Annotated in this window: 62 protein-coding genes (2 of these 62 running past the window's edge); 27 read left to right on the forward strand and 35 right to left on the reverse strand. The window is 71.7% G+C overall.

Annotation, left to right across the window (positions count from 1 at the left end; all coding sequences use genetic code 11):
* Positions 1–17 carry the start of a helix-turn-helix transcriptional regulator gene (locus JYK18_RS25705; RefSeq protein ID WP_206805953.1) on the reverse strand. It extends 745 nt beyond the left edge of the window, so the window shows 17 of its 762 coding nt (coding positions 1–17); the start codon lies at positions 15–17; its stop codon lies off the left edge, out of view.
* Between the two features lie 75 nt (positions 18–92).
* Between JYK18_RS25705 and JYK18_RS25710 the strand changes: the two genes are divergently transcribed.
* Positions 93–881, forward strand: coding sequence for a TSUP family transporter (locus JYK18_RS25710; protein ID WP_206805969.1), 789 nt, complete (start codon positions 93–95; stop codon positions 879–881).
* Between the two features lie 6 nt (positions 882–887).
* On the opposite strand, the gene JYK18_RS25715 is transcribed toward JYK18_RS25710, so the two are convergent.
* The 4 genes from JYK18_RS25715 to JYK18_RS25725 form a co-directional block, all read right to left on the reverse strand.
* Positions 888–1,304: an ester cyclase gene (locus tag JYK18_RS25715; RefSeq protein WP_307796056.1), complete on the reverse strand. Its 417-nt coding sequence runs from the start codon at positions 1,302–1,304 to the stop codon at positions 888–890.
* 73 nt (positions 1,305–1,377) lie between these two features.
* Positions 1,378–2,301 carry a bile acid:sodium symporter gene (locus JYK18_RS25720; RefSeq protein WP_374195063.1) on the reverse strand — a complete coding sequence of 308 codons (924 nt, stop codon included), beginning with the start codon at positions 2,299–2,301 and terminating at the stop codon, positions 1,378–1,380.
* Positions 2,295–3,179 (reverse strand): M56 family metallopeptidase, encoded by an 885-nt coding sequence (locus JYK18_RS46905; RefSeq protein WP_242582073.1) that lies wholly within the window; start codon positions 3,177–3,179, stop codon positions 2,295–2,297. Before JYK18_RS46905 ends, JYK18_RS25720 begins: the two co-directional genes overlap by 7 nt.
* Positions 3,176–3,538 (reverse strand): BlaI/MecI/CopY family transcriptional regulator, encoded by a 363-nt coding sequence (locus tag JYK18_RS25725; RefSeq protein WP_206805973.1) that lies wholly within the window; start codon positions 3,536–3,538, stop codon positions 3,176–3,178. Before JYK18_RS25725 ends, JYK18_RS46905 begins: the two co-directional genes overlap by 4 nt.
* 105 nt (positions 3,539–3,643) lie before the next feature.
* On the opposite strand from JYK18_RS25725, the gene JYK18_RS25730 reads away from it, so the two are divergent.
* From JYK18_RS25730 to JYK18_RS25745, 4 genes are read left to right on the forward strand one after another with little or no spacing between them, the layout of a single operon-like run.
* Positions 3,644–4,690 (forward strand): NlpC/P60 family protein, encoded by a 1,047-nt coding sequence (locus JYK18_RS25730; protein WP_307796057.1) that lies wholly within the window; start codon positions 3,644–3,646, stop codon positions 4,688–4,690.
* 48 nt (positions 4,691–4,738) lie between these two features.
* Entirely contained in the window at positions 4,739–5,083 is a 345-nt protein-coding gene (locus JYK18_RS25735) for a helix-turn-helix transcriptional regulator (RefSeq protein ID WP_206805982.1), read from the forward strand.
* Positions 5,080–6,942, forward strand: coding sequence for a cation-translocating P-type ATPase (locus JYK18_RS25740; RefSeq protein WP_206805985.1), 1,863 nt, complete (start codon positions 5,080–5,082; stop codon positions 6,940–6,942). Before JYK18_RS25735 ends, JYK18_RS25740 begins: the two co-directional genes overlap by 4 nt.
* Positions 6,942–7,541, forward strand: coding sequence for an isoprenylcysteine carboxylmethyltransferase family protein (locus JYK18_RS25745; RefSeq protein WP_206805987.1), 600 nt, complete (start codon positions 6,942–6,944; stop codon positions 7,539–7,541). The genes JYK18_RS25740 and JYK18_RS25745 overlap by 1 nt, the downstream gene beginning before the upstream one ends.
* Before the next feature lie 175 nt (positions 7,542–7,716).
* Here the strand turns inward: JYK18_RS25745 and JYK18_RS25750 are convergent, their stop codons facing one another.
* Positions 7,717–8,625: an amidohydrolase family protein gene (locus tag JYK18_RS25750; RefSeq protein ID WP_206805999.1), complete on the reverse strand. Its 909-nt coding sequence runs from the start codon at positions 8,623–8,625 to the stop codon at positions 7,717–7,719.
* Positions 8,626–8,634: 9 nt separating this feature from the next.
* Complete coding sequence (locus JYK18_RS25755) at positions 8,635–10,065, reverse strand: MFS transporter (protein WP_374195085.1); 1,431 nt, start codon at positions 10,063–10,065, stop codon at positions 8,635–8,637.
* A 191-nt stretch (positions 10,066–10,256) separates the two neighbouring features.
* On the opposite strand from JYK18_RS25755, the gene JYK18_RS25760 reads away from it, so the two are divergent.
* Positions 10,257–11,054 carry a thymidylate synthase gene (locus JYK18_RS25760; protein WP_206806003.1) on the forward strand — a complete coding sequence of 266 codons (798 nt, stop codon included), beginning with the start codon at positions 10,257–10,259 and terminating at the stop codon, positions 11,052–11,054.
* Entirely contained in the window at positions 11,051–11,509 is a 459-nt protein-coding gene (locus JYK18_RS25765) for a dihydrofolate reductase (RefSeq protein WP_206806005.1), read from the forward strand. Before JYK18_RS25760 ends, JYK18_RS25765 begins: the two co-directional genes overlap by 4 nt.
* On the opposite strand, the gene JYK18_RS25770 is transcribed toward JYK18_RS25765, so the two are convergent.
* Positions 11,485–11,928 (reverse strand): Lrp/AsnC family transcriptional regulator, encoded by a 444-nt coding sequence (locus tag JYK18_RS25770; protein WP_307796058.1) that lies wholly within the window; start codon positions 11,926–11,928, stop codon positions 11,485–11,487. The two genes, JYK18_RS25765 and JYK18_RS25770, sit on opposite strands and share 25 nt — an antisense overlap.
* A gap of 129 nt (positions 11,929–12,057) precedes the next feature.
* On the opposite strand from JYK18_RS25770, the gene JYK18_RS25775 reads away from it, so the two are divergent.
* Positions 12,058–12,867 (forward strand): DMT family transporter, encoded by an 810-nt coding sequence (locus JYK18_RS25775; protein WP_242582076.1) that lies wholly within the window; start codon positions 12,058–12,060, stop codon positions 12,865–12,867.
* Positions 12,867–13,847, forward strand: coding sequence for an aldo/keto reductase (locus JYK18_RS25780; protein WP_206806007.1), 981 nt, complete (start codon positions 12,867–12,869; stop codon positions 13,845–13,847). The genes JYK18_RS25775 and JYK18_RS25780 overlap by 1 nt, the downstream gene beginning before the upstream one ends.
* Here the strand turns inward: JYK18_RS25780 and JYK18_RS25785 are convergent, their stop codons facing one another.
* Positions 13,848–14,369: an HAD domain-containing protein gene (locus JYK18_RS25785; protein WP_206806009.1), complete on the reverse strand. Its 522-nt coding sequence runs from the start codon at positions 14,367–14,369 to the stop codon at positions 13,848–13,850.
* Positions 14,370–14,499: 130 nt separating this feature from the next.
* On the opposite strand from JYK18_RS25785, the gene JYK18_RS25790 reads away from it, so the two are divergent.
* A complete protein-coding gene (locus tag JYK18_RS25790) occupies positions 14,500–15,591 on the forward strand; it encodes an AI-2E family transporter (protein WP_206806012.1) in 1,092 nt (363 codons plus the stop codon).
* A gap of 6 nt (positions 15,592–15,597) precedes the next feature.
* On the opposite strand, the gene JYK18_RS25795 is transcribed toward JYK18_RS25790, so the two are convergent.
* Positions 15,598–15,966, reverse strand: coding sequence for a hypothetical protein (locus JYK18_RS25795; RefSeq protein ID WP_206806014.1), 369 nt, complete (start codon positions 15,964–15,966; stop codon positions 15,598–15,600).
* Between the two features lie 180 nt (positions 15,967–16,146).
* Here JYK18_RS25795 and JYK18_RS25800 point away from each other — a divergent pair, with 180 nt between their 5' ends.
* From JYK18_RS25800 to JYK18_RS25825, 6 genes are all read left to right on the forward strand, one after another.
* On the forward strand, positions 16,147–16,905 hold the full coding sequence (locus tag JYK18_RS25800) for an SPFH domain-containing protein (protein WP_206806016.1): 759 nt from the start codon (positions 16,147–16,149) through the stop codon (positions 16,903–16,905).
* A 41-nt stretch (positions 16,906–16,946) separates the two neighbouring features.
* A complete protein-coding gene (locus JYK18_RS25805; RefSeq protein ID WP_206806018.1) occupies positions 16,947–17,405 on the forward strand; it encodes a CBS domain-containing protein in 459 nt (152 codons plus the stop codon).
* A 93-nt stretch (positions 17,406–17,498) separates the two neighbouring features.
* Positions 17,499–17,954 (forward strand): RDD family protein, encoded by a 456-nt coding sequence (locus JYK18_RS25810; protein WP_206806021.1) that lies wholly within the window; start codon positions 17,499–17,501, stop codon positions 17,952–17,954.
* The gene (locus JYK18_RS25815) at positions 17,954–18,379 is read left to right on the forward strand and encodes a hypothetical protein (protein WP_242582081.1); all 426 of its coding nucleotides are present in this window, start codon (positions 17,954–17,956) and stop codon (positions 18,377–18,379) included. The genes JYK18_RS25810 and JYK18_RS25815 overlap by 1 nt, the downstream gene beginning before the upstream one ends.
* Positions 18,380–18,384: 5 nt before the next feature.
* Positions 18,385–18,777: a hypothetical protein gene (locus JYK18_RS25820; protein ID WP_242582084.1), complete on the forward strand. Its 393-nt coding sequence runs from the start codon at positions 18,385–18,387 to the stop codon at positions 18,775–18,777.
* A gap of 31 nt (positions 18,778–18,808) precedes the next feature.
* Complete coding sequence (locus JYK18_RS25825) at positions 18,809–19,039, forward strand: hypothetical protein (protein WP_206806024.1); 231 nt, start codon at positions 18,809–18,811, stop codon at positions 19,037–19,039.
* A gap of 100 nt (positions 19,040–19,139) precedes the next feature.
* On the opposite strand, the gene JYK18_RS25830 is transcribed toward JYK18_RS25825, so the two are convergent.
* A complete protein-coding gene (locus JYK18_RS25830) occupies positions 19,140–19,943 on the reverse strand; it encodes an immunity 49 family protein (RefSeq protein WP_206806026.1) in 804 nt (267 codons plus the stop codon).
* A gap of 55 nt (positions 19,944–19,998) precedes the next feature.
* Between JYK18_RS25830 and JYK18_RS25835 the strand changes: the two genes are divergently transcribed.
* Together JYK18_RS25835 and JYK18_RS25840 are read left to right on the forward strand one after the other, a co-directional pair.
* Positions 19,999–21,204, forward strand: coding sequence for a GNAT family N-acetyltransferase (locus JYK18_RS25835; protein WP_206806028.1), 1,206 nt, complete (start codon positions 19,999–20,001; stop codon positions 21,202–21,204).
* Between the two features lie 59 nt (positions 21,205–21,263).
* A complete protein-coding gene (locus tag JYK18_RS25840; protein ID WP_242582087.1) occupies positions 21,264–22,817 on the forward strand; it encodes a glycosyltransferase family 39 protein in 1,554 nt (517 codons plus the stop codon).
* On the opposite strand, the gene JYK18_RS25845 is transcribed toward JYK18_RS25840, so the two are convergent.
* The gene (locus JYK18_RS25845; protein ID WP_206806037.1) at positions 22,807–23,424 is read right to left on the reverse strand and encodes a TetR/AcrR family transcriptional regulator; all 618 of its coding nucleotides are present in this window, start codon (positions 23,422–23,424) and stop codon (positions 22,807–22,809) included. The two genes, JYK18_RS25840 and JYK18_RS25845, sit on opposite strands and share 11 nt — an antisense overlap.
* A 223-nt stretch (positions 23,425–23,647) precedes the next feature.
* On the opposite strand from JYK18_RS25845, the gene JYK18_RS25850 reads away from it, so the two are divergent.
* Positions 23,648–24,691 (forward strand): glycoside hydrolase family 43 protein, encoded by a 1,044-nt coding sequence (locus tag JYK18_RS25850; protein WP_206806039.1) that lies wholly within the window; start codon positions 23,648–23,650, stop codon positions 24,689–24,691.
* A 4-nt stretch (positions 24,692–24,695) separates the two neighbouring features.
* Here the strand turns inward: JYK18_RS25850 and JYK18_RS25855 are convergent, their stop codons facing one another.
* From JYK18_RS25855 to JYK18_RS25870, 4 genes are read right to left on the reverse strand one after another with little or no spacing between them, the layout of a single operon-like run.
* Positions 24,696–25,490, reverse strand: a complete 795-nt coding sequence (locus JYK18_RS25855) for an ABC transporter permease (protein WP_206806041.1) — start codon at positions 25,488–25,490, stop codon at positions 24,696–24,698.
* A 3-nt stretch (positions 25,491–25,493) separates the two neighbouring features.
* Positions 25,494–26,252, reverse strand: a complete 759-nt coding sequence (locus JYK18_RS25860) for an ABC transporter permease (RefSeq protein WP_206806043.1) — start codon at positions 26,250–26,252, stop codon at positions 25,494–25,496.
* Positions 26,249–27,205 (reverse strand): ABC transporter ATP-binding protein, encoded by a 957-nt coding sequence (locus JYK18_RS25865; RefSeq protein WP_206806045.1) that lies wholly within the window; start codon positions 27,203–27,205, stop codon positions 26,249–26,251. The genes JYK18_RS25860 and JYK18_RS25865 overlap by 4 nt, the downstream gene beginning before the upstream one ends.
* Positions 27,206–27,243: 38 nt before the next feature.
* A complete protein-coding gene (locus tag JYK18_RS25870) occupies positions 27,244–28,422 on the reverse strand; it encodes a serine hydrolase (protein WP_206806047.1) in 1,179 nt (392 codons plus the stop codon).
* A gap of 151 nt (positions 28,423–28,573) precedes the next feature.
* Between JYK18_RS25870 and JYK18_RS25875 the strand changes: the two genes are divergently transcribed.
* From JYK18_RS25875 to JYK18_RS25885, 3 genes are all read left to right on the forward strand, one after another.
* Positions 28,574–29,281 (forward strand): helix-turn-helix domain-containing protein, encoded by a 708-nt coding sequence (locus JYK18_RS25875; protein ID WP_206806050.1) that lies wholly within the window; start codon positions 28,574–28,576, stop codon positions 29,279–29,281.
* A gap of 286 nt (positions 29,282–29,567) precedes the next feature.
* Positions 29,568–30,425, forward strand: coding sequence for a phosphatase PAP2 family protein (locus tag JYK18_RS25880; RefSeq protein ID WP_206806052.1), 858 nt, complete (start codon positions 29,568–29,570; stop codon positions 30,423–30,425).
* Positions 30,422–31,429, forward strand: coding sequence for a YdcF family protein (locus JYK18_RS25885; protein WP_206806054.1), 1,008 nt, complete (start codon positions 30,422–30,424; stop codon positions 31,427–31,429). The genes JYK18_RS25880 and JYK18_RS25885 overlap by 4 nt, the downstream gene beginning before the upstream one ends.
* Here the strand turns inward: JYK18_RS25885 and JYK18_RS25890 are convergent.
* The 10 genes from JYK18_RS25890 to JYK18_RS47615 form a co-directional block, all read right to left on the reverse strand.
* Complete coding sequence (locus JYK18_RS25890; RefSeq protein WP_206806057.1) at positions 31,419–32,186, reverse strand: MBL fold metallo-hydrolase; 768 nt, start codon at positions 32,184–32,186, stop codon at positions 31,419–31,421. The two genes, JYK18_RS25885 and JYK18_RS25890, sit on opposite strands and share 11 nt — an antisense overlap.
* A 56-nt stretch (positions 32,187–32,242) precedes the next feature.
* Entirely contained in the window at positions 32,243–33,355 is a 1,113-nt protein-coding gene (locus JYK18_RS25895) for a serine hydrolase domain-containing protein (protein ID WP_307796059.1), read from the reverse strand.
* The gene (locus tag JYK18_RS25900; protein ID WP_206806059.1) at positions 33,352–34,344 is read right to left on the reverse strand and encodes a hypothetical protein; all 993 of its coding nucleotides are present in this window, start codon (positions 34,342–34,344) and stop codon (positions 33,352–33,354) included. Before JYK18_RS25900 ends, JYK18_RS25895 begins: the two co-directional genes overlap by 4 nt.
* On the reverse strand, positions 34,341–34,661 hold the full coding sequence (locus JYK18_RS25905) for a type VII secretion target (protein ID WP_206806068.1): 321 nt from the start codon (positions 34,659–34,661) through the stop codon (positions 34,341–34,343). Before JYK18_RS25905 ends, JYK18_RS25900 begins: the two co-directional genes overlap by 4 nt.
* Positions 34,658–35,005: a YbaB/EbfC family nucleoid-associated protein gene (locus JYK18_RS25910; protein ID WP_206806076.1), complete on the reverse strand. Its 348-nt coding sequence runs from the start codon at positions 35,003–35,005 to the stop codon at positions 34,658–34,660. The genes JYK18_RS25905 and JYK18_RS25910 overlap by 4 nt, the downstream gene beginning before the upstream one ends.
* A gap of 32 nt (positions 35,006–35,037) precedes the next feature.
* Complete coding sequence (locus JYK18_RS25915; protein WP_206806078.1) at positions 35,038–35,841, reverse strand: ESX secretion-associated protein EspG; 804 nt, start codon at positions 35,839–35,841, stop codon at positions 35,038–35,040.
* Positions 35,838–36,467: a hypothetical protein gene (locus JYK18_RS48315; RefSeq protein ID WP_374195064.1), complete on the reverse strand. Its 630-nt coding sequence runs from the start codon at positions 36,465–36,467 to the stop codon at positions 35,838–35,840. The genes JYK18_RS25915 and JYK18_RS48315 overlap by 4 nt, the downstream gene beginning before the upstream one ends.
* Positions 36,464–37,519, reverse strand: a complete 1,056-nt coding sequence (locus tag JYK18_RS25925) for a hypothetical protein (RefSeq protein ID WP_307796060.1) — start codon at positions 37,517–37,519, stop codon at positions 36,464–36,466. Before JYK18_RS25925 ends, JYK18_RS48315 begins: the two co-directional genes overlap by 4 nt.
* A 204-nt stretch (positions 37,520–37,723) precedes the next feature.
* Entirely contained in the window at positions 37,724–40,063 is a 2,340-nt protein-coding gene (locus tag JYK18_RS25930; RefSeq protein WP_206806090.1) for a helix-turn-helix transcriptional regulator, read from the reverse strand.
* A 101-nt stretch (positions 40,064–40,164) separates the two neighbouring features.
* Positions 40,165–40,293: a hypothetical protein gene (locus tag JYK18_RS47615; protein WP_277992300.1), complete on the reverse strand. Its 129-nt coding sequence runs from the start codon at positions 40,291–40,293 to the stop codon at positions 40,165–40,167.
* 396 nt (positions 40,294–40,689) lie between these two features.
* Between JYK18_RS47615 and JYK18_RS25935 the strand changes: the two genes are divergently transcribed.
* Complete coding sequence (locus tag JYK18_RS25935) at positions 40,690–42,111, forward strand: APC family permease (protein ID WP_206806093.1); 1,422 nt, start codon at positions 40,690–40,692, stop codon at positions 42,109–42,111.
* Here the strand turns inward: JYK18_RS25935 and JYK18_RS25940 are convergent.
* Genes JYK18_RS25940 through JYK18_RS25950 form a run of 3 tightly spaced genes read right to left on the reverse strand, consistent with a single transcriptional unit; the run spans position 42,100 to position 45,352 of the window.
* Positions 42,100–42,930 (reverse strand): SDR family oxidoreductase, encoded by an 831-nt coding sequence (locus JYK18_RS25940; RefSeq protein ID WP_206806095.1) that lies wholly within the window; start codon positions 42,928–42,930, stop codon positions 42,100–42,102. The genes JYK18_RS25935 and JYK18_RS25940 overlap by 12 nt on opposite strands.
* A complete protein-coding gene (locus JYK18_RS25945) occupies positions 42,927–43,865 on the reverse strand; it encodes a patatin-like phospholipase family protein (RefSeq protein ID WP_206806098.1) in 939 nt (312 codons plus the stop codon). The genes JYK18_RS25940 and JYK18_RS25945 overlap by 4 nt, the downstream gene beginning before the upstream one ends.
* Entirely contained in the window at positions 43,862–45,352 is a 1,491-nt protein-coding gene (locus JYK18_RS25950; protein ID WP_206806099.1) for an NAD(P)/FAD-dependent oxidoreductase, read from the reverse strand. Before JYK18_RS25950 ends, JYK18_RS25945 begins: the two co-directional genes overlap by 4 nt.
* A 73-nt stretch (positions 45,353–45,425) precedes the next feature.
* Between JYK18_RS25950 and JYK18_RS25955 the strand changes: the two genes are divergently transcribed.
* Positions 45,426–46,058 (forward strand): TetR/AcrR family transcriptional regulator, encoded by a 633-nt coding sequence (locus tag JYK18_RS25955; protein ID WP_206806100.1) that lies wholly within the window; start codon positions 45,426–45,428, stop codon positions 46,056–46,058.
* Here JYK18_RS25955 and JYK18_RS25960 read toward each other — a convergent pair.
* Genes JYK18_RS25960 through JYK18_RS25970 form a run of 3 tightly spaced genes read right to left on the reverse strand, consistent with a single transcriptional unit; the run spans position 46,055 to position 49,642 of the window.
* Positions 46,055–46,879, reverse strand: a complete 825-nt coding sequence (locus tag JYK18_RS25960; RefSeq protein ID WP_206806101.1) for a bifunctional allantoicase/(S)-ureidoglycine aminohydrolase — start codon at positions 46,877–46,879, stop codon at positions 46,055–46,057. The genes JYK18_RS25955 and JYK18_RS25960 overlap by 4 nt on opposite strands.
* A gap of 58 nt (positions 46,880–46,937) precedes the next feature.
* A complete protein-coding gene (locus JYK18_RS25965; protein ID WP_206806102.1) occupies positions 46,938–48,794 on the reverse strand; it encodes a serine/threonine-protein kinase in 1,857 nt (618 codons plus the stop codon).
* A 41-nt stretch (positions 48,795–48,835) separates the two neighbouring features.
* The gene (locus JYK18_RS25970; RefSeq protein ID WP_206806103.1) at positions 48,836–49,642 is read right to left on the reverse strand and encodes an SDR family NAD(P)-dependent oxidoreductase; all 807 of its coding nucleotides are present in this window, start codon (positions 49,640–49,642) and stop codon (positions 48,836–48,838) included.
* A 61-nt stretch (positions 49,643–49,703) separates the two neighbouring features.
* On the opposite strand from JYK18_RS25970, the gene JYK18_RS25975 reads away from it, so the two are divergent.
* Together JYK18_RS25975 and JYK18_RS25980 are read left to right on the forward strand one after the other, a co-directional pair.
* Positions 49,704–50,162 carry a hypothetical protein gene (locus JYK18_RS25975; RefSeq protein WP_206806104.1) on the forward strand — a complete coding sequence of 153 codons (459 nt, stop codon included), beginning with the start codon at positions 49,704–49,706 and terminating at the stop codon, positions 50,160–50,162.
* Positions 50,159–50,545, forward strand: coding sequence for a hypothetical protein (locus JYK18_RS25980; RefSeq protein WP_206806105.1), 387 nt, complete (start codon positions 50,159–50,161; stop codon positions 50,543–50,545). Before JYK18_RS25975 ends, JYK18_RS25980 begins: the two co-directional genes overlap by 4 nt.
* 127 nt (positions 50,546–50,672) lie before the next feature.
* Here the strand turns inward: JYK18_RS25980 and JYK18_RS25985 are convergent, their stop codons facing one another.
* The 3 genes from JYK18_RS25985 to JYK18_RS25995 are packed head-to-tail and all read right to left on the reverse strand — an operon-like array spanning position 50,673 to position 53,350.
* The gene (locus tag JYK18_RS25985) at positions 50,673–52,091 is read right to left on the reverse strand and encodes a HAMP domain-containing sensor histidine kinase (protein WP_307796061.1); all 1,419 of its coding nucleotides are present in this window, start codon (positions 52,089–52,091) and stop codon (positions 50,673–50,675) included.
* Entirely contained in the window at positions 52,088–52,783 is a 696-nt protein-coding gene (locus JYK18_RS25990; protein WP_206806106.1) for a response regulator transcription factor, read from the reverse strand. The genes JYK18_RS25985 and JYK18_RS25990 overlap by 4 nt, the downstream gene beginning before the upstream one ends.
* A gap of 15 nt (positions 52,784–52,798) precedes the next feature.
* The gene (locus JYK18_RS25995; protein ID WP_206806107.1) at positions 52,799–53,350 is read right to left on the reverse strand and encodes a D-alanyl-D-alanine carboxypeptidase family protein; all 552 of its coding nucleotides are present in this window, start codon (positions 53,348–53,350) and stop codon (positions 52,799–52,801) included.
* 146 nt (positions 53,351–53,496) lie between these two features.
* On the opposite strand from JYK18_RS25995, the gene alr reads away from it, so the two are divergent.
* Positions 53,497–53,894, forward strand: partial view of an alanine racemase gene (gene alr / locus JYK18_RS26000; protein ID WP_206806108.1) — the 5' portion only. Its footprint extends 715 nt past the window's final position; the window shows 398 of its 1,113 coding nt (coding positions 1–398); its start codon is at positions 53,497–53,499; the stop codon falls past the right edge of the window.

Genomic DNA, 53,894 nt, shown 5'->3' on the forward strand with positions numbered 1-53,894 from the left:
ACCGGGATGTTCTTCATCGGCTGGCTGGTTCTCGATGGTCGAAGGCCGGGCATCGATTGTAGGCCAGGCGGCCCCCGGGTGGACTGGGCGCCATGGAACTGCTCTTCCTCGTCCTGGTGGGCGTGGTCACCGGGGCGACCACCGTGTTGTTCGGCTTCGGCGGCGGGTTCGTCACGGTGCCGGTGATCATGTGGGTGGACGCCCCGCTCGGGGACTCCGCCGCCGTGGTCGCGGTCGCCACCTCCTCGGTGGTGATGGTGGTGAACGCCGCCGTCGCCACGCTCGCCACGCCCCGGGACGTGCTGCGCCGCCTGCGGGGTTCGGCCTGGCTGTGCGCCCTGCTCGCCCTCGGCGGCGGGGCCGGGGCGCTGCTCGCCCGCCTGGCCCCGGCCGCCTTCATCCACTGGGGATTCGTCGCCTACCTGGTGGTGACCATCGCCGATGTGCTGCTGCGCCCGGGTTTCTTCCGGACCGCCGGGGAAACCACCCCGCGGGCGCTGCCGATCCCGTCGGTGGCCGGGGTGCCGATCGGCGCGGTCGCGGCGTTCCTCGGCGTGGGCGGCAGCGTGATGACCGTGCCGATGTTGCGCCGCGGCGGGCTGGCGATGGCCGTGGCCGCGCGCCTGGCCAACCCGCTGACCCTGGCGATCAGCCTGCCCGCACTGGTCGTGTTCCTGCTCGGCACGCCCGAGGCGGCGGGCACCGGCCTGGCCGGCTCGATCGACCTGCGGGCGGCCGGCGCCCTCCTGGTGTCCGCGATCCCGGTGATCGTCCTGCTCCGGCGGCGCCCGCCGCGGGTCCGCGACGACGTGCACGCGTGGGCCTACCTCGGCCTGCTGGCCGCGGTCACGGTGGCCGCCGTCGGCGCCGGTGTCCACTGAGGACGGTCATACCAGGCCGAGCTGCCGCAACTGCCCGAAGACGTCGACCACGCCCCAGAGCTCGGCCACCCGGTCACCGTCGAAGCGGACGACGAACATCTCGCTGTAGGTCACCTTCCGGCCGGTGGCCGGGGTGCCCCGGTACTCGCCGAGGTGGGTGCCGGTGACGGTGTTCCGGGAGACGACCTTGTCCCCTTCGGCGATCAGGTCCTCCACTTCGACGTGGATGTCCGGGAAGGCGCGGAGCAGCACGTCCCAGACGTTCTTGATCGCCTCGCGCCCGGACAGGCCGCTCGGCACCGGCGCGTGGAACACCACGTCCGGCGCGACCACCTCGTCGATCGTCTTCGCGACCATGTCCAGGTCACGGGTGTTCATCGCGTCGTGGAACTGGCGGAACAGGGCTTTGTTGCTGGCGGACACGGCGGGTCCCCTTCTCCGGTGGTGTGCTGTCACCGGATCGACCGGACAGCGCCGGGAAATGTGACACGGCCGGTCACCCCAGCCGGGGCACCAGCCGGACGTAGAGCACCATGCCGACCACCTCGACCAGGGTCTGGGTGACCACGGCGACCGGGGCGACGGCCAGGCCGCCGGGCAGGGCGAGCGCCAGCGGCAGCACCACCAGCGAGTTGCGGGTGGCCCCGGTGAACACGATGGCCCGGCTCGCCGGGGTGTCCAAAGTGAACAACCGTGCCACGCCGAGCCCGGCGAACGCCATGATCACCAGGAAAAGCACGTAGAACGGGACCACGGCGAGCACGGGGCCGAGGTCGCCGCCGAGCCTCGGCATCTGCGAGGCGACCACGACCAGCAGCACCAGTGCCATCAGCGGAACCATCGTGGTGCCCGCCGCTTCGGCGAACCGGCGTCCCGACGGGTGGCGCTGGGTGAGCCAGGCCAGCACCAGCGGCAGCGCGATCAGCAGGGCGAACGCCTCGGCGAACGGGCCGATCTCGACCACCCCGGCCAGCTCGGAACCCAGGAACAGGAACAGGAAACCCGGCAACAGCAGCAACTGCGCGAGCAGCAGCAGGGGAGTGGCCGCGAGCAGGCGCCTGCTGCTGCCGCCGGCCAGTCCGCTGAACACGATCACGTAGTCCACGCACGGGGTCAGCAGCACCAGCAGCACGCCGAGCCGCAGCGCGCGGTCCTCCGGCAGGAAGGCGAACATCGCCGCCACCACCAGCGGCACCACCACGAAGTTGACCACCAGCGCCGCGCCGAGGAACCGCCCGTCCCGCAGCGAGCGCCCCAGTTCGGCGGCGGGTACCTGCAGGAAGGTCACGTACAGCAGGGCGGCCAGCGCCGGGGTGATGACCACCTCGAACCCCGGCCCGGCGGCGGGCGCGGCCCAGCCCACCACCGCGCCGACGGCCAGCGCGCCCAGGTAGAGGGCGACCTGGTGCCGCTCTAGCACCAGACGAAACCGCTGAGCAGCAACAGGATCCCGGTCGACAGCGCGGGCGCCAGCACCGCCGTGACCCCGGCGAACAGCGAGCGGAAAGCCGGGAACGGCGCGGCGGGCCGGTTCAGCTCGCGCAACCGGACCTGGGTGTCCCCGGTCATCGCGAGCAGGGCCGAGCGCAGCGGCGCGACCCCGCATTCGGCCGCGGCGGCGCGATCGGCGGCCAGCTCGACGAGCAGGTGCAGCGCGGCGGGGGCGTCACGCATCAGCGGGACGAAGTGGAGTCCGCTGCCCGCGATCTCGGCGATCCGGACGAGCCGGTGGTGGTGTCCCTTCAGGTGGGCGTGCTCGTGGGCCAGCACGGCCTGGAGTTCCCGGTCGGAGAGCCGTTCCTGCAGGCCGCTGGTCGCCACGACGAGCGCGGGCGGGCCGTCGAAGCTGTACGCCATCGGCTCGTCGCGGTCGAGCCACAGCGTGGGGTACGCGCCCGCATCCGCCGGGCGGAGGATCCGAAGTGCGGCCTCGTGCTGGCCGCGGACCTGCTCGCGGTGGCGCCGCCGCCGTCGTGCGATCCGGCCGATGTGCACCGCTCCCCAGGCGACGAGCGCGAGCGCCGCGAGGGCGGCGATGGGGTCGAGCTGGGGGAATCCGGCGTGGCTGAGCGTCGACCAGCATTCGTGCAGCACCGCGGTGATCGCGTCGGCGGGCCCGTGCCCGGGCAGCACCACGAGCAGCACCCCGGCGACGGCGCTGAGCAGGACCCCGGCGATGCTGGCCAGCCAGGCCGCGATCGCCACGCGCGGCGCGGCGAAGGTCAGCTTCCGGAGCAGGCGCGGGCCCAGCCAGCCGACCAGGCCGGTGCTGAGCAGCAGCACCGCGGCGAGGATCATCGTGCCTTCGGGCGGCGGCGGAGCGCCTTGCGCAGGGCGTCGGACTCGCTGTCGCTCACCGACTTGGCGAAGTGCAGCAGCACCGATTCCGAGTCACCCGCCGCGTCGAGCACGTCACGCAGCGCCTGCGCGGCGGCCTCCTCGCGGCTGACCGCGGCCCGGTACCGGTAGGCGCGCCCCTCGCGCTCGCGGGTCACCCAGTCCTTGCGGAAGAGGTTGTCGAGCACGGTCATCACCGTGGTGTAGGCCAGGTTCCGGTCGCGGTTCAGCTCGTCGAGCACCGCCCGCACCAGCATCGGCTCCGGCGTGCGCCACAGCACGTCCATCACCGAGGTCTCCAGTTCGCCCAGCCTGCGCATGACACCTCCGCCCGGCAGCCTACCGATCCCGTCCCATGGTGTAGTACTGAGATCCATAGTACTAAGTTGCTTAGTAGAGAACCGACCTCGGGAGAACCAGCACTCGTGTCCCCACACCGATCCCGGCTCGCCACCTGCGGGGCGTTCCTCACCACCACGGCCGTAATCCTCGGTTTCGGCGTGACGCCCGCGGCCGCGCAACCGGAGGAGACGTCCGACGCCATGCGCCGCTACCAGGAACTCGGCGCCGAAGCCGCGAAGACCGACGAAGACCTCAAGCAGGCCGAGGAGGACCTCAAGGCCAGACGCGCCGAGCGAGATCAGGCGAACACCGATCTGGCCGCCGCCACCGACGCACTGGGCCGGACCCAGGGGCTGGAGGAGGAGTTCCGCGGGGAGGTCGACGACCTCGCGTCGGCGAGCTTCCGCGGTGCCGGCGTCACGCGGATGTCCGCGCTGCTCACCAGCGATTCCTCGCAGCAGTTCCTCGACCAGATGTCGGCGCTGGAGGTGCTGGCGGCGGACAAGGCGGAGGCGCTTGGGCGGTTCCGCGGTGCCACGGCCGAAGCGGGTCGGGCGCGGTCCGCGTCGGCCGAAGCGCAGCAGCGCGCCCAGGAGGCCACCGGCACCGCCGAGCGCACGGCGGAGCAGGTGCGTGACCGCAAGCGCACGCTCGACGGCCAGATCAAGGAGGTCCGCCGGGCGCTGGACCGGTTGCCGTCGGCCGAGAAGGCCGCGCTGGGCAAGGTCCAGGACAACGGTTCCTACCTCGGCCCGCCGGGTGCGGCCAACGACGCGTTGCAGGCGGCGCTGTCCAAACGCGGCTCCGAGTACCAGTGGGGCGCCACCGGACCGGCCGAGTTCGACTGCTCGGGCCTGACCTCGTGGGCCTACCGGCAGGCGGGGATCTCGATCCCGCGGACCAGCCGTCAGCAGTACACGGCGGGCAAGCCGGTGTCGCTCAACGCCTTGCAACCCGGTGACCTGCTGTTCTACGACGACGGCACCGGGAATCCGGGCGCCATCCACCACGTCGGCATGTTCGTCGGCAACGGGAAGATGGTCGACGCCCCGACCGAGGGGCAGTTGGTCGACGTGCGGTCGATGAAGGGCGACGGCCACCTCATGGGCGCCCGGCGCATCGTCGGCTGATCATCGCCGTCTTGCGATCACATCGCCAGTTGTTGTTATCATCGCTGTATGACGATGGATAGCCTGGATCCGGCGGTGGCGTTGTTCCACAGCCTGTCCGACGGCACCCGGCTGGCGATCGTGCAGCGGCTGGCCCGGGGCGAGGCCCGGGTTTCGGACCTGGTCGGGGAGCTGGGGCTGGCACAGTCGACGGTGTCGGCGCACGTGGCGTGCCTGCGGGACTGCGCGCTGGTCGAGGGCCGTCCGCAGGGGCGCCAGGTGTTCTACCGCCTCGCGCGGCCGGAACTGATGGACCTGCTGGCGTCGGCGGAGACGTTGCTGTCCGCGACCGGCAACGCGGTGGCGTTGTGCCCGAACTACGGCACCGACTCGTGCGACGGCGACCGGCGATGAGCGACGCGTGCTGCGGCGACGAGCAGCCGGTCGCCGCCGTGCACGAGCCGCTGTGGCGGGAACTCCGATTCGCCCTGGTGTCCGGGGTGTTCCTGCTGGCCGGGCTGGCCACGGGCTGGTTCGGCGGGCCACGGCCGGTCGAACTCGGGCTGGAAGTGCTGGCGTTGCTCGCCGGTGGCTACACCTTCGTGCCGTCGACGCTGCGGCGGCTGGTCAAGGGCAAGATCGGCGTCGGCACGCTGATGACCATCGCCGCGGTCGGGGCGGTGGTGCTCGGCGAGGTCGGCGAAGCCGCGATGCTGGCTTTCCTGTTCTCGATCAGCGAGGGGCTGGAGGAGTACTCGCTGGCCAGGACTCGCCGTGGTCTGCGAGCGCTGCTGTCGCTGGTCCCCGAGCGGGCGACCGTGATGCGCGGCGGCACGGAAGCCGTGGTGTCTCCGGCGGAGTTGCGGCTCGGGGACCGGATGCTGGTCCGGCCGGGGGAGCGGATCGCCACCGACGGCGTGGTCGGGGACGGTCGCACCGCGCTGGACGTCTCCGCGATCACCGGTGAGTCCGTGCCGGTCGAGGCCGGGCCGGGGGACGAGGTGTTCGCCGGTTCGATCAACGGCACCGGCGTGCTGGAGGTCGAGGTCACCGCCACCGCCGAGGACAACTCGCTGGCGCGGATCGTGCGGATCGTGGAGGCCGAGCAGGCCAGGAAGGGCGCGGCCCAGCGGCTGGCCGATCGGATGGCCCGGCCGCTGGTGCCCGGCATCATGGCCGCCGCCGTGCTGATCGCCGTGCTCGGTGCGGTGTTCGGTGATCCGGCCATCTGGGTCGAGCGCGCGCTGGTCGTGCTGGTCGCCGCTTCCCCCTGTGCGCTGGCGATTTCGGTGCCGGTGGCGGTGGTCGCGGCGGTCGGTGCGGCCAGCCGGTCCGGCGTGCTGGTCAAGGGCGGGGCCGCGCTCGAAGCACTCGGCCGGGTGCGCGGGGTGGCGCTGGACAAGACCGGCACGCTCACCGCGAACCGGCCCGCGGTGGTCGAGGTCGTCGGTGATCCCGGCGTGCTGCGGTGGGCGGCCGCGCTGGAGGCCCGCAGTGAACACCCGCTCGCCCGCGCGATCCTCGACGCGGCTTCGGACGTCGAGCCGGCTTCGGACGTCGAGGCGGTTCCCGGCGCCGGGCTGACCGGCCACTTCGATGGGCGGAAGGTCCGGCTGGGCCGTCCCGGTTGGCTGGAACCGGGCGAGTTCGCCGCGGACGTGCGGCGCCTGCAGGAGGCGGGCGCGACCGCGGTCCTGGTGGAGTACGACGGCCGGGTCGCCGGGACCATCGCCGTGCGCGACGAGCTGCGTCCCGAAGCCGCCGAGGTCGTCGCGCGGCTTCGTCGAGACGGCTACCAGGTCGCGATGCTCACCGGCGACAACCACGCCACCGCCGGGGCGCTGGCCGCGGAAGCCGGGATCGACGAGGTCCACGCCGAACTGCGCCCGGAGGACAAGGCGCGCCTGGTGGCCGACCGGCGCTCGACGGCGATGGTGGGCGACGGCGTCAACGACGCACCCGCCCTCGCCACGGCCGAGGTCGGCATCGCGATGGGCGCGATGGGCACGGACGTGGCGATCGAGACCGCCGACGTCGCGCTCATGGGGGAGGACCTGCGGCACCTGCCGCGCGCGTTCGCCCACGCCCGGCACGCGCGGCGGATCATGCGGCAGAACGTCGGCGTGTCCCTGGGATTGATCATCGTGCTGATGCCGCTCGCGTTGTTCGGGGTCCTGGGCCTGGCCGCGGTGGTGCTCGTGCACGAACTGGCGGAGGTCGTCGTCATCGCCAACGGCGTGCGCGCCGGGCGATCGGGGAAGGGAGCGTTCTGATGGCTGTGGCCGCTTTGGTGGCGTACGTGGTCTATCTGGTGCTGGCGTTCGGGATGCGCAGTGTCCAGCAGTACCGGCGCACGGGCGACATCGGTTTCCGCGGGGTGAGCGGGCGCCCCGGTTCGCTCGAATGGTGGGGTGGTGTGCTGTTCGTGCTCGCCGTCCTGTTCGGACTCGCGGCGCCGATCCTGCAGCTGGCCGGTGTGCTGTCCCCGTTGCTGGACAACGCGGTCGTGCACGTCGTGGGGGCGGTGCTGGCGGTGGCCGGGATCGCGGGCACGCTGGCGGCGCAGCAGAGCATGGGGGCGTCGTGGCGGATCGGGGTCGACCGGGCCGAGACGACGGCACTGGTCACCACGGGCGCATTCGGCTTCGCGCGCAACCCGATCTTCACCGCGATGATCGCCGCCGGTGCCGGGATCGGCGCGCTGGCACCGAACCCGCTCGCCGTGGGGGCGGTGGTGGCGCTGGTGGCCGCGATCGAGATCCAGGTCCGGGCGGTGGAGGAGCCGTACCTGCTGGCGTCCCACGGCAGCGCCTACCGGGACTACGCCACGCACGTCGGCCGCTTCCTGCCCGGGCTGGGGCGCCTCGCGTGAGCTGCTCCGGCCACCAGAGTCGTGGGGTTTTCTGCCCGGGCTGGGTCGCCTCGCGTGAGCTGCTCCGGCCACCAGAGTCGTGGGGTTTTCTGCCCGGGCTGGGCTGCCTCGCGTGAGCTGCTCCGGCCACCAGAGTCGTGGGGCTTTCTGCCCCGGCTGGGCCGTCTGGCCTGAGTTACTCCTGCCACCAGAGTCGTAGCGCGTTTTCGCCGGCGACGGCTTGGCGTGCGGCGGAAGGCAGGTCGTCGAGCAGCTGGGCGAGCCGCGCCACTTCGGCCTTCCAGTCCGAGTGCGGGCCGACGATGTCGCTGCCGCAGACGAACCGGTCCGGGTGCGCCACGACCAGCTCCCGCCACCGCGGGACCAGCCGCCCGTCGTCGAGGATGTGGTCGAGCAGCGCCCACGACAGGTCCACGTGCAGCCGGGGGTGCTGTTCGAGCAGGTCGGCGACCACCTTGCCCTGGTCCTGCGGCTCCACCCGGCGGGAAACGCCGGCGTGGCACCAGACGACCGCGGTGCGCGGGTGCCGCCGCAGCATCCCGGCCAGCTGGTCGACGTACTCGTGTTCCCCCGGCCGTCCCGGCGAACTGCTGTCGTGGTGGATCGCGATTGGCACCTCGCGCTCGGCGGCGAAGTCGAAGACCGGGTCGAGCGCGAGGTGGTCCGCGCACGGGTTCTCGCCCCTGGTCAGGTTGGTCAGGTCGTCGTGGCGGAGCATGACCTCGCCGATGCCCCGCCACGTGTCGTGCCGCGACCACACCAGCTCCACGTGCTCGATCGCGAGGCGGTCGGTGGGGTCGAACCCGCACATCGTCGGCGCCACCCGGCTGCCCAGGTCGTCCGGCAGTTCGGCGTGCAGGCTCGCCACCAGCTCGTCGGTCAGCGAGTAGTACTGGCACGGCGCGTTGCCGTCGAGGTAGTAGCCGGGTTTGCGCGGCTCGTTGAGCGGCCACTTCTTCTTCACCGGCAACCCGCACACCACCGCGCGGTCCACTCCGGCGTCCGCCAGCTTCCGCGCGAAGGCCGCCGGGGTGAGCCGGTCCTGCAGGAAGTCCACCACGTGGACATGCGCGTCGACGAGCATCGCGCCAGCCTAAGGAAGATCGGCGGTAGCGGCATCCGCACCGCGCCGGGACAGCAGCGACTGCAGGACGACGAGCCCGCCGAGGACGAGCACGGCCACGCCGAGCACCCGCAACCCGGTGCTGGCGCCGGTGACGAACGCGCTGACGATTTCGTGGGCGCGTCCGGGGTGCGCGGCGAGCGCCTGGGCCACGGTCCTGGCGTGCACATCGGGCGGGAGTTCGGCGGTGAAGCGGGCGGTGAGCACCGTGCCGATCACGGCGACCCCGAGCGCGCTGCCGAATTCGCGGGTGGTGGCCTGCAAACCCGTGCCGACGCCGGTCTGCGACGGCGGCAGCGAGCCGGTGATGACGCCGGAGAGCGTCGGCAGGGCCAGCGTCACGCCGATGCCGGTCACCACCAGCCAGGCCGCGTAGGCGGGATACGGGGTTTGGGTGTCGCTTGTGGACAGTCCAAGCAGGCCGCCGCCGACGCAGGCGAACGCCAGCACCAGGGTGGCGTCGAGGCCGATGCGCCGGGCCACGCGGCCGGCGTGCGGCCCGCCGAGGATCAGCGGCACGGTCAGCGGGATGATCCCGAGCCCGGTGCCCAGCACGCCGAACCCCTTGCCGTACTGGAGGAACGAGGCGTTGACGTAGAACAGCGCGAACATGCCGAAGAACACCGTGGTCATGCCGAGGCAGGCGCTGCGCAGGCCCGCGATCCGGAACAGGCGGGGGTCGAGCAGCGGGTGCTCGGTCCGCAGTTCGACGAACACCCAGGCGGCGAAGAGCACCGCGGAACCGGCGAACCCGCTGAGCACGATCGTGCTGCCCCAGCCTGCCTCCGGGCCCTGCACGATGCCGACCAGCAGGGCGACCGAGGCACCGACGAACAACGCCGCGCCGAGCGGGTCGAGGCGGCGGTCGTGCCGGGACGACACCGGCGCGATCCGGGCGGTGAGCGCGGCGAGCACCAGCGCGAGCGGGACGGCGGCCGCGAACAGCCAGCGCCACGACCCGCCGGTCAGGATCGCGCCACCGCCGACGTTCCCGGCGACCCCGCCGATCCCGGTCATCGACGCCCAGGTGGCGATCGTCGCACCCTTGCGTTCGGCGGGTACGGCGTGCAGCAGCACGGCGAGTGTGTTGGGCAGCACAGCGGCGGCGCCGATGCCGGTGACGGCCCGTCCGGCGAGGAGGATCGGCACGTCGGGGGCGATCGCGGAGAGCAGCGCGCCCGCGGCGAACAGCCCGAGCCCGGTCAGCAGCACGCCCTTGCGCCCGAAGCGGTCACCGGCCGCGCCGCCGGGGATCACCAGGCAGGCGAAGAAGATCACGTAGGTGTCGACGAGCCAGACCAGTGCCGGGGCCGACGGGTGCAGCTCGCTCGCGGCGAGCATCGGCACGGCGAGGTTGATCGCCGCGACCATGCCGACGACCAGCACGACGCAGGCGCACAGGGTGGTGAGCAGGCCGCGGTGCCCGACGGGGCGTTCTTGGAGGACGGTGTGGGACATGGCGTCGACGCTAGGAAGATCCGGGACCGTTGTGCCACGCAAGATTGACAAGGTTGCTTTGCGTCCAACGCAATCCACCGGTGTACCGGCCTGCCGGAGGCGATACCGGAGAGACCTCGTCTAGGCTCGCGGGCATGCCCGACACGCAGTACGAAGACCTCCTCCGCCACGTCCTCGACACCGGCGCGCGCAAGGGGGACCGCACCGGCACGGGCACGCGGTCGATCTTCGGGCACCAGCTCCGCTACCGGCTCTCCGACGGCTTCCCGCTGGTCACCACCAAGAAAGTGCACTTCCGCTCGATCGCGTACGAGCTGCTGTGGTTCCTGCGCGGCGACTCGAACGTGAACTGGCTGCGTGAGCACGGCGTCTCGATCTGGGACGAGTGGGCGGCCCCCGACGGCGACCTCGGACCGATCTACGGCGTGCAGTGGCGGTCGTGGCCGACCCCGGACGGCGGCCAGATCGACCAGCTCGCCGAGGTGCTGCGCGCGCTGCGGGAGAACCCCGATTCGCGGCGGATCATCGTCTCCGCGTGGAACGTCGCCGACATCCCGAGGATGGCGCTGCCGCCGTGCCACGCGTTCTTCCAGTTCTACGTCGCGGACGGCAGGCTGTCGTGCCAGCTGTACCAGCGCAGCGCCGACCTGTTCCTCGGCGTGCCGTTCAACATCGCCAGCTACGCGCTGCTCACGCACATGCTCGCCGAGCAGTCGGGCCTGGAGGTCGGCGACTTCGTCTGGACCGGTGGCGACTGCCACATCTACGACAACCACGAGGAGCAGGTCCGCACGCAGCTCGCCCGTGACGCGCGGCCGTTCCCCTCGCTGAGCCTGAAGCCGGCGGACAGCCTGTTCGACTACAGCTACGAGCACATCGCGCTGGACGGCTACGACCCGCATCCCGGCATCAAGGCGCCGGTGGCGGTGTGATCGGGCTGATCTGGGCGCAGTCCTCGACCGGGGTCATCGGCCGCGACGGCACGCTGCCGTGGCACCTGCCCGAGGACCTGAAGCACTTCCGCGCGGTGACCTCGGGCGCGACCGTGCTGATGGGCCGCCGCACCTGGGAGTCGCTGCCGCCGCGGTTCCGGCCGCTGCCCGGCCGGCGCAACCTCGTGCTGTCGAGCACCCCGCAGGCGGGCGCGGAAACTTTTCCCGACCTGGCGGAAGCCCTGGCGGCGGTGTCCGGGGACGTGTGGGTGATCGGCGGCGCGGCGGTGTACCGCGCGGCCCTGCCGATCGCGGACCGCGTCGAGGTCACCGAGATCCAGGAGCCCTTCGACGGCGACACCTACGCGCCGGACGTCGGGCGCGCGCCGGACTCGATCGGGGCGTGGCAGGAGTCCACGACCGGCCTGCACTACCGGTTCCTGAGCTGGGCCTGAACCGGTAGCGGGCGGCGCGGGACCGGCTCGGACACGACGATCGAGGTGGTCGTCTGCCCGAACATGAGGAACTGGTCGAGCACCGCTTCGAGCTGCGCGATCGACGGCCCGTGCACCTTGAGCAGGAAGCAGTCCTCCCCGGTGATCCGGAAGCACTCGACCACCTGCGGGGTCTCCTGCGCCGCCGCGACGATCTTGGGGAGCTGACCGGGGCCGGGGCGGATGCGCACGAAGGCGGTCACCGGCAGGCCGAGCGCGGCCGGGTCGACCTCCATCCGGAAGCCGGTGATCACCCCGGCGCGCTCCAGGCGCTGGACGCGTTCGGTGACCGCCGGCGCCGACATGCCGACGCGGCGGCCGAGCGCGGACATGGACAGCCGCGGGTCGTCGTGCAGCTCGTCGAGCAGGCGCAGGTTCACCCGGTCCAGCAGCGGTGATCGATCGGTGAAGGTTTCTAGGTCGTTTTGCCTGGAATTCGCAGCCAACTGAGGTCGTCTTCCTGGACAGTGCCATTCCGGCAGCGGGCTTTACCTCGGAAGATACTCCGCATGGCCAGGGCGTACTTCGTCGTCAGCGCGGTTTTCCACTATCTGGGGCCCGCTTTCGCCGTGCTGCTGTTCGCCCGCGTCGACGTGCTCGGCGTGGCCTGGCTGCGGATCGCCGGCGCGGCGGTGGTGCTCGCGCTGTGGCGGCGGCCGTGGCGGCTGTTCCGGCGGCTCACCCCGGAGCTGCTCGGGCTCGGGGTGGTGCTCGCGGCCATGAACACGGCGTTCTACCTGGCCATCGAGCGGCTGCCGCTGGCCACCGTCGGGGCGATCGAGTTCCTCGGCCCGGTCCTGCTCGCCGCGATCGGGGTGCGGACCGGGCGGAACGCGCTCGCCCTCGTGCTCGCCGTGGCCGGGGTGCTCGCGCTGACCGACCTCCAGCTGACCGGTGCGCCGCTCGGGTTCGCCTTCCTCAACTGCGGGCTGTTCGTGCTCTACCTCGTGCTGGGACACCGGATCGCGAACAGCGGGGTCTCCGGGGTCGACCGGCTCGCCGTCGCGATGTCGATCGCCGCGGTGGTCGCGACCCCGTTCTGCCTCGGCGCGGCGGTCCCGGCTTTCGGCAGTCCGGTGGCGCTGCTGGCCGGGTTCGGGGTGGCCGTGTGCTCGTCGGTCATCCCGTACGTGGCCGACCAGCTGGCCATGGCGCGGTTACCGCGGAGCACGTTCGCGCTGATGCTGAGCCTGCTCCCGGCGGTCGCGACGCTGATCGGGGTGGTGGTGCTCGCCCAGCTGCCCACCGCCGGGGAGGCCGCGGGCATCGCGCTGATCGCCGGTGCCGTGCTCATTCACCAGGAAACCAAGGAGAACTGATGGAGTACACCCGCTTGGGCAGGTCCGGGCTGACCGTGTCGCGGATCTGCCTCGGCATGATGAGCTACGCCGATCGGGGTTCGTGGGCGTGGATGCTCGACGAGGAGGCGGCGGAACCGATCGTGCGGCAGGCGGTCGAGTCGGGGGTGACCTTCTTCGACACCGCGGACATGTACTCGGACGGGGCGAGCGAGGTGCTGACCGGGCGGTTGCTCGCGAAGCTGTTCCCGCGCCGGGAGGACTACGTGCTGGCGACGAAGGTCTACTTCCCGACGGGTGCCGGGCCGAACGACAAGGGCTTGTCGCGCAAGCACATCATGGCCGCCATCGATTCCTCTTTGGACAGGCTGGGGGTGGACCACGTCGACCTGTACCAGATCCACCGGTGGGATTACGACACACCGATCGAGGAGACGATGGAGGCGCTCGACGACGTGGTGTCCGCCGGGAAGGCGAGGTACCTCGGGGCGTCGAGCATGTTCGCGTGGCAGTTCGCCAAGGCGCAGCACGTCGCGGAGGCGCACGGCTGGACGCGGTTCGTGTCGATGCAGAACCACTACAACCTCGTGTACCGGGAGGAGGAACGGGAAATGCTGCCGCTGTGCCGGGATCAGGGGGTCGGTGCCATTCCGTGGAGCCCGCTGGCGCGCGGCCTGCTCACCGGCTCCCGCGACCGCGGTGGCGCGGGAGTCACCGCGCGGTCGGGTTCGGACCCCATCGCCGACGCCATGTACACCGACGACGACTTCGACGTGGTCGACGCAGTCCGCGCCCTCGCCGCGGCGCGGGACCTGCCGCCCGCGCGGATCGCACTGGCCTGGCTGCTGGGGCGTTCCGGGGTCACCGCCCCGATCATCGGCGCCACGAAGCCCCGGCACTTGGAGGACGCCGTCGCCGCGCTGGAGGTGGCACTGGACCCGGACGAGGTGGCGGCGCTGGAGGCGCCTTACCGGCCACACGCCGTGCTCGGGCACCAGTGATCAGAAAGCCTTGCCCAGCCAACCTTCGAGGGCGGTGTAGTCGGCGTCGGTCAGCCCGTACCGGGGATCGACGCGGTGCAACAGCGCGGATCCCCGGTGGTGCGCGGAAACCCAGGCCCGATCGACGTCGGTGATCTCGTCGTCGACCCAGGCGAAGGGTCGCCCTCCGGCCCGGTCGACGAGCGCGCGGGTCTTCCAGTGCAACCCCGCGCGTTCGTCCAGATCGTCCACAGCGGACGGTTCCGGCCAGGCGACCACGGCCAGCTCCGGCAGACCGAGCCGGGGAGCGATGATCTCGTTGGCGTCGTGCATCCAGGTGGTGGCCCAGAGCAGGTCGCACGCCAGTGCCGCCAGTCGCGGGCCGTGGCCGGGATCGAGCCGGGACAGCAGCGGGTTCGAGTCGTCCGGGGGGCCCAGGGCCGGGTACGCCGTGAGGCCGAACGGGATCAGCGGCCCGTCGACGTCGAGGAAGAGCAGCGGGCTTCGGTCCGCGCCCGCGGGGGTCCTGCTGAACTCGCTCATGCCGGTGCTGACGTTCCGCGTGGTCCGCGGGTTGCCCGAGGACCGTCGTCGTGGCGCGCCGCCGGTCGCGGAACGGGTGCCCGCGGGCTGACGGACGGCGGGGGCGGGCCCGGTTGTCTAGGGTGAGGCCATGTCGCTGGATGCCGTGAAGACCCGCGCCGTGCTGCGCACCTCGGCGCGGGTTTCCCTGCAGATGCTGGTGGTGCTGGTGCTGACCGGGGTGGTGCTGTGGCTGCTCGGCCGGATGTGGTCGGTGGTCTGGCCGGTGGTGATCGCGCTGCTGATCACCACGCTCACCTGGCCGATCGCCCGGTTCCTCCGCCGGCGGCGCTGGCCCGCCGCGCTGGCCGCGGCCTCGGTGACGGTGTTGTTCCTGCTGGTGGTCACCGGAATCGTGCTGCTCATCGTGCTCCCGGTGGCGAGCCAGTCCGGCGCGCTGGCCGACGGGGTGGTCGACGGCATCGAGCAACTGCGGGAGTGGGCGGCCGGGCCGCCGCTGAACATCGGCGAGGCGCAGATCAGCGGCGCGCTGGACACGGCGGTGACCCGCATCCAGGACAGCGTCGGCAGCATTCTCACCGCGACCGCCACCGGTGTCGGCACGGTGGCCAACGGGCTGGTGACCGCGGTGCTGTCGGTGTTCCTGATGTTCTTCTTCCTCAAGGACGGCCCGCGGTTCCTGCCGTGGCTGGGCCGTCAGCTGCCGGGACGCCTCGCCACCGACGTGCCGGTCGTGGCCGAGCGGTGCTGGGGAACGCTCGGTTCGTTCGTGCGGTCCCAGGCATTCGTCGGCCTGCTCGACGCGGTGTTCATCGGGCTCGGGCTGTGGATCGTCGGGGTGCCGCTGGTGCTGCCGCTGGCCGTGCTGACCTTCGTCGCGGCGTTCGTGCCGATCATCGGCGCGCTGTTCGCCGGGGCGGTGGCGGTGCTCATCGCCCTGGTGTTCAACGGCTGGGTCGAGGCGCTGATCGTGCTCGGCATCATCATCGTGGTGCAGCAGCTGGAGGGGAACGTGTTCCAGCCGATGCTGCAGAGCCGCGGGCTCGGCCTGCACGCCGGGGTGGTGCTGCTGGCGGTGACGCTGGGCGGGAGCCTGGCGGGCATCACCGGGAGCCTGCTCGCCGTCCCGGTGGCGGCGATGTTCGCGGTGATCTGGACCTACGTCCGGGACCAGCTGAGCACCACGCCGGAGGTCGAGGAGGAGCCGGCCGAAACCGCCTGACGCCGGTCAGAAGACCGTCGGCCTGCGCCGATCCGGGATGGTCGCCCAAGGCACGTCCGCCAGGCTCATCCGCCAGCGGTAGAAATACGCCCGGCCCGCCTCTTCCATCGTCCGCCCGGCAGGAACCTCGAAGACGGCGCAGGCCCACGGGTTCGGGAACGGGAAGCACACCACGAACTGCCGGGACATCCCGCGGCGACGCACGACCTTACCCGTCGCGGCGGCTCCCTCACCGGGAAAGCGGCTCTCGTACCTGTCCAGCTCCTCGGCGAGGCCGGTACGCGCCGCCTCCGCTGTGCTGAAGAGGTTGACCGGCCACAACACGTTCCACGGACCGGTCGGCCCCAACTGCGGGATCGACGCGGGTACGCGCACCCGCAGCCAACCCCAGCCCGGACCCGGAGAGTTCTCGCCAAGGAACACCTTCTCGACCCCCGTCGCGTGCGAAGCGGCCTACATGGTGCACCCGCTCGACGATGGGTGTCGAGCCCGATGGTGGGCGGGGTTCACGCGTCGCAGAATCGGGGGGACTGGAACCGGGACGGGGTGATCGCCGTGGACACCGACGAGCACACGACGGTTCCGGCCGCGGTGGTCACCGCGGGCTGGGTGGCGGGAGCCGGCCTGCTCGTGGTGGCTGCCGGGCTGGCGGTGTTCCGGCTGGTCCCCGCGGGCCACTGCCTGGTCGTGCGCAAGCTCGGCCACCCGGTCGTCGTGCGCGGACCCGGGATCGCGTTCCTGCTGCCCGGCCTGCACCGCGGCGTGCGCGTGTCGCTGGCCACCACGCGGCTCGACCTGCTCTGGGTGACCGCGGTGACCGCCGACGGGGTGCCGGTCACGGTCAGCGCGGGCGCCCAGGTCGCGGTCCGCGATCCCGAGGCCTACGTGCTGACCGGCACCGACGAAGCCGCCGCCGGGACCGAAACCGTGGCCGAGGAAGAGATCCGGGACCACGTCGGCCGCCGGACGCTCACCGAGTTGGCGCGGCTGACCGGCGAGGACCGGGTCTGCGCGCTCGGCCCGGTGATCAGCAGCCGCACGCGCGCGTGGGGGATCGAGGTCGCCGCGGTCGAGTTCACCAGGGCCGAGGTGCCGCTGGGCGCCGACTTCCTGCGCTGGTCGGCGCGCCGGGCTCAGGACTTCGGTATCGTGCTCGACCGGCAGCGACGACGGTTGCTGGTCCGCGGCCGGGCCATCGAGCTCGACGGGGACGAGGCCGAACAAATCGCCGAGCTGCTGCACGGCCGCCCGGTGGCCGACCGCGTCGCCGCGCTGGAACGGCGGTTCGCCGAGCTCACCGGGGACGAGTCATGACCGCGCTCGGCCCGGCGCCCCGGGCTCGGAGGGGAGCCGCCATGCAAGCACGGGACATCGCCGCGAACGTGCCGACGGTGACCGTGGACGATCCGGTCGCGAAGGCCGTCCGCGTGCTGGCGGTGAGCCGCCTGCCCGGGCTGATCGTGGTCGACGCCGCCGGCCGCCCCCGGATCGTGCTGCCCGGGACGCAGGTGCTGCGCCTGGCCGTGCCCGACGCCTACCAGGAGGACCCGGCGCTGTGCCGGGCCGTCGACGAGGCGCACGCGGACCGGTTCCTGGAGGAGATCGGCGGCCGCACGGTCGGGGACTGCCTGCCTCGGCAGCCGGTGAAACCGGTGGTCGCCGCGGTGGACGCCACGCTCCTGGAACTCGCCGCGCTGATGGCGCGGACGCACAGCCCGCTGGTCGCGGTGGTCGAACCGGACGGCACGCTGGCCGGTGCGATCACCCTGGCGCGGTTGCTGACCAGCCTCGCCGTCTCCGGTTTCGGTGACTGACCGCCGAAAGGGTTCGAACGCACCACACCGGGCACCGGCCGCGTCCACTAGGTTCTCCGGCGAGACCCTGTCTTGACCATCGGAGCACGCATCATGACCGTCCCGGGGCCATCCACGTTCGAGGACGGCAAGCCCTACGTCAAAGCCGGGACCTGGCGGCTGTTCCTGGCCTGGCTGGTCGACTTCGTGGTGTTCGTGTTCGGCGTGCTGGCCGGCGTCGTCGTGCTGTCCGTTGTGGACCTCAAGGCCCAGCTCGACAACGGGGTGATCGCCCTGGGCCTGGTGGCGATCATGTTCCTGGTGCCGTTGCTGTACGGCCTGTGCTACCGCAACGGCCGCGCGCTCGGCGCGGTGCTCACCGGCACGCGGCTGGTGCGCGTCGCGGACGGTGGCCGGATCGGCGGCAAGGGACCGTGGGCGATGCTGGTCCGGACGGTGCTGCTGCCGTTGCTGCTGGTCGTGGTGATCGTCGGCGCGCTGACCGGTGGCGGTTCGGCGCCCGGTGGTTCGCAGGTCAGGATCAGCGTGGACGACCGCCGGGGACGCTGATGGGCAAGCGGTGGGAACGCCGCAGGCGCCGTCTCGTGCGGCGGTGGTCCGAGGCCGGGCCGGTCGGTGGCGCGCTCGCCGTGTTGTTGAGCCTGGGACGGGCGAGGAACTCCGACGCCGAGGACGCGTTCGCCGAGGCGGCGCTGGCCGTCGACGGGGTGGTGTCGGCCGAATTCGACTGCAGTGACAAGTTCGGTGGTGGCTGGCAACGGGGCAACGTGGTGATCCGGGCGTCGTCGCGCGAGGAGGCGGACCGCGTCGTGGCCGCGTTGCTGCGGGCGTTCGCCGCCGAGCCGCGCCTGGAGCCCCGATGGTCGACACCGCAGCAATACCGGAACGAGGACGGGTCCATTGTGGTCGGAGCCGTAGGGTTCTCCGGGGCGCCGACGATCCGCGAGTTGCGCGCGCGGTACGGAAAGGACTGACGCCGGTGCGGCGAGCTTGGCTGGGAGTGGTGGCTTTGGTGCTGCCCGTGTCGGCGTGTTCGGGCGGTGCCGAGCGCTGCGAGGAGGCTTTCGCCGCGGTGACCACGGCGGTCGACGGCGTGGCGTCCGCGACGTGGGACTGCAGCGAGCAGTTCGGCGGTGGCTGGCAGCGTGGTGACGTGGTGATCGAAGCGGCCAGCGAGCGCGAAGCCGTCTCGGTGATCGACGCGATCATGCGGGCGTACGCCGCTTCGCCGGACCTCGAGGACGGCTGGTCGGTGCCGCAGGAGTTCAAGACGCACGACCGGTCGATCGTCGTCAGCCCGAAGGACCTGGGGTTCTCCGGGCCACCCACGCTGCGCCAGGTGCGGGCGCACTACGGCATCACGCCGGGTTGACCGGCATCATCGAGAGTCAAGGGGCGGAGACATGAGCGGTATGGCCAAGTGGTCGCTCGGGATCGGCGTGGTCCTGCTGGGCGCGGCGGCGGTGTGCCGGGCGCTGGACCAGATCCCGGCCACGGTGATCGTCGGCATCGTGGGCCTGCTCGCGGTCTGCATGGCGGGGTACGACGTGCTCTACCACTGGGCGGAACGAGCCGAACTGCGCCGCCGGGGCGCCAGGGCCCGCCGGGAACAGGAACGCCGCCAGGGTCACTGAACGAGGCGCCGGGCCACTGAACGAATCGCCGGGCCACCGGACGACGGTCGCGTGGGGGCCCGCCGGACGGTGCGGACTCCGACGGCAACGGGTGGAGCGCCTACTTCTGACCGGACAGGAGGTACTCCGACTCCACCTCGACCGGCATCCCGGCGGACTTCGCCAGTTCCGCGATCGCGAGCGGCGCGAAGGCGATGAATCCGTCGGGATCGTCGGCGAGGTCGCCCGCCCAGAACTTGCGGTGTTGTTCCAGGGCGCGAACCAGGGAAGCGCCGAACTTCTCGGCATCGCGGCGGAGCAGGAAGTAGAACATCTCCACGGGCGGGTAGACGAGCTGGGCCATCGCGCGCTTCGGCGTGCGGACGGCGGCGTCCGGGTCCGTCCCGTCCATCACGGTGCTGAACAACTCGGGCGGGATCTCCTGGTTCGTCAGGAAGTTCCGCACGGTCCGGACCCACGGGTAGAGGTACGCGTCGTGTTCGGCGCCCGAGGCGCGCAACGTTTCCTCCGGGATCGCGCAGAGGCGCTGCACGAGTTCGTCCTCGTGACTGGCGATCGCGAGCCAGACCGCGAAGAGCCACGCACCCCCGTTCGCGTACGAGACCGGTCCCGTGGCCTGGAACCGCACGGGTTTCGCGACAACGGCCTCGATCTCGCCTTCACCCGCGGCGGCGCTGAAGATCGCCGTCGCGGCTTGGGCGGCGGTCCGGAGGTCCGCTTCGGCGGCCGCCGGGTCGAGCACGGCCGCGTACTGCGCCAGTTCCAGCGCCCGCCCGAGAACGTTCTTCAGCGCGGCCGCGTCCTTCTCGATGTAGTCGAGGTAGAAGCCGATCTGCGGCGCGAGCGCGTCGAGCTGCTTCTGGGCGAAGTCAGGGGCCACCGGATGCCGCGGCACGGTCGTCATGGTGCGCGAGCTTAATCCGCTTGACCCGGTCACCGGCGGTCGGTGCACTGTGGACATGCAGATCCGCGCCACGGCCGACCAGGACCTCGGCGTTTTCGTCGACACCGTGCACACCGCGTTCGGGCGCTTCCCGGAAACGCCGGTGGACGGCGGTGGGCTCTGGTGGTCGGCGCTGGAGATGGACCGCTGCCTGCTCGCCACGGTGGACGGGCAGCCGGTCGGCACCGCCGGCGCGTACTCCTTCGAACTCACCCTGCCCGGCGAGGTCGTCGCCCCCGCCGCCGGGGTGAGTGCCGTCGGTGTCCTGCCGTCGCACCGGCGCCGGGGCGTGCTCAGCGCGATGATGCGGCACCAGCTCGCCGACCTGCGCGCCCGCGGCGAGTTCCTCTCCGTGCTGCTGGCCTCCGACGCGCTGATCTACGGAAGGTTCGGCTACGGACCGGCGACCTACACGCAGCGCCTGACCGTGCCACGCCGAAGGGCCGAACTCGCCCCGGCACGCGGAGCGGGAAGCGACCCGGGCACGGTCGAAGTGCTGCGCCGGGCCGAGTGCGCCGAGATCCTCGAAGAGGTCTACGACCGGTACCGCCGCAAGCAACCCGGGGCGTTGTCCCGGCCACCCCGCTGGTGGGCGTTGCGCGCGGGACAGCCGCCGGTCACCGCGGCGCCGCGCTATGTCGCGGTCCACCGAGACGCCGATGGTGTGCCGGACGGGTATGCCAGCTACGCGGTCGGTGAACCCGACACGCTGACCGTCGACGAGACCATCGCCACCGACGACGCCGTTTTCACCGCCCTGACTCGGTTCCTGCTGGGCCATGACCTCGTCTCGCAGGTGGTGTTCAAGCAGGTCGCGCCGGACAACCCGCTGCGCTGGCAGCTGGCGGACTTCCGTGCCGGGCAGGTGGTCGAGGACACCGACTGGCTGTGGGTGCGGCTGCTGGACGTGCCGCGGGCGCTGACCGCGCGCGGCTGGTTCGCCGACGGCGAGCTCGTCCTCGACGTCGACGACCCGTTCCTCGGCGAGCGCGAGCGCCACCTGCTCACCGTCCGGGACGGCAAAGCCGCCTGCGCCCCGGCGGACCGGGCCCCCGACCTGACCCTCGACGTGCGTGACCTGGGCTCGGTCTACCTCGGCGGCACCGCACCGAGCACGCTCGTGCGCGCCGGGCACATCCGCGCGCACCACCCGGACGCCGCCACCCTGGCCGACGCCCTGTTCCGCGGCGAGCGCCCACCGCACTGCGTGCACTGGTTCTGAACCGGACGCGGGAGGATTCCGTGATCCAGTAGCGGACCCTCGTACGGAAGGCGACCGGCTTGCTCGACTGGCTTCGGCGGCACCGCCGGTGGTGCTACGCGCTCGTGGTGGTCGCGCTGCTCGCCCAGATGGCGGTCGCGATGCTCACCACGGCCGTGGAGCAGACACCGACCATCGACGAGCCGGTCTACGCGGGCACCGCCGTGGTGTACCTGGAGCAGCACAGCCTCCGGTACAACCCCGAGCACCCGCCGCTGGGCAAGTTGATCATCGCGACCGGCCTCGCCTTCGCCGACGCGCGCCTCGATCCCGCGTTCGACGGCGACCAGACGCAGCTCGGCCGCCGGGTGCTCTACGAGTCGGGCGGTGATCCGGACCGGCTGATGCTGCTGGCCCGGTTGCCGGTCATCGTGCTCACGCTGGTGTTCGGCCTGGTCGTCTTCGCCTTCGCCACCGAGCTGACCGGGCCCGCCGGCGGGCTGGCGGCGCTCGCCCTGTACGCGTTCTCACCGGACGTCGTCGCGCACGGATCGCTGGCCACGCTGGACGTGCCCGCGGCCGGTTTCCTGCTGACGTCGTGCTGGTTGCTGTGGCGGGCCCGCGACCACCCGGCGCGGTACCTGCCGCTCGCGGGGCTCGCCCTCGGCGCCGCGCTCGCCACCAAGATGAGCGCGCTGGCGGCGGTTCCGGTGGTGTTGCTCCTGGCGCTCCTCGCCACCCGGCGGCTGCGTGACGCGGCCGGAGTGGCGCTGGTCGCGATCGCCGTGGTGTGGGCCGCCTACCTCGCGGTGGATCCGCTGCTGCGCTGGGAAACCCCACCGGCGCCGCCCGCGTTCGTCGACTGGCTGCCGTTCCCCGAGCCGTACCGGGACGGGATGCGCGTCCAGTTCGGGTTCGAGGACCACGTCTGGGGCGGCTTCCTGTTCGGCACGCACTACCAGGGTTCGCTGTGGTACTACCTGCCCGCGGCGCTGCTGGTGAAGACCCCGCTGGGCGCGCTGGCGCTCTGGCTGGCCGGTGCCGTCGCGCTGGTGGCGGTCCGGCGGCTGCGCCCGGCGGCGCCGTACGTCCTCGTTCCCGCCGCGGTGCTGTTGGCCGCGGCGATGACCGGCGACCGCGATCTCGGCGTCCGGTACGCGATCTTCGCCCCGATGTTCCTTGCCGTCGCGGCGGCGGGCCTCGTCGCGCTGCGCCGGGCTCGCCTGCCGGTACTGCTCCTGGTCGCGTTCACCGCGGTCAGCTCGCTGCGGACGTTCCCGTACTACCTGCCCTACTCGAACGAGGCGTTCGGCGGGCCGTCGAAGACCCACCTGCGCCTGCACGATTCGAACGTCGACTGGGGCCAGGACCTCGGCCGGCTGGCGGAGCGGCTGGCGCACTACCCGGGCGAGCGGATCTGGCTGGTGTACAAGGGAAGCGGCCTGCCGTCCCACTACGGCATCACCGCGGCCAGTCCGCTCGACGTGCCCGCGGACCAGGTGCGCGGGCTGCTGGTCGTGTCGGATTCGGCCATCACCAAGGCCGACGCCCGCCTGGCGGCGCTGATCGGCACCAGCACCCCGATCGACGCGGTCGGCCACTCGATCACGATCTACCGCCGCGTCACTCCGTGAGCATGCACAGTGCCTGCCGCGCAAGCGTGCGTTCGGCCTCGTCGTAGGGCCAGGCGCATTCGACGACGAGGGTGCGCCAGGCGTTCAGTCCGAAGCAGAACCACAGCCGGTCCGCCACGTCGTCGACCTCGAACCGCGGGGCGAGGAACCCCTTTTCGACGATCTGCGCCGCGGTGGTTCGCAACGTCTCGCGGTACCGCGCGTGCATGTGTTCCCACGCCTCCCGCGCGCCTTCGTCACCGGCCACCGCCGAGTGCAGCAGGTCGACCACGCGGTGGTGCGCTTCGTTGTCCGCCCGGGTTCCGGCTGCCACCAGGGCGATGGCGTCCTCCAGACTCGACGCGGCGGGCAGCCGCGCCAGGATTTCGGTGGATTCCGGTTCACCCATGTCGGCGGAGATCAGCGTGTGCAGCACGTCGGTTTTGGTGCCCACGCTCGAATACACCGTCTTCACCGCCGTTCCGGCCGCACGCGCGATCTCGGCCACGGTGACCCGGGTGTAGCCGTGCGCGAGGAACAGTTCGCGTGCCGCCGCCAGGATCTCCTGCCGAGTCCGCGACGCCTCCTGCTCGCGCCGGGGCGAGTGGTACGACCGGGACGGGGTCACCGCGTCACCGGTGCGGAATGTCCACTGTGGATCGCAGTCGGCATATTGGCACCATAGCATCTGCAATGAATAAACGTCACCTGCATCGATTGTACGGAAGTGAGTGGTGACTGGGCCGTTGCGGCGAACGCCGACCAGTGGTCTGTACAACCGGTCCGCCGTCCGGTGATTCTGGGGGCAGGCGTTCTGCCTGCCTTGCCCCGCAACGATGTGGAGGCTCGACGTGCGCGTTCTGTCCGTTGTGGTCCTGCTCCTGCTGACAATCCTGACGAGCTCCACCGGCCCGGCGAGCGCCGGGAACACCGGACTCCGCGCCGCCGACCCGAGCGTGATCCGGGTGGGCGGGACCTACATCGGCGTGCAGTCGACCGGTGGTGGCATCGCCGTGCGCCAGGCCGGGTCCGTCGACGGCCTCGCCGGGGCGCCCGCCCGCCAGGTGTGGTCGGACGCGCGCGGGCTGGGGGAGGTCTGGGCGCCGGAGATCGTCACGGATTCGGGGCGCTACTACATCTACTTCACCGCCGGGCGCGGGAGCGCGCACCGCATGTACGTGATCAGCTCGGCGGCGCCGGACAGCGGTTACGGCGCGGAACGACTGCTCGCCCTGCCGGACGGCAAGTGGGCCATCGACGGCACGTTGTTCACCTTCGGCGGGCAGCGGTGGTTCGTCTGGTCGGGCTGGGCCGGGGACACCAACGTCGAGCAGAACCTCTACATCGCGCGGATGAGCGACCCGGTCACGCCGGTCGGGGCGCGGTACATCATCTCCCAGCCGCGGGAGAGCTGGGAGCGGGTGGTGGGCAACCCGTTCATCAACGAATCCCCGGAAGCCATCAAGGACCCGGACGGGCGGCTGCACATCGTCTACTCCGCCAACGGCAGCTGGAGCAACCAGTACTGCCTGGCCGACCTGCGGTTGCGCGCCGGTGGCGACCCGACCCACGTGTGGGACTGGTACAAGTCCAACGGCTGCCTCTTCGGCTCCCACCGCGCGACCATGATGTCCGGCTGGGACCCGACCCTGTACGTCGACGGCCCAGGGCACCACAGTTTTGTCCTGCTCAACGGGGACATCGGCACCAGCCCACCGGCCGGCCCGCGGTTCCCGCTGATGTTCCACGCCGTCGCCAAGGGCACGCCGTACGAGTGGGGCAACCGGCACTGGTACTCGGGCAGCTTCGCCTGGTGGGGTGGGATCAACTACAGCCGCGCCAACGTTCCCGGCCCGACCACGGACCACGGCTGGAGCCTGAAGTTCTTCGAATGACCGCCTACGCCCCGAATTCGATGCTGCCGTTCGCGCGACCCCGGCGCACCATGCGGTCGAACGAGAAGGCCGCCAGCACCAGCCAGCCCAGTGCGACCGCGAGTTCCAGGCCCAGCTGGACCAGCACGGTGCCGGGCGCGGCGCCGTCCAGGGTGGCGCGGATGGCGGCGAGGCCGTGCGTCATCGGCAGCACCGAGCAGATCGCCTCCAGCCAGCCCGGCCAGAACGAGACGGGCACGCTCACCCCGCAGAAGGTCATCAGCGTCAGGTAGCTGAGGTTCAGCGCCACCCACCGCACGCCGGGAAAACCGAGCACCAGCGACGCGACGAACGTGCCGTAGCAGTAGCACGCCAGGCCGACCACCGCGATCATCAGCGGGACGAGCAGCGCGCGCGGCTGCGGCAGCGAGACGTCGAACAGCGGTGGCAGCACGAAGAACGCGATGGTCGCCGCGGTGATCCCGGCGGCGAGGTGGTGCAGCCCGCGTCCCAAGTAGACGGTCACGTGGGTGGACGGCGCGGCCACCATCAGCGCCAGCGTGCCCGCCCGCCGCTCGCCGATGGCCAGCAGGATCACCACGGTGGCGTCGATGCTCACCACCGCCACGGCGTTGCCGACGAGCAGGTACTCGACCTGTTCGGCCGAGCCGAGCAGCCGCCCGATCAGCGCGTAGAAGCAGACCTGGATGAGCAGCCGCGCCAGCCAGGTGAAGGTCCACGTCCGCCAGGTGTAGAAGGCGGTGAAATCGGCGTAGGAGGCCAGCGCCGCGTGCTTGAGTACCCGCAGTTGCCCGCGCACCGCTCACCGCCCCCTTTCGCGGCGCAGGCGGAGCACCAGGCTCAGCAGGAACCACCCGGCCAGCAGCCCGGCCACGCCGAGCCCGCCGATGGCGAGCAGGCGCGGCCCGGCGTGCTCGACCGGCGCGGCGGTCAGCGCGTCCCGCATCAGCTCGGCCGACCAGGACAGGAAAACCAGCCAGGACAACGGTTCCAGGAAGTCGGGCAGGTAGGACACCGGCACCATCACCCCGGACAGCAGGTAGATCGGGAAGCTCAGGAAGTTCTGGTACACCCCGCCGTTGCGGCTGAGCAGCATGCCCGCGCAGAACACCAGCGCGGTCCCGGCCATGGCGAACAACGACAGCACCATCGCCGCGGCGAACACCCCGGGGTGGTGCACTTCGGGCGCGCGGTCGAACAAGAGCCAGCCGAGCAGCCAGGTCTCGCCCAGCGGCAGCACCCCGAGCAGCATCACCGCGGAGATCCGGCCGAGCAGCACCGGGTGCGGCGGAGTCGGCCCGGCCTGGGTCAGCTCCAGCGTGCCGAGCCAGTTCTCCACCTGGATCAGGTCGCCGGCCACCGCGATGGCGAAGGTCCACAGTCCGATCAGGGCGGGCGCCAGCAGCGCGTTGGTGACCAGGTCCGGGCGGGCGGCGTGCACCACCACCGACAGCAGCACCACCGCGGTGAACGGCAGGGTGCACAGGCTGAGCAGGTCGTCCGGCTGGCGGCGGATCAGCCAGAACTGCAGCTTCAGCCCGGTGACGTACGCGTGCCTCACAACGCCATGCCACGGGGGCCGATCAGGTCGAGGTAGACGTCTTCGAGCGTCGGCGGCACCGCGCGCACGGTGCGGACCCCGTCGTCGAGCAGCAGCGCGAGCACGGCCCGTGCCGAGGCGTCGCCATCGGTCCGCACGCGCAGGAGGCCGTCGCGGTCGACCGCCTCCAGCACCCCGGGCAGGTCCCTGACCTTGGCGGCGGACGCCTCCGGCACGTCCTCGGCCTCGACCCGGCGGCGCTTGGCCGCCATGGTGGCCAGCCCGCGCGGGGTCTCGGTGGCCACCACGCGGCCCTCGTCGATCAGCGTCACCCGCTGGCAGACCGCTTCCGCCTCGGCCATGTCGTGCGTGGTGAGCAGGATGGTCAGCCCGTCGGCACGCAGTTCGCCGACCAGCTCGCGGAATTCGCGGGCGGCGACCGGGTCCATGCCGATGGTGGGTTCGTCGAACAGGATCAGCTCCGGCTCGCCGATCAGCCCGCGGGCCAGGTGCAGCCGCTGCTTCATCCCGCGCGAGAAGGTCTCGACCAGTTCGTCGGCCTTGCCGCCGAGCCCGAGGCGGTCGAGCAGGTCCCCGGCCCGGCGGGCGGCGCGATCGTCGGGCAACTGGTACAGCGCGGCCCAGTAGTGCAGGTTCTGGCGGGCGGTCAGCCGTCCGTAGAGACCGCGTTCGCCGCCGAAGACGATGCCGAGCCGGGGCCGCACGGCGGCCGCTTCCCGGACGACGTCGTGGCCGAGCACGGTGACCGCGCCCGAATCGGGCAGCAACACGGTCGAGACGATCTTGCACAGGGTGGTCTTGCCCGCGCCGTTCGGCCCGAGCAGACCGTGCACCTCGCCGGTGGTCACGGACAGGGACAACCCGTCCAGTGCCACGTTCTCCTTCGCGCGTTTCCCCCGGCCGGTGCGGAACTTCCGGCACAACCGATCGACGCGCACCGCGGTGTTCTCCATCGGCGCCCCCTCCGCGGAAAGGGTAGCGGCCGGGGCCGTCAGTCTTCGAGCGTTTGGTACAAGGTGGTCCAGAAATCGCGGATGGCGTTGAGCGAATCGGAGTTCGACATGCCGACCTGGGTGAGCAGGATCCCGGTGAGCTGGTTGGCCGGATCGGCGTAGGCCGTGGTGCCGGTGCCGCCGTCCCAGCCGAACTGGCCCACCGGCGCGTGATCGGTGCGGCGGGTGCGCACCGCCATGCCGAACCCCCAGCCACCGTGGGATTCCTGGCCGATGGCCCGGTACATGGCGTCCCTGGCCTCCTGCTGCGCCGGGCGGAGGCGGTTGGTGGTCATCAGTTCGACCGCGGGCCGGGACAGGATCCGGTCCCCGTCGTGCGTGCCGTGGTTCAGCAGCATCCGGAAGAAGGCGAGGTAGTCGTCGACGGTGGAGACCAGCCCGCCACCGCCGCCCTGGAACGCGGGTGGCTGGCTGGTCCGCCCGCCTTCGGCTTCGTCCCACACGAGGAACTCCCCGGTCTGCGGATCGGGCCCGTAGAGCGGCGGCAGCCGGTCGATCTTGCCCGAGGGGACGTGGAAACCGGTGTCCTCCATGCCCAGCGGGTCGAGGATCCGCTCGCGCAGGAACGCCTCCAGCGACCGGCCCGCGACTCTGGCGACGAGCACCCCGAGCACCTCGTGGCTCAGGTCGTACTGCCACCGTTCGCCGGGCTGGTGGGACAGCGGCAGCTCGCCGAGGCGGCGCATCCACTCGTCCGGTTCGGGTGCCGGGCCGGAGTGCACGCTGTAGTCGAGCCGCTCGAAGGTGGCCGCCTGGATGGGGGAGCCGAGCAGTTCGAAATCCATGCCCAGGCCGAAGGTGGAGGTCATCAGGTCCCGCACGGTGATCGGCCGCCGCGCGGGCACGGTGTCGTCCAGCGGGCCGTCGGGTCGGCTGAGCACCTGCCGTCCGGCGAGTTCGGGCAGCCAGGGGTCGACCGGATCGTCCAGTCGCAGGCGGCATTCGTCGAGCAGCACCATGGCCGCCGCCATGGTGACCGGCTTGGAGGTGGACGCCATCCGGAAGATCGTGTCCCGGCGCATCGGCGCGCCACCGTCGTGCCGCATCGTGCCCAGCGCCTCAACGCGGGTCTCCCCGCGGTGGCAGACGAGCGCGACGAGGCCGGGGATCTTCTTGGACTCGACGTGGTGCGCCAGTACGTCCCGCAGCTTGTTCATGGTGTCTCTCCCTCGGTGGTTTCGAACGAGGGGAACGCTAGGGAGACCGGTAGCCGCCGCTCAAGATGATCGTTGCGTGAAAAGCGCATTTGTGCAGCTAGTGACGTTGAGATCATTGCATCGGTTGAACGGTGAACGCTAGGCTCGCGCAGTGCCAGGAGGCAGACTGACCCAGCAGGAGCGCCGGCGGATCGCACTGGGACTGGCCGAAGGCCTCGCCTACGCGGAGATCGCCAGGGGGCTCGACCGGCCGACCTCGACCGTCACGCGCGAGGTGTTGCGCAACGGCGGTCCGGGCGCCTATCGCGCCGACCTGGCCCACTACGCCACGCAGCACCGCACCCGACGGCGGCGGCAGACCACGCCGCGGGAGCCGCTGCCCGAGGGGCGCGACGCCGAAGCCGTCCGCGAGTACGAGGACATGTTCGCCACCGTTTTTGTGCAGTCGGGCCTGCCGAGAATGGCGGCCAGGGTGCTGGCGAGCCTGACGGTCACCGACACCGGCAGCCTCACCGCCGCCGAACTCGCGCGGCGCCTGCAGGCCAGTCCGGCGTCGATCTCCAAGGCGGTGACGATGCTGGAGGGCATGAGCCACGTCCGCCGTGAACGCGACGAGCGACGGCGCGAACGCTATGTCGTGGACAACGACGTGTTCTTCCAATCGATGATGGCCAGCGCGCGCACCACCGCCCAGCTCGTCGAGATCGCCCGGCAGGGCGTGGGCGTGCTCGGCGCCGACACCCCGGCGGCCACGCGGCTGGAGGGCATCGCCCGCTTCCTCGACTCGGTGTCGCGCAATATCGCCCGTGCCGCCGAGGAAGCCCGCGCGCTGCTGCACGCCGAGTCAGGGCGCGAGTGACGGCCGGTCGTAGGGGATGTCACGCGGGCTTCGGGTGGTGGCTTGACGCAAGGGTTGGCCGGGTGCGATGTGGCGGGGTGGCGCACGGGGTTTGGGAGGGGCGGCTCGGCGCGCGCGATGATTCGGCGCGCAGTGGCCGCCCGGCGCGCAGGGGGTGGCGCGATGGCGGCGGCCTGGGCGCGACGGTCCGGCGCTCGCAGCGGGCCGGCGCGCACGCTCGGTACGCGAGCGATTACTCCCTATGGTGTAATCCCCGCGTCCAGGTGCCTGTGCGGGGAGGGGTGGCGTGACCGAGGTACCCGTCCGGCGGTGGGTGGCCGTCGCCGTGGTGAGTGGGGTGGGGGTGGCGGTGGTGTACCTGCTGGCCGTGTGGACCTCCACCGGGCAGTTGCTGGAGAACGCCGCCCTCCGCGGTGCCGACGAGGCGGGCGCGGCCGACCGCGACGCCGCCGACGAGGCCCTCGGCCAGATCACCGTCTACTCCCTGGCCGCCGCCGTGGTGGCGGTGGGGCTGGTCGGGGTGCTGCGCCGCCGGTTCGCGCTGGCCGTCGCCGCCGTGGGGCTGATCGTCGTGGGGCAGGTGATCACCCAGGTGCTCAAGCGGTTCGTGCTCCCGCGCCCGCCACTCGTGCCGGTCACCGGGCACTACGCGCACAACAGCCTGCCCAGCGGCCACACCACGATCGCGATGACCGTGCTGTTCGCCGCGTTGCTCGTGGTGCCGTACCGCTGGCGCGGCGTGGCGCTGTTCTTCGTCCTGTCGTGGGCGGTCGGCATCGGCGCCTACACGGTCACCGCGAAGTGGCACCGCCTGTCCGACACCGTGGCCGCCGACGCCGTTTCGCTGGCCGTGGCGTGTCTCGCGTCGCTGTGGCTCGTCCGGCGTGGACTGGTGCGCCGTCACGACGGACCACGGCGGATCCCGCGGGTGCTCATCGTGGTGTTCACCGCCCTGGGCGGCGCGATCTTCCTTGCCCTGGGCGCAATCCTGATCGGGGTCCCGCTCGCGTCGCAAGGACTGGCCGCGACGGTGTCCGGTGACGCCTGGGTCGTCTACCTGGCGGCGAACTCGCTCGCCTCCTTCTTCTCCATCGCCACGGCACTGGTGTTCCTGGCGACCTGGCGACGACTGGAGATCGCATGAACCCGCTGCTGATCCCGTACCTCGTCGCCGCCGGGTTCTTCCTGCTCTTCCTGGTCAGCTTCCTGCGCGACCGCCGCAAGCTGCGCAACGGGTTCTACCTGTTCTTCGCCCTGGTGTTCCTGGCGGTCGGAGTGCTGTTCACCGTGGCCGCGGTGTCCGAGGACGCCGCCGCGATCCTGCTGTTCTCGGTGCTCGCCCTGATCCCGCTGACCGTGCTGGCGCTCGGCGTGTTCCTGATCTGCAACGGCGTCACCATGCTCCGCCGCGAAGGGCGGCGGCCCGCCAATCTGCTCTCGCTGGCGGCCGGGCTCGGCATCATCGCGTTCGTGCCGGTCAACCTCATCGTCGAGCAGATCGGCTGGAAACCGCTGGAAGTGTTCGCGATGACGGTCAACGCGCTGCTGTTCTACGTCTCGTTCCTGTTCGTCTGCTTCCTGCTGTACGCCATCGTGTACGGCCGGATCCGCAGTCGCGCCGGGGTGGACTTCGTCGTGGTGCTCGGCGCCGGGCTGCTCGGCGGCAACCGGGTGCCGCCGCTGCTGGCCGGGCGGCTGGACCGCGGGCGACTGGCCTTCGACGCCGGTCGCGCCCGCGGTGGTGACCCGGTGCTCGTCACCTCCGGCGGCCAGGGCCCGGACGAGGACCTGCCCGAAGCCCACGCCATGGCCGACTACCTGGCCGGCCACGGCGTGCCCCGCGACCGCATCCTGCTCGAGGACCGCTCCCGTACGACCTGGGAGAACCTGGTCTACAGCAAGGAGATCATGGCCGAGCACCGCGCCGGGTACCGGTGCGTGGTGGTCACCAACAACTACCACGTGCTGCGGGCCGCCCTGCTCGCGCGCAAGGCGAAGGTCAACGGCCAGGTGATCGGCTCGCGCACCGCGGGCTACTTCTGGCCCAGCGCCACCATCCGCGAGTTCGTCGCGGTGCTCGTCGAACACCGGGTCTTCCACCTGGTGGTGTGCGGGCTGATCGTGCTCTCCACCGTGCTCAGCCAGTAGCGCGGGGGAACTCGGCTCCTGGGGCGGCGTAGTCGACGGGGCCGTCGAAACGGGACGACGCGCGGGTCACCGCCTCCTGCGGGGTGAGGAACGGGCCGACGTGCGTGACGATCAACCGGTGCGCCCCGGCCTTGCTCGCGGTGTCGCCCGCGTCTTCGGGGGTGTGGTGCAGCGGATCCGGCTCGGCCTGGGCGTAATCGGCCTCGCACAGGAGGGTGTCGCATCCCTCGGCGAGTTCGATGAGGCTCGGGCACGGGGCCGAATCCCCGGAGTACACCAGCGATTCGCCCGCGTTTTCGATGCGCACGGCGAAAGCGGGCATACCGTGCGCCACGGCTCGGCTGGTCAGCGTGAGCGCGCCGACCCGCACCTGGTGCCCGTCGTGCAGTTCCTGGACGGCGAACGCGGCTTCGATCGGGCTGCGGACCGGGGTGTTGGTGAGGAAGTGCGCCAGCCGGTCGGCGATGCCCGGCGGGCCGTAGAGCGGAATGGGCGCGGCGAGCCGGAGGTCGGCGTGGAGCGCGCCGTAGTAGGCGGTGAGCAGGTCCGCGCTGTGGTCGGCGTGCAGGTGGGAGATCCAGATCGCGTCCAGCTCGTCCAGCTGGACGTGGCGTCGCAGCTGGGCCAGGGTGCCGCTGCCCGCGTCCAGCCAGAGACGTGAGCCGCCGCCGGTCACCAGGTAGCCGGAGCACGGGTTGTCCACGCTCGCGTACGGGGACGCCGAACCCAGGACGGTGAGCCGAAGATCGCTGGTCATCCTCGAAGACTAAGCCCGGCAGGTCACCGAAGCGGAGACCTGCCGGGCGAAGGGTGTTACGCGTCTTCGCACAGGGCGGCGTCGATGAGGTCGAACGCCGACGGATCGGACGGCATGAAGTTGGCATTCGTCATCGCCGAAGCGAAGCGGCCGTCGTCGGTGGTCATCGTGATGGACGCGTGCCCGGTCGGCAGCACACCGTTGTGCCCCCAGGCTTCCCCGCCGCACGAGAGCGGCAGGGTGAACACGCCGAGCCCGTAGTTCTGCGGTGCTTCCGGGGCGATCGGCACGGTGGTGCGCATCTCGGCGAGCGCGTTCGGCGAGAAGAGCTCGCCGTCGGCGATCGCGCGCTGGAACCGCGCCAGGTCGTCCAAAGTGGACTCCATCGCGCCCGCCGAACTCCACACGGACAGCTCGGCCAGCGTGGTGGCGTCGAACCAGAAGAAGAAGCCACCCACCCGGATGCCCTGGTAACCGGGCACGAAGGGCGACCGCAGCGCGCGCTCACCCGGTTTCGGGAACGACGTGCCGGTGAGCCCGAGCGGGGTGATGATCCGCTCGGTGATCGCGTCGCCGACGGACTGGCCGGTCAGCTTCTCGATCAGCAGGCCCAGCACCAGGTACCCGGCGTTGGAATACTTGTGCCCACCGCCGGGTTCGCCCTGCGGGGCGTCGTCCATCGCCGCCTTGACCAGTGCGGCCAGGGTGTACGTGCCGTTCGCTTCCGCCTTGGCACCGGCGGGATCACGCACCAGCCCGGCGGTGTGGTTGAGCAGCTGTCGCACGGTGATCACGGTGCCGTCGTAGTTCCCGCCGAACACGCCGGGCAGGTACTGCTCGATGGGCGCGTCGAGGTCGACGGCACCCTCGTCGAACAGCTGGAGCACCACCGCGGCGGTGAACGTCTTGGTCTGGCTGGCGATCCGGAAGTGGTCGGCCGAGGTGATCGCCCGCTGCTCGCTGATGCTGGCCGAACCGCTGGACAGGGTCCAGGAGCCGGTGTCGTCACCCGCGTGCACGGCCGCGCCGGGACCGGCTTTCTGCTGGTACCGGTTGAGCACGTCCTGGGTGGCGGCGTGGTCCTGGGCGTGCGCGGGCGGGGTGACCAGTGCCATCGCGACCAGCGCACCGGCCGCGATGCCGGACAGGCGGCGGGTTCGCCGGGTCACGCCTGGGCCTCCTTGACCGGGATCCACTCGCCGTCCACCGGGTTCTGCACGGTGTCCTCGGATTCGTCGGTGTCGCTGTCCTTTTCGGAATCCTTGTCGGAGTCTTTCTCGGAGTCCTTGTCGGTGTTGCTGTCTTTGGAGCTGTCGCTGGCGGAGTCCGACTGGCTGTCGCCGGTCGCCGAGGACTCGCTCTGGCTGCTGGACGAGCCCGAACCACCGGCCAGGTCACCGATGACGCTGAGCCCCTCCTTGGCGACGTCGAGCACGCCGACCGCGCCTTCGATGAGCTTCACCAGGTTCTCGCCGCTGCTGAGCAGCGCGGCCAGCTTGCCGGCGATCTGCCCGCCGTAGTCCACGGCGATCGCCACGCACTGCGGGATCGCCTGCGCGATGCTGGCCCCGAAGGTGGCCGGTGCCGCGGCGATCGCCTCGGTCATGATCGGCACGATCTTGCCGACGGCCTCGGTGATCAGCCGCGTGACGATGTCGACGACCTGCGCGACCACCTCACCCGCGGCGGTGATCGCCGCCGCGTTGGTGGCCGCCGCCTCGCCGATCGCCTTGATCCCGTCGACCAGCTTGGTGGCGGTCTCGGTGTAGTTCTCCTTGGCCCCGCCCGACCATTCGCTGGTCTCGTTCCCCGCCGTGGAGCCGTACCCGTCCGCGACCGAGTTGGCGCCCTGCGAAGCCTGCTCGTGCTGCCCGGCCGGTCCCGAAACGGAGTCGGGCTCGCCGCGCAACTGCCCGAGCGGCTCCTCGAGGAACGAAATGACCGGGGTCAGGAAGTCGCAGCCCGCGCTGGCCAGCGCGGACAACGGGCTGGCCGTCGAACCCAGCATGTTGATCGATACGGCCGGTTCACCGGAGAGATCGCTCGAGAGCCATTCCTTGCTGCCGACGGAATCCTTGGCGATCCGCAGGTCCACCAGTGCCGTGTTGATCTCGACCGCGGAGGCGGGCGCCTCCTCCTCCGTCGCCGTGCCCTTCATCGGCCACCCTCCTCGATGCCGGCGAGCCGGTCGCCGTGGCTCTCGTCCGTGTGCTCGTACTGGTCCGCGGCCCGGCGGAGCCCGTCGCCGACCTTGTCCAAAGTGGACGACGCGTGGGCGAACGCGCCCATCGTCTCGGTCATCGCGGCGCCCAGGCCGGTGGTGATGAACTGCGCGAACATGCCCAGCGACTGGGCACCCAGCTCACCCGGCAGCCCGGCGCCGATCGAGGACAGCTGATCAGCGTGCGCGTTCAGCCTGCTCGCGTGCGTGCGCAGCTGCTCCGGGTCCACTTCGGACGACTGCGGCGCGGTCACCGGACCACCTCCGCCGGGAGGTGCTGGGTGATCCGGGTGAGTGCCGAGTTGTCGCCGAGGTAGCCCGCCATCACCTCGGCCACCTGCGAGGCGGCCATCCGCTGCGCTTCGCGCGCGGTGGCCACGATGAGCCCGGCGAGCGCTTCGGCTTCGAGCTTGCGCGCCATCGGCGTCAGCTGGATTCCCTCGAACGCACCGGTGGCGCTGACCGTCACGGTGACCTCACCGCGCGGTGACCGCGCGGTCGCCCCGGCCCGCTGCAGGCTGTCGCTGGCCTGGCGCGCGCCGTCGGCCGCGCGTTCGAGGCGATCGCGGTAGTCCGCCAGCCATTGTGCTGGATCCATGGTGTTCCCCTTCTCCGTTCCCCGTAGGTGTTTCAGCTTCTCGCGTGGTGCGGCGCGGCCGCCTCGCGCAGTACCCGGACCAGTTCGCTGTGCCGCAGCGGGTTGACGCTCACCCAGCCGAAGGCGTCGCGATCCACCCGGACTCTCCCCTGTGGACTGTCCAGCCAGGACAGTTCGAGCGGGCGCTCGGCGGCGCCGGTCGGCGGGCGCACGACCGCGCCGAGCTGCCCGCGTCCCGGGACCGAGGCCAGCAGGCCGACGAGCGCGTCGACCGCGGCCTCGTCGCCGCCGCGTTCGCGGACCAGGGTGCGCACCCGCTGCCGCGGTGCCGCGACGCCCGCGGTGTTCTCCAGCAGGCGGGTGGCGTCCTCGACCACGCCGGGCGGCAGCGTGAGCGGCATGGTGGGCGCGGCCTCCAGCGCCGGGATCCGGCTGGTGAACTCGCCGGTCAGCGCGGCGGCGCCGACCCGGCGGACGGTGACCGGGCCGGGCAGGCCGGCGATCGACTGGCTGCACACCACGGCGTGCTGGCCGAGGACCATCGCCACCACGCCGGTCACCGCGGTGCCGTCGACCACCACGAGGTCGACCGCGTTGCGGTGCTCGCGCAACGCGGTCACCAGCTCCGCGGCGACGCCGATGGGCCCGTCCTCGTCGGCGAGGCCGCGGTCGGCCAGCGCCTGCCCGGCCGCGGCGAGCAGCGCCTTGCGCTCACCCTCGATGCGGCCGAACGAGGGCACCCGCAGCGGGAAGGGCGGGCGCGTGCCCGCGAAGGTGCCGAGCAGGTCCAGCTCGGCCAGCTCGAACCGCGCGCAATCGCTTTCGGCGGTGGTCATGACGCCTGCCCCGCCCGGTCGAGCTCGCCGGTGCCGCCCGGGCCGCCGCTACCCGTTCCGCTGCCGGTGCCGCTGCCGCCCGGGCCGCCGGTGCCGCTGCCGCCGGTGCCGCTGCCGCCTGGGCCGCTCGTGCCGCCGGTGCCGGTGCTGCCCGAGCCGGTGTTGTTCTGGCCGGTGTTGCCGGTGGCGTCGCCGGAGTTGCCCGCGCCGCTGCCGGTGCCGCCGCTGTCACCACCGCTGCGGCTGTTGCCACCGCTGTTGGCGCTGCCGCTGCCGTGGTTGCCGCTGCCACGCGAGTCGTCGGGCTCGCCGCTGGTGCGCAGGTCCTTGCTGGACTGCTCTTCGTGGTTCTGGTACTTGCCCTTAGCCTCGCCCAGCATGTGCTGGTAGTCGCGCACCTCCTTCACCGTGGCCTCGATCTCACCGGCCAGGCCGGAGCTGCCCGCCGCCTCGCGGAGGCGCATGGCCAGGTGCACGGCGGGCGGCGCGGTGCCGAGCATCGGCAACCGCTCGGCCAGGCGGCACGCGGTGGCCACCAGATCGGCGGTGAGATCCCCGAGTTCGGTCAGGGTGGAGATCCGCTGGTCGAGCAGATCCAGTTCGAGGGTCAGCTTCCCGTCGCTCATCGGAGCTCCTCCGGCGGCAGGCCGATGACCGCTTCGCTGCCCGGCTCGGCGGCCGGGAACAGCCCGTGGTCGATGGTCGGCAACTGGTTCTCGTGCTTTTCGTCGTCCGAACCGCGGCCGCCACCGGCGCCGGGCGGCACCATGCCGCCCATCGCGCCGCCCCGGCTCGCCGCCATCTCGGCCGCGAGCCGCGCCGCGGCGGTAGTCCCGCCCGGCATCGCCATCGAGCCGCTCCGCAGGCCCTGCCCCAGCGGGTTCGCGTAGTTCACCCCACCGGCGATCCCGGCCCCGGCGATGGCACCCGCCGCCAGCCCCCTCGGCGCGCTGCCGGTCCGGGAAACGGTGCCCGGCTCCGTGGCGCCGACCAGGTTCTGCCACGACGCCGGGCTGGTCGAGCCCGTGCTCGACGCCTGCGTGGTGCTGCTGCTCGGCATCGTCGACGCCGCGGGGATGGTGCTCTGCGCCTGGCTGATCATCGTGCTCGAGTCGGTCAGGCTGGATTCGTAGGTCTGCATCGCGCGGACCGCCTGCTGCTTCTGCATGTCGGTGGCGCCCGCGCCCATGTAGAAGCTGAACCCGGCGCCGCCCACCGCGCCGAACGCGGTGCCCGTGCCCGGCGGTGGCGGTGGTGGTGCCGGTGGGGTCGACCCCAGCGCGATCGGCGGCGGTGGCGGCGCGGTGATGCCCGCCCAGTTGGTCACCGCGTCGGTCATCGGCGCGGCCGGATCACCCGGCGGGGGCGGCATCATCGCCCGCGCCATCGACAGCGCGTCCGCGGCCTGCCCCGCCGCCTGCTCACCCGCGTGCGCCAGCGCCGCGAGCGTGTCCACCCGGTCGGCGAGCACGCTCAGCCGGCGCGCCGCCTCCTCCGCACCGGAACCACCCCACCCCTCCAGCAGCGCGGCCCGTTGCTCGCGCAGCACCTCGGCGTGGTTGACCAACGCCACCCGGTGCTGGGCCCACTCCGCGGCGATCGTGCTGACGTCGGCGACGTCCGCGTCCTGCCACAACATCTGGTACAGCTCCTCGTGGCTGTACGCCTCCCAGTTCACGCTGCCAGCCGGCGCCGCCTGCTGACCGAAATACCTGTCCCACACGCTGGACGTGCCCGTCGAGGCCGTCTCGCTCGCCACCCCGGATCCCCTTTCCAGTAACCACCGCTCCTCGGCTGGAGCCATGCTCGGCCGGGGCGGGGCACGCGTGGAAGGGCAAGGACCGGCCATCCGTGGCCGGTGGGTCTGACCAGGGGAAACGCCTCAACTGCCGGTGCGGTACGCCTTCGCGAGGTGTTCCTGGAGACGGGCGTGGCGGAACTGGTAGACCGCCCCGGACTGGCGCAGCACGCCCCGCCGGTAGGCGTCTTCGAGGAAGGTGCTCACCGCCCACGGCAGCCTGCCGATGAGCGGCAGGCGGAACCGGGCGAAGATCAGCCACTGGCCCCACGCGGTGAAGCTGATCAGGTAGGCGAACCCGGCCGAGAGCCCCGCGGTGACCCCGAGCAGCACGCTCGCCTGCGAGGACCAGCTGATGTCCAGGTGCGGCCCGCTGAGCCCGTTCAGCACGCCGATGGCCGCGAAGCCGCCGAAGGCGATCGCCAGGCAGAGCGCCAGCCCGAGCAGCACGGCCAGGCGCAGCGCGGTCACCCGGTTGACGGCGAGCAGATCGGCGGGACTGGTGGCCGTGGTCAGGTTCGCCGGCTTCTCCAGCACGACCACGAGCGCCAGCAGGATCCCGCACGCCGGGCCGAACGCCAGTCCGTAGACGGCGGCGCTGAGCAGGGTGGTGCGGACGGCCGTGCCGAATTCGTCGGCCATGGCCAGATCGGGCGACAAGGCGATCACGACCAGGGAGGTGAGCGCGTAGGTGACACCCGCCAGCATGCCCCCGGCGGTGCCCGCGACCAGCCGGACCGCGACCTTCCGCCGGAGACCGGGTTGTCTCGCCGACCGGGTGGGCAACCGCACGCGCACCCGGGTCGGGGCGACGACCCCGCCCTTGCGGAGCACGAACAACAGGTACAGCAGCGCGCACGGCCCGGCGATCACCGGGCCCTCCATCAGGCCGTCGAGGAACACCACGTGCGGCCGGAACGGGAAGTCGTAGACGAAGACGTTGAGCGGGGTGAACACCAGCCAGACGAACAGGGTGGTGGCCAGCCACGCGAGGGCCGTCACCAGGAGCACACGCGAGCGCTGCCGCAGGTGGGACGCGCCCAGCCGCCACCATTCGAGGTCACCGGTGCCCCGCCGGTCGAGTTCGTCGGCGAGGAAGCCCAGCCAGTGGCGCACGCGCTCGACGTCCCAGTCCCGCGTGCCGTCGTCGTGCCCGGGATGGCCGTGGTAGACGGTGGGGACGAAGGTGTCGAGCAGGTGCTCTTCGAGCGCCCGCGTGGTGGGGAAGCGTTCGGCGTCGAGCAGGTCCGCCGGGTCGCGGCCGACCGGATCGCTGTAGACCGTGCGCGCGAGGCCGACCATGAGCGGGGTGCGCAGGACCTTGGCGAGGTTGGCGGCGGGCCCGGGTTCGGCCTCGCGCAGGGCGTCCAGCACCGGGTCCCAGGCGGTGGCCGCGCTGCCGTTGACCCGGCGGGCGGTGCGCGGCAGGTAACCGGCGAGGTCGTCCGGGGTGAGGTCGGTCAGCTCGACGACGGCGGCCGAGGTCAGCACGTCGACCATCGTCACCGCCCGCTCGTACTCGCCGAACCGGCTGGTCAGCAGCAGCGGCATGGACACCGAGTTGAGCGTTTCCAGCGCCGGGCGGTGCAGGCCCTCGGCGATCTCGTCGAAACCGTCGAGCACCGGCAGGATGCGCCCGGTGTCGACCAGCACGGCCGCGAGCGTGGCGCCACCGGGTGCGGCGGCGGCCAGGCCGGGGTGGTCGCGTTGCAGCATCTCGACCAGCCAGGTGCGCAAGGGCGTCGAGGTCGGGTTCCAGCCGCCGATGTTGAAGATCACCGGGACCGCGTCGCCCGAGGTACGCGTGGCGAGCGTGTCGAGCACGAACCGCAGGGTCAGCACGGTCTTGCCGCCGCCGGCGCGGCCCAGCACCACCAGCCGCCGCGAGGGCACGAGGCGGTAGACCTCGGCCATGTTGCCGACCTCGCCGGACAGGTCCAGCGGCGCGGCGGTGACCCCGGCCGGGACGCGGCAGACGTTGTCCCAGTGGTCGGCCAGGTGCTCGGGGGCCTGCCGCCACCGCACGGGCAGCGGGAAGGGGTCGTGCACGCGGCGCAGTTCCTCTTCGCGCCGCAGCTGGGTGGCGATCACCCTGGCCAGGTCGTCGGCCGCGGCGGACACCTCGGCCGGGACCGCGGGCAGGCGGCCGGCGGCCGGGGCGGGCGCGGGTGCCGGGGTTTCCACCGGCTCTTCCGGCGGCGGGGTGCCCCCGGCGGCGACGAGGAGGTTGCGGCGCTCGCCGGGTGCGACGTCCAGCGCGTCGGCGAGCAGGGTCACCGTGCCGATGCGGGGATCGTTGCCGCTGCCGTTCTCCAGCCGCCGGATGGTCCGCACGCCGACGCCGGAGCGGGCGGCCAGCTGGTCCTGGGTGAGCCCGGCGCGGCGCCGCGCGTCACGCAGGAGGACGCCGAAACGGTTGGCCACGTCGGGGATCCTCCATGCTGCTGGTCGGCGGGCATGGCGATCTTAGTGAGAAACCCACGCCGCGTACGGGGGTTTGCCCTTTCTTCGGACGCAGATCACGTTCAGCCGTCCGGCACGCTGGCGCCCACGGTCACGTAACCGCGCCAGTCGTGGGCGGCGGCCGGGGAGTAGCTGGCGAAGTCGAGCGCTCGCATGGTTTCGCCTTCGCTGCCGCCCTCGAGCACTGGCATCGGCCACCGGCGGGCGGGGTGACGGAGTCGAGCCAGTCGCACAGTTCGCGGGCTCGCGGCGTGGTGGCGGGGGCGAGGTCCTCGAACATCTCGAAGGCGTGCGGGGCGCCGCCCGGTTGGCTTTCCGGTGCGCGGAGGTCCGGCTCCAGGCCCCAGCCGTACCCGCCGTCGCTGTTGCTGGAGCAACTGGCTCTGGGACGGCAGCGGCTGGCGGCAATACCGGCAGGGCGAACGCTCGATCAGCACGCAGAACACCTGGGGGCACTGCAACAAGGACTTTTACGAGGACAGCAGGTAGCCGTCGTGGACAAGTGTTTTGCGCTGACGTCCTAGCAGGACCGGTCCCGCGGTCCTTACCTTCGCAGGGTGTTGCCCGAGTGCGAGGGAGCTGAACCTGTGCCGTCCACACCGGAAACCAGGCTTCACGGGAACCTCGGCGTGCCCGGGGTGGTGTTCCTCGTCCTGGCCGCCGTGGCGCCGTTGACCGGGATCATCGTCATCGGCGGCATCGGGATCGCGGTGGGCGCGGGCGGCGGCACACCGGCCATGTTCCTGCTCGCCACCGCCGTCTTCCTGCTCTTCGCCGTCGGGTACGCGCAGATGGCCCGGAAACTGGTGAACGCGGGCGGCTTCTACGCCTACGTCGTGCGCGGGCTCGGCCGGACGGCGGGCATCATCGCGGCGTTCGTGGCCATGGTGGGCTACAACTGCTTCGTCGCCGGGGCCGTCGGCACGAGCGGGTTCTTCACCTCGATGGTGATCGCCGACGTGTTCGGCCTGAGCCTGCCGTGGTGGGTCTGGAGCCTGATCTCCGTGGCGGGCGTGTGGGTGCTGACCCGCGGCGGCATCGACATCTCGGCGAAGGTGCTCGGCGTCGCGCTCGTGCTGGAGGTCTCCATCCTGATCGTGCTCGACGTCGCCATCCTGGTGACCACCGGCTACTCGTTCGAGCCCTTCCTGCCCGAGGTCTTCCTGGCCGGTTCGACCGGACTCGGCTTGTTGTTCGCCGCCAACGCCTTTGTCGGCTTCGAGGCGACCGGGCTGTTCAGCGAAGAGGCACGCGACCCGAAACGCACCATTCCCCGCGCGACGTACCTGGCGATCACCTTCATCGGCGTCTTCGCCGCGGTCACCACCTGGGCGATCGTCTCCGCGCTCGGCGTGCGGCAGGCGGGCGGTGTCGCGCAGGAACACCTCGCCGCGGGTGACCTGGTCTTCACCATCTCCGCGGAGTACCTCGGCAGCGGCCTGACCAACGCGATGCAGCTTCTCCTCGTGGTCAGCCTCTTCGCCGCGCTGCTCGCGCTCCACAACTCCGCGACGCGGTACCTCTACGCGCTCGGCCGATCCGGTGTACTGCCGCGAGCGCTGGCACGCACCCGCCGCCGGAACGGCGCGCCGGTCACCGCGTCGACCGCGCAACTCGCCTTCGCGACGTTGGTCGCCCTGGCCTACGCGATCGCCGGACTGGACCCGATCGCGAACCTCGTCGCCGCCTTCACCGGCCTCGGCACGCTCGGGATCGTGGTGCTGCAAGCGTTTGCGGCCACCGCCATCGTGGTCCACTTCCGGCGCGCGCGGGACCCGCGGCTGCTCGTCACCTTCGTCCTCCCGACGGTCGGTGGCCTCGGCCTGTGGACGGTCACCGCGCTGGCGTTCGGCAACTTCCCGGAGCTCGCGGGCAGCGAGAGCCCGGTCGTCGCGTTCCTGCCGTGGCTGCTGCCGATCGCCGCCGCGCTGGCCGTCGCCGTCGCCTTCTGGCTGCGTTCGGCGAAACCGGCCGTGTGGGCTGCCCTGGACCAGGATCTAGAGGTGTGAGCCGAGCCGTTTCCGGTAGGCGGCGCGGTCTTCCGAATCGGGTTGGAGGGCGCGGTCGTCGCGGAAGAGGCGGCGGACGGCGTTCAGCACCGGTTCGGGCGTGATGGCGGCGACCGCGGCGAGCGCACCGACGTACCGCGGCACCGCGATCTCGCCCTTGCGCGTGGTCGCGGAACCGACCACGGCGGCGGCGATGTCCTCGGGCGCCACCTTGGGGATCGGCTTCATGTCGAGCCCGGAGGCGAGCGCGGTGTCCACAGCGGACGGAAGCACCGTGGTGACGCTGACACCGCGGTGCGCGTACTCGCGGCGGGTCGCGGCGGAAAGCCCGACGACGGCGTACTTCCCGGCGTTGTAGATGGCCAGGCCCGGGATCGGGAACTTCCCGGCGAGCGAGGCGACGTTGACGATGTGGCCGCGCCCGCGGTCGAGCATGCCGGGCAGGGCCAGGCGCATGCCGTGCACCACGCCGAGGAGGTTGACCTCGATGGACAGCCGGGTGATGCGGTCGTCGAGGTCGAGGAAACCGCCGTTGGGCATGATGCCGGCGTTGTTCACCAGGACGGCGAGCGGGCCGTGCTCGGTTTCGGCCTGGTCGAGGAAGGTGCGGAAGGAATCGGGATCGGCCACGTCGAGCGGGTGCGCCGAGGCACCGAGATCGGCGGCGGTCCGCCGGGCGAGGTCCAGGTCGAGATCACCGATCGCGACGCGGGCGCCCCTGGCGGCGAACGCGGCGGCGGTGGCGCGGCCGATGCCCTGCGCGCCGCCGGTGATGGCGACGGTGGCACCGCGGAGATCGATGGCGGGGTACCGGGTCATGACGGAGCTCCTTGGCGGATGGCGGCGCGGACCCGCGCGGGGACGTGCCGTCGGGCGGCGGACAGGGTGGCCGGCCGGTGCCGGTGGTTCATGAAGTTGAAGCCCATGGCGGCCAGTTCGCCGGGGCCCGGTTCGATCCGGATGACGCGGGTCCCCGCCGCACGCAGGGCCGCGATCTCCCGGTCGAGCCCGGCCGTCATCCGGCGGCGGAGCAGGCGTTCCACCCGGGCGAGGCCGGTGGCGGGCGCGGCTTCGCCACTGGTCATCGGCGCCACGACAACGAGTTCGGCCAAACCGAGCGGACCGGCCAAGTCGGCGGACACCGACGAGATGGTGCCGCCGTCGAGATAGTTCCGGCCGCCGATCGGGACGGGCGGGAACCAGCCGGGGATCGCCCACGAGGCGGCCAGCACGTCACCGAGTCCCGCGCGCGGAGCGCCGGGGGAGCCGAACGCGACCCGCTCACCGGTGCCCGCGTCCGCGGCCACGATCCAGGTGGCCGGATGCGGCACCCAGTCGTCCGGACCGGCGAGCCGGGCACCCAGATCGCGCAGCCACGCCGGGTTGCCACGTCCGCCGGGCAGCAATCCGGCGGCGGCCGCGGTGAAGTCGACCCTCCCGCGAAGTCCACAAAGGACAAGTCGTCGCGCCGGCCAGCTCAGCGAGGGCAGCGGCGGCCGGATGCCGGGCAGGTGGGCGAGGTGCGCGGCGAGCACGTCGTCATCGGTGTCGCCGTCGAGCGCACTGAGGATGTCCGACGCCGACCGCCCGGATCCCAGCAGCGCCACCAGTTCCGAGCCCGCCGAGGTGCCGATGAGCACGTCGGCCGTGCGCGGGTCCCAGCCGAGTTCCCGTTCGACGGCTTCGAGCGCGACCGCCGTCCAGGCGAAGCCGAGCGTGCCCCCGCAGCCGATCGCGAGTCCGCGCCGGGTCATGCCGCACTCGTGTAGCTGTAGTGCGACAGGGGGAAGCGCGCCGCGTCGCGGTGGGCGCTGAGCGTCGACGTCGGCCGCAGCAGGGTGGCTTCGCCGTGCTGGTTGAAGTAGTAGCTGCGCGCGGTCGCGCACTGGCCGAGCGAGAACACCGAATTATCGGTGACCTTCGTCCGCATCCTCTCCAGGAACGCGTCGTTCGCTTCCCTGGTGACCTCGAAGACGTCGGCGCGGCGGTCGGCCAGCGCGGTGAACAGCCGCCGCATGTGCTTCATCTGGCACTCGATGGTGGTGAAATAGGACAGTCCACTGTAGGCATACGGGCTGTTGAGCGAGAGCAGGTTCGGGAACCCGGGCACGGTCATCCCCTCGTACGCCTGGAACCGGTTCTCCCGCCACCACTTGCCGAGGTCCCGGCCCTCGCGCCCGAGCACCTCGAACGCCGGGAAGTTCACGTCCCAGAGGTTGAACCCGGTGGCCAGCACGAGCACGTCGATGTCGGTGCGCCCGGCCGCGGTGGCCACGCCGGTCCGGTCGACCCGCTCGATCGACGAGGTCTCCAGCCGCACGTGCGGCCGGGTGAACGCGGGGAAGTAGGTGTTGGAGAAGGTGGGCCGCTTGCAGCCGAACGAGTAGTCCGGGGTGAGCTTGCGGCGCAGCTCCGGGTCCCGCACCTGGCGGTGCAGGTGGGCCCGGCAGAACTGCTCGGCCACCCAGTTCGTCGCGCGGAACTGCTTGTAGCGCACCACGCCGGAGATCATCATCAGTTCGAGCACCGCGCTGCCGGCGAACCGCACGGCGCGCTGCGCGGGCGGCAGCGCGGCGAACACCGCGCGCAGCGGCCGCGGGATCCGGTAGTCGGGCTTCGGGCTGACCCAGATCGGCGTGCGCTGGTACACGGTCAGCTCGGCGGCGAGTTCGGTCAGCTCGGGGATCAGCTGCACCGCGGTGGCGCCGGTGCCGATGATCGCCACGCGCTTGCCGCGCAGGTCGTACGAGTCGTCCCAGGCGGTGGTGTGGATCACCTTCCCGGCGAACTCGTCGATGCCCTCGATGTCGGGGACCTTGGGCTGGGAGAGGAAGCCGGTCGCGGTGACCAGGTACTTCGCCGTGACCACCTCGCCGCCCTCGACGGACACCCGCCAGTGGCGGTCGTGCTCGTCCCAGGCCGCGCCGGTGACCACCGCGCCGAACCGCATCAGCTCCCGCAGCCCGTACTTCCCGGCCACGTGCTCGGCGTAGCGCTTCAGCTCCTCGCCCGGCGCGAACAGTCGTGACCAGTGCGGATTCGGCTCGAACGAGTACGAGTAGGTCGACGAGGGGATGTCCACCGCCAGCCCGGGGTACCGGTTCACCTGCCAGGTGCCGCCGAGCTCGGGTTCGCGCTCCAGGATCAGCAGGTTCTGGTAACCCAGCCGCTTGAGCTGGATCGCCGCGCCCATGCCGCCGAACCCGGCGCCCACGATCACGGCGTCGTACTGGGTGCTCATGCCACCTCCCGGAATGATGTGTCAGTTCCGGAACCGTATGTCAGTTCTGCGCGCAGGGCAATACACTGCGGGCATGAGCTCCAGTGCCCAGCCGATCAGCCGTGCCGAACGGAAGAAGCAGGAACTGCGCCGCGAGATCATCGACGCGGCCTTCGACTGCTTCGCCGACCGCGGCTACCACGCCACCGGGATCGCGGACATCGCCGCGCACCTGGGCATCGGGCACGGCACCTTCTACCGCTACTTCTCGAACAAGCGCGACATCGTGGACCACGTGGTCGACGACCTGGTCAACCGGATCACCGGGGCGCTGACCGCGGAGAACGCCCCGGACGCGGTGTCCACCCTCGACGCCTACCGGGCCCAGTCCGCGCGCATCGGCGAGGCGCTCGCCCGCATCTTCGGCGAGGACCCGCGCGTCGCCCGGTTGCTCCTGTTCGACGCGCCGGGCATCGACCAGGCGATGGCGGAGCGGATCCTCGACCTCTTCGAGGTGGCCAAGACGCTGACCGCGGCCTACCTCTCGCACGGCGTCGAACTCGGTTACCTGCGTGCCGACCTCGACGTGGAGAACACCGCCCACGCGCTGAACGGCATGATCCTCGCCTCAGCGATCTCGTCGCTGCGAAATCCGGATCCGGCGCACCAGCGTCAGCTCAGCGAGGCCGTGCGACGCGTGATGTACGACGGGATCGCCGCGCGCTAGCCCAGCGGCATGTGGCGGTTGACGTCCTTGTAGAGCAGGTACCGGAACGGGCCGGGGCCGCCGGCGTAGCAGGCTTGCGGGCAGAAGGCGCGCAGCCACAGGAAGTCGCCCTCCTGGACCTCGACCCAGTCCTCGTTCAGGCGGTACACGGCCTTGCCCTGGAGGATGTAGAGGCCGTGCTCCATGACGTGCGTTTCGGCGAAGGGGATGCAGCCGCCGGGCTCGAACGTGACGATGTTGACGTGCATGTCGTGGCGGAGGTCGGCCGGGTCGGCGAAGCGTGAGGTGCGCCAGACGCCGCCGGTGTCGGGCATGGCGACCGCCTCGACCTCGGCGTCGCTGGTGACGAAGGCTTCGGGCGGTTCGATGCCGTCGACGTGCTGGTACTTCTTGCGGATCCACTGGAAGTGCGCTGCTTCGGGGCCCGAGCGGTTCCACGCGGTCCACGCCTGTCCCGGCGGGAGGTAGGCGTAGCCGCCCGGGGCGAGCACGTGCTCGTCCGCGCCGATGCGCAGGGTGAGGATTCCGCTGGTCACGAAGATCACCGACTCGGCCGCCGGGTCGGTTTCGGGCCGGTCGCTGCCGCCGTCGGCGGAGACCTCGACCATGTACTGGGAGAACGTCTCGGCGAAGCCGGAGAGCGGCCGGGCCAGCACCCACAGCCGCGTGCCGGTCCAGAAGGGGAGCGCGCTGGTGACGATGTCGGAGTTCGTGCCGCGCGGGATGACCGCGTAGGCCTCGCGGAACATCGCGCGATCGGTCAGCAGCTGGGTCTGTGGCGGGAGCCCACCGGTGGGAACGTAATAGCCTGGCTGGGACACGGTGACTCCTGTTTTCGTATCGTGGAACCTAAATTCCGCAGAGCCTTCGAAGTCAACGTCACCGCGCGAGCGGTGTCAACTCAGCCGTGTCCCGGGCCCTGGCCGCGACGAACGCGAGCACGGTCATCCCGGCGATGGCGCAGGCCGACAGGACGGCCGAGACGATCCAGCCCGTCGGCATCTCGGTGATCGGTTCGCCGTCGGCGCCGTGGAAGCGCTGGTAGCCGGGCATCGCGATGAGCTGGGAGAACAGCGCCACCGCCAGCGCGGCCACCCAGCCGGCGAGCACCTTGGCGGTGACCCGGCCGGGCGCGAACAGCGAGGCCAGCACCGGGATCCCGACCACCGTGACCGCCTGGACCAGCAGCGAGACCACCTGTGCGTGCGGGCCGACCTCGGAGGCGTACCAGCCCAGCGCGAGGACGGCGATCAGCCCGGTCAGCACCCAGCGGCGCCGCAGCGGCCCGCGCACGACGCGGATCGTGGCGATCACCGCGGCGATGGCGCCCGGGGCGTAGGCCGCGGAGTGGGCGACGAACTCCCAGATGTACTCGGGATCGGTGTTGAGCTGGGCGACGATCAGGAAGGCGACCACGCCGGAGGTCCAGAAGGGGGTGCTCCCGGCGAGCAGCGCGGCCCAGGTCCGCTGCGGTCCGCGGAGGCACAGGAGGATGCCGGTGACCAGCATCAGGATGCTCAGCGCGCCGGTGACCAGCGGGGCCAGGAAGCCGAGCGGGTCCATCGCGCTCGACGCGGAGATGCTGACGCCGAGCAGGGAGACGTCCACTCCGGCGAGGGTGGAGATCGCCAGTGCGGCCAGGGAGAAGAAGCTGAGCAGGCAGAAGACGCCCGCGGTGATCAGCCAGGGATCGTGGGGCGGGCGGGGATCGGGGAAGTACGGCTGGGGCGGTGGCCCCCAGTGCGGTGCCGGTGGTGCCATCGACGGTGGCATGCCCCCGGGCGCGACCCCGGCGGGTGCTCCGGGGAAGGCCGCTGCTCCCGGGAACGCTGCGGAGGTCGGGGATGCGGCGGGCGCCGGGAACTCTGCGGAAGTCGGCGCGGTAGCGGCGAACGCGGCCGGTGCCTGAGCGGCCGCCGTCGCGACTGTGGTTTCGCCGCGGATGGTGGTCAGGCGCATCCGGATCTCCTCGGCGGACGGGCGGTCCGTCACCGGCTTGGCCAGCATGGCCAGCAGCAGCGACGCGAACTCCGCCCCCGCGCGCGCCGGGGTCGGAGGTGCCTCGGCCAGGACGGCGGCGAGGGCGGCTCCTCCGGTATCGCGGCGGAACGGCGAGACGCCTTCCACCGCGAAGAACAGCGTCACGCCCAACGCCCACAGGTCCGACGACGGCGCCGACCGGCCCTGGATCTGCTCCGGCGCCATGTACGCGGGCGAACCGACCATGATGCCCGAAGCAGTGGACGTCGAATCGCCGTCGAGGCGGGCGATGCCGAAGTCGGCGAGCTTGACCTCACCGCGCGCGGACACCATCACATTGCCCGGCTTCACATCCCGGTGCACGATCCCGAGCTTGTGCGCGGACACGAGCACGTCCAGCAACCGCAACCCGAGATCGGCCGCCTCCACCGGCGACATCGGTCCTTCTTGGACGATCCGGTCCTGGAGCGTCTCCGCTTCGACCAGCTCCATGACGATGAAGACCTGCTCGTCATCCTCGATGGCGTCGTAGACGGTGACCGCGCCGGAGTGGTTCAGCCGCGCGGCCAGCCGCGCCTCGCGCAGCACCGTCGCGCGGGTCTCCGGCTGGGCTTCCAGCGAGGGCGGGAGGGTGACCTCCTTGATCGCGACGAACCGGTCGAGCAGCAGATCCCGCGCCCGCCACACCGTGCCCATCCCGCCCCGGCCGAGCATCTCCTGCAGTACGAACCGATCGCCGAGCCGCCGCTGCGTCACCGAACACCCTCCCGGAAGGCCGAAGTGAGTCGGACGCTAGCTCATTTCCCGCTGGGCAGCCCGAACTTCCGCGCGAACAGTCTGCGGAACACGGCGTCGGGGAGCAGGGCACGCAGCGCGGGCAGGGCTTTCGCCCGGATCCCGACCCGGTACCGCGGCGGCAGCCGCCGCGCTTCGACGGCGCGGGTGATGGTGCGGGCGAACGCGGTCGGCGGCCCGCCGTCGCGCTGCGTCGTGGCGAACCGTTCGACCACCGCGTCCCTCGCGATCGCGTAGCTGTCGAGCGGTTCCGCGTGCAGGGCGGCGTCGGCCGCGCCGGTGCGCACGCTCGTGCCCTGGACGCAGGTCGCGTCCACGCCGAACGGGGCGACCTCGTAGCGCACCGCGTCGACGTACCCCTCCAGCGCGGCCTTGCTCGCGGAATACACCGCGTGGAACGGAATGGCCGCGACGGCCGCGCTGGAACTCATGAAGATCAGCCGTCCGGCGGTTTGCCGCCGCATCGCGGGCAGCACGGCGCGGACGAGCCGGTGCGCGCCGAGCAGGTAGGCGTCCAGCTGCCGCAATGCCAGCGCGGGACTGGTTTCCTCCGCCGCGCCCGCGACGTAGCAGCCCGCGCTGTAGACGAGCACGTCGATGCGCCCGGCGCGGTGCAGCACGTCGTCCACGCACTCGCGCACCGAGGCGTCGTCGGTCACGTCCAGGGTGACCGGCTCCACGCCGGGTGGCGGCTCGCCCGGCCACCCGCGGCTGCTGCCGAAGACCCGGTGCCCGCGGCCGGCCAGGGAAACCGCCGCGGCCCGGCCGATGCCCGACGAGGCACCCGCCACGAGAACGACCCGGCTCATCCGCCCACCCCCAGGACCGCAGGATAACCGCGGCGGGCACCCGCCGTGATTTGATCAAGGCATGCGGATCCCACCCATCACCGTCGCCCAGCGAGTGGTCACCGCGCTCGAGGCAGGCGGGTTCACCGCGGCCGTCGGCGGTTCCGGGTTGCTGGTCGCGCTGGAACTGTCCGACGTCGCCAATGACTGGGACGTCACAGTGGACGCGGACGCCCACGAGGTGGGAGCAGCGCTGGAGCGGGCCGGGCTGACCTACCGCGACGACACCGCCGGGGGCGGCTACGCCACCGACGTCCGTTTTGTGGTCAGCGAGGCGGGTCACGAGGTGGACGTGCTCGTCGGGTTCGCCCTGCGCGGCCCGGACGGCGTGGAACGGCTGCCGACGCGGGTCAGCGGTCACTGGCGGGGACTCCCGCTGGCCGACCCGCGCGTGTGGGCACGGGCCTACCGGCTGCTCGACCGGCCCGCCAAGGCCGAGATCCTCGACCGGTGGCTGGCCGAAAACGCGGCCGGAAGGTGACTTTCGACCAGGCGCTCCGCTTCCGGGCGCGCGCCGGTCCGGAAGAGCTCCAGCAGTTGCTCGGTCAGCGCGTCCGGATCGGGCACCCCGGCCTCGACGGCGAGCCCGCGCACCCGATCACGGAGAGTGCGCTCGTGCCGGAGCACGATCCGGCGGCTGAACGGGCCCGCCGATTTCCCGGAAATGGGGGCGCACGTCGTGAACAGGGCGAGCAAACGCGCTTTGACATCATTTCCGGCGCGGGCGATTTCGCGTTCGTAGCCAGCCCGCCAACGCACCTCGCGTCCGTCCAAATAGGCCGCGAAGAGCAGGTCGCTGGTCATCGGGCAGCCCGCTTTCGCGGCGGCACCGCCAGTCCGTGCCGGATCGCGTTCCCGGCGTGAATGCCGTAGGCGAAATCCTTCAGTAACTCCAGTAGGGAAATCATCGAATTGCGCATGCCATCAGCATGACCGGAATTCGCCCGCGGCAACACGGACGGTGACGACAACTAGCGCTAGGATCTCGCCATCACCGGGGCAGGGTGAGGGTGAACGCCGCCCCGGCACCCGGTTCGTCGCGCACGGTGATCCGGCCGTCGTGCATGAGCGCGTTCTCCCGCGCGATGGCCAGGCCCAGTCCGCTGCCCTCGGTGTACGCCCGCGCCTGGTCACCGCGGACGAACCGGTCGAAGATCACCGCGGCGAGTTCGTCCGGGACCCCCGGCCCGTGATCGGTGACCGTCACCGACACCTCCTCGGGGGCCGTGCCGTCGATGGTCACGCGCACCGGCGGGGCCCCGTGGTGCTCGGCGTTGCTGAGCAGGTTGCGCACGATGGTGTGCAACCGGCGGGCGTCACCCTGGACCGTCGTGTCCCCGGCGGCTTCCGAGGTGACCCCGGCGCTCGACGGAACCATCTCCGCGGCGTCGGCCACCAGTTCCGCGAGATCGATCGGCTCCGGCCGGAAGTCGGCCACGCCCGCGTCGATCCGGGAGATCTCCAGCAGGTCCTCGACCAGCGTGCTGAGCCGCCGGATCTGGGTGCCCAGCAGTTCGACCGACCGGTCCCGGTCGCGGTGGTCCGGGTTGCTCAGGCTGTCGGTGAGCGCGACCAGCGAGGCCAGCGGCGTGCGCAGGTCGTGCGCGACGTCGGCGACGAACCGGCGTTGCTGCACGTCCTTGCGGCGGAGTTCGTCGATGGACTCGCCCAGCCGCCCGGCCATGGTGTTGAACGAACGCGCGAGCTCGGCGAGTTCGTCGTGCCCGTGCACCGGCAGCCGGGTCTGCAGCTTGCCCGCACCGAGCCGCCTGGCCGCCGAGGCCGCGGTCCGCAGGGGGCGCTGGATGCGCCGCGCGGTCAGCAGCGCGATGGCGGCCGCCGAGACCGCGACCACCAGGGTGAGCACGATGAGCTGGGTGCGCAGGCCGGCGATCTCGCGGTCCAGGCCGGCGGTGCTGTAGAACTCCGCGAGCACGATGCCGGGGGCGATCGCGCCCGCCACCACCAGGTAGGACCCGTCGTCCCCCTGGTAGGCGTAGGTGACCGCCGGGGCCTGCATGTCCCTGGCCTCGTCGATCCGGTCGACCGGGAGCTGGCCGGGCTGCCAGCCGGTGTTCCCGAGCACCGGGACGTACCGGCCGTCGCGCTCGGCGGACTTGCCCGGCGCGAAGTGCAGCAGCGACCAGGTGAGCCCGAGCCGTCCCTCCATGAAGCTCGCCGCCGCGCGCACCGGGCAGCCGGCGGGATCCTCGTCGCGGCAGGGGGTGAGGTGCTGGCGGGCCTGCTGGATGTCGGAGTTGAAGCCGATGGTCGCCGAGGTGGTGAACCGGTCGGTGGCCGAGGAGACCTGCGTGGTGTAGACCACCACGGCCATCACCGCGGAAGCGCCCACAGTGGACAGCACCACGGTGATGGCGATCTTGGCGGCGAGGCCGAGCCGCCACCTCACGGCTTGACCAGCCGGTAACCGAGTCCGCGCACGGTGCGCAGCAGCACCGGGTTCGCCGGGTCCGCTTCGATCTTCGCCCGCAGCCGCGCCACCGCGGCGTCGACCAGCCGCGCGTCCCCGCTGTAGCCGTAGTCCCACACCCGCTGCAGCAGCGTCCGGCGGCTCAGCACCTGGCCGAGGTGGTCGGCGAACTCGAACAGCAGCCGCAGTTCCGTCGGGGTCAGGTGCACCTCCGCCCCCTGGCGGGTGACCAGGCTGGCCCGGCGGTCGATGTCGAGGTCACCGAGCGAGAGCACCGGCGGCGGGAGTTCGGACGGCGGCGCCGGGGTGGACCGGCGCAGCACGGTTTTCACCCTGGCGTCCAGGATGCGCGGCTGGATCGGCTTGACCACGTAGTCGTCGGCCCCGCCCTCCAGCCCGGCGACCACGTCGATCGGGTCGCCGCGCGCGGTCAGCAGGATCACCGGGATGGGGTCGCGGGCGCGGATCCGGCGGCACACCTCGAACCCGTCGATCCCCGGCAGCATCACGTCCAGCAGCACCAGGTCGACGGCGATCCCGTTCTCGTACAACGATTCCAGCGCCTCCTCCCCGCTGCCGGTCACGGTGACGGAGTGGCCGAGCTCGCGCAGCGCGCGGGAGAGCACCTCGGCCAGCACGGCGTCGTCCTCGACCAACAGCAACTGGGACACCGGCACTTCCTCCGTTCAGGCCGCATGGCGCAGGGGGACACCGGGATGGGCCCGGCGCAGCGGCGGTCGGCCGCGGTGGTTCGGAAGGTACTCGAAATGCCACCACTCGTTGTCGTAGGTCCGGTGAAGGTCGTGTGCCGCGCCGTGCAGTTCCAGCCAGTGCGCCCCCTCGCGCGGCCGGATGTCCAGCGCGGTGCCCCGGACGTGGCCGGATTCCTCCGGCGGCAGGACCCGCCTGCGCGCTGCGGCGGTGGAGCCGGTGCGCCGGACTTCCTCGGTGTAGAGCCGGAACTGCTCGTCGGCGTCACGATGTCCCGAGGTGAGGCCGATCAGCTGGCGGTCGCGCCAGAACGCCACCGCGCGCGCCTCGGTGAAGGCGCTCCGGGTCGCCGGGGTGAGCCCGCTCAGGTTCTCGCGGGGGAACCGCAGGCCGAGAGCCCATTGACAAGCCACGAACCGCGCGTGGCCGGGTGCGGTCAGCGCGGCGAAGGGCAGCAGCAGCACGGCGAGCGCGAGGGTGGCCGCGTGCAGGAGCCGGTCCCGGATCCCGTCGGTCGATTCGGTCATGGCATCCACGGTCGGCCGCGTTGGTGCGCGTGCTGTCGGGCTTTGATGACCAGTTCTCGACAACGTGTAACAGCTTCTCGCCGTTGTCATGGATCTGTCACACGATGATCGCGGGACGCGGATATCCGCCGAGCAGAGTGAGCGGCATGCGCACCTTGTCCACGCTGCCCGCGGTCCGCGAACCGACCCTGGAGGTCGACCTGACCGCGGTGGCCGCCAACACCCGCCGGTTCGCCCGTACCACCGGCGGGGCGGTGATGGCCGTGGTGAAGGCGGACGGGTTCGGGCACGGACTCGCCGACGTGGCCAGGACCGCGCTCGCCGCCGGCGCGACCTGGCTGGGGGTCACGTCGCTCGCGGAGGCGGTCGCGGTGCGCGCCGCCGGGATCGACGCACCGGTGCTGAGCTGGCTGAACCCGGTGGAGGTCAACGCGATGACCGCGTGGGTGCACCGGATCGACCTGGCCGTGCCGAGCCTCCTCCACCTCGAAGTGGTCGTCGACGCCGGTTATCCGGTCCGCGTCCACCTCCAGCTCGACACGGG

Source organism: Amycolatopsis sp. 195334CR (assembly GCF_017309385.1).
GTDB lineage: Bacteria > Actinomycetota > Actinomycetes > Mycobacteriales > Pseudonocardiaceae > Amycolatopsis.

What these genes read in the sequence shown, in the direction of transcription:
- JYK18_RS25710 (WP_206805969.1), top strand. Translation starts at nt 93, where the DNA reads ATGGAACTGCTCTTCCTCGTCCTGGTGGGCGTGGTCACCGGGGCGACC.
- JYK18_RS46905 (WP_242582073.1), bottom strand. Translation starts at nt 3,179, where the DNA reads ATGATCCTCGCCGCGGTGCTGCTGCTCAGCACCGGCCTGGTCGGCTGG.
- JYK18_RS25725 (WP_206805973.1), bottom strand. Translation starts at nt 3,538, where the DNA reads ATGCGCAGGCTGGGCGAACTGGAGACCTCGGTGATGGACGTGCTGTGG.
- JYK18_RS25735 (WP_206805982.1), top strand. Translation starts at nt 4,739, where the DNA reads ATGACGATGGATAGCCTGGATCCGGCGGTGGCGTTGTTCCACAGCCTG.
- JYK18_RS25740 (WP_206805985.1), top strand. Translation starts at nt 5,080, where the DNA reads ATGAGCGACGCGTGCTGCGGCGACGAGCAGCCGGTCGCCGCCGTGCAC.
- JYK18_RS25745 (WP_206805987.1), top strand. Translation starts at nt 6,942, where the DNA reads ATGGCTGTGGCCGCTTTGGTGGCGTACGTGGTCTATCTGGTGCTGGCG.
- JYK18_RS25750 (WP_206805999.1), bottom strand. Translation starts at nt 8,625, where the DNA reads ATGCTCGTCGACGCGCATGTCCACGTGGTGGACTTCCTGCAGGACCGG.
- JYK18_RS25760 (WP_206806003.1), top strand. Translation starts at nt 10,257, where the DNA reads ATGCCCGACACGCAGTACGAAGACCTCCTCCGCCACGTCCTCGACACC.
- JYK18_RS25775 (WP_242582076.1), top strand. Translation starts at nt 12,058, where the DNA reads ATGGCCAGGGCGTACTTCGTCGTCAGCGCGGTTTTCCACTATCTGGGG.
- JYK18_RS25780 (WP_206806007.1), top strand. Translation starts at nt 12,867, where the DNA reads ATGGAGTACACCCGCTTGGGCAGGTCCGGGCTGACCGTGTCGCGGATC.
- JYK18_RS25785 (WP_206806009.1), bottom strand. Translation starts at nt 14,369, where the DNA reads ATGAGCGAGTTCAGCAGGACCCCCGCGGGCGCGGACCGAAGCCCGCTG.
- JYK18_RS25790 (WP_206806012.1), top strand. Translation starts at nt 14,500, where the DNA reads ATGTCGCTGGATGCCGTGAAGACCCGCGCCGTGCTGCGCACCTCGGCG.
- JYK18_RS25805 (WP_206806018.1), top strand. Translation starts at nt 16,947, where the DNA reads ATGCAAGCACGGGACATCGCCGCGAACGTGCCGACGGTGACCGTGGAC.
- JYK18_RS25810 (WP_206806021.1), top strand. Translation starts at nt 17,499, where the DNA reads ATGACCGTCCCGGGGCCATCCACGTTCGAGGACGGCAAGCCCTACGTC.
- JYK18_RS25815 (WP_242582081.1), top strand. Translation starts at nt 17,954, where the DNA reads ATGGGCAAGCGGTGGGAACGCCGCAGGCGCCGTCTCGTGCGGCGGTGG.
- JYK18_RS25825 (WP_206806024.1), top strand. Translation starts at nt 18,809, where the DNA reads ATGAGCGGTATGGCCAAGTGGTCGCTCGGGATCGGCGTGGTCCTGCTG.
- JYK18_RS25830 (WP_206806026.1), bottom strand. Translation starts at nt 19,943, where the DNA reads ATGACGACCGTGCCGCGGCATCCGGTGGCCCCTGACTTCGCCCAGAAG.
- JYK18_RS25835 (WP_206806028.1), top strand. Translation starts at nt 19,999, where the DNA reads ATGCAGATCCGCGCCACGGCCGACCAGGACCTCGGCGTTTTCGTCGAC.
- JYK18_RS25865 (WP_206806045.1), bottom strand. Translation starts at nt 27,205, where the DNA reads ATGGAGAACACCGCGGTGCGCGTCGATCGGTTGTGCCGGAAGTTCCGC.
- JYK18_RS25870 (WP_206806047.1), bottom strand. Translation starts at nt 28,422, where the DNA reads ATGAACAAGCTGCGGGACGTACTGGCGCACCACGTCGAGTCCAAGAAG.
- JYK18_RS25885 (WP_206806054.1), top strand. Translation starts at nt 30,422, where the DNA reads ATGAACCCGCTGCTGATCCCGTACCTCGTCGCCGCCGGGTTCTTCCTG.
- JYK18_RS25890 (WP_206806057.1), bottom strand. Translation starts at nt 32,186, where the DNA reads ATGACCAGCGATCTTCGGCTCACCGTCCTGGGTTCGGCGTCCCCGTAC.
- JYK18_RS25900 (WP_206806059.1), bottom strand. Translation starts at nt 34,344, where the DNA reads ATGAAGGGCACGGCGACGGAGGAGGAGGCGCCCGCCTCCGCGGTCGAG.
- JYK18_RS25910 (WP_206806076.1), bottom strand. Translation starts at nt 35,005, where the DNA reads ATGGATCCAGCACAATGGCTGGCGGACTACCGCGATCGCCTCGAACGC.
- JYK18_RS25915 (WP_206806078.1), bottom strand. Translation starts at nt 35,841, where the DNA reads ATGACCACCGCCGAAAGCGATTGCGCGCGGTTCGAGCTGGCCGAGCTG.
- JYK18_RS48315 (WP_374195064.1), bottom strand. Translation starts at nt 36,467, where the DNA reads ATGAGCGACGGGAAGCTGACCCTCGAACTGGATCTGCTCGACCAGCGG.
- JYK18_RS47615 (WP_277992300.1), bottom strand. Translation starts at nt 40,293, where the DNA reads ATGCCAGTGCTCGAGGGCGGCAGCGAAGGCGAAACCATGCGAGCGCTC.
- JYK18_RS25940 (WP_206806095.1), bottom strand. Translation starts at nt 42,930, where the DNA reads ATGACCCGGTACCCCGCCATCGATCTCCGCGGTGCCACCGTCGCCATC.
- JYK18_RS25945 (WP_206806098.1), bottom strand. Translation starts at nt 43,865, where the DNA reads ATGACCCGGCGCGGACTCGCGATCGGCTGCGGGGGCACGCTCGGCTTC.
- JYK18_RS25950 (WP_206806099.1), bottom strand. Translation starts at nt 45,352, where the DNA reads ATGAGCACCCAGTACGACGCCGTGATCGTGGGCGCCGGGTTCGGCGGC.
- JYK18_RS25955 (WP_206806100.1), top strand. Translation starts at nt 45,426, where the DNA reads ATGAGCTCCAGTGCCCAGCCGATCAGCCGTGCCGAACGGAAGAAGCAG.
- JYK18_RS25970 (WP_206806103.1), bottom strand. Translation starts at nt 49,642, where the DNA reads ATGAGCCGGGTCGTTCTCGTGGCGGGTGCCTCGTCGGGCATCGGCCGG.
- JYK18_RS25975 (WP_206806104.1), top strand. Translation starts at nt 49,704, where the DNA reads ATGCGGATCCCACCCATCACCGTCGCCCAGCGAGTGGTCACCGCGCTC.
- JYK18_RS25995 (WP_206806107.1), bottom strand. Translation starts at nt 53,350, where the DNA reads ATGACCGAATCGACCGACGGGATCCGGGACCGGCTCCTGCACGCGGCC.